General features: G+C 72.8%; 44 protein-coding genes. 31 read left to right on the top strand and 13 right to left on the bottom strand.

Annotated features, from left to right (window positions below; translation table 11 throughout):
* A partial coding sequence (locus Q7T52_RS11760; RefSeq protein WP_304802675.1) for a hypothetical protein occupies positions 1 to 696 on the bottom strand: 696 nt, incomplete at its 3' end.
* A 105-nt stretch (positions 697 to 801) separates the two neighbouring features.
* Positions 802 to 1,455, bottom strand: a complete 654-nt coding sequence (locus Q7T52_RS11755) for a hypothetical protein (RefSeq protein ID WP_304802674.1) — start codon at positions 1,453 to 1,455, stop codon at positions 802 to 804.
* 91 nt (positions 1,456 to 1,546) lie between these two features.
* Between Q7T52_RS11755 and Q7T52_RS11750 the strand changes: the two genes are divergently transcribed.
* Both Q7T52_RS11750 and Q7T52_RS11745 read left to right on the top strand, forming a co-directional pair.
* Positions 1,547 to 3,325 (top strand): biotin carboxylase N-terminal domain-containing protein, encoded by a 1,779-nt coding sequence (locus Q7T52_RS11750; RefSeq protein WP_304802672.1) that lies wholly within the window; start codon positions 1,547 to 1,549, stop codon positions 3,323 to 3,325.
* A gap of 33 nt (positions 3,326 to 3,358) precedes the next feature.
* A complete protein-coding gene (locus Q7T52_RS11745) occupies positions 3,359 to 4,534 on the top strand; it encodes a benzoate/H(+) symporter BenE family transporter (RefSeq protein WP_304802670.1) in 1,176 nt (391 codons plus the stop codon).
* Here Q7T52_RS11745 and Q7T52_RS11740 read toward each other — a convergent pair.
* The gene (locus Q7T52_RS11740) at positions 4,506 to 5,042 is read right to left on the bottom strand and encodes a hypothetical protein (RefSeq protein WP_304802668.1); all 537 of its coding nucleotides are present in this window, start codon (positions 5,040 to 5,042) and stop codon (positions 4,506 to 4,508) included. The genes Q7T52_RS11745 and Q7T52_RS11740 overlap by 29 nt on opposite strands.
* A gap of 49 nt (positions 5,043 to 5,091) precedes the next feature.
* On the opposite strand from Q7T52_RS11740, the gene Q7T52_RS11735 reads away from it, so the two are divergent.
* Together Q7T52_RS11735 and Q7T52_RS11730 are read left to right on the top strand one after the other, a co-directional pair.
* Positions 5,092 to 6,774, top strand: a complete 1,683-nt coding sequence (locus Q7T52_RS11735; protein ID WP_304802667.1) for an FAD-binding dehydrogenase — start codon at positions 5,092 to 5,094, stop codon at positions 6,772 to 6,774.
* A gap of 57 nt (positions 6,775 to 6,831) precedes the next feature.
* The gene (locus tag Q7T52_RS11730; RefSeq protein ID WP_304802665.1) at positions 6,832 to 7,635 is read left to right on the top strand and encodes a GNAT family N-acetyltransferase; all 804 of its coding nucleotides are present in this window, start codon (positions 6,832 to 6,834) and stop codon (positions 7,633 to 7,635) included.
* A gap of 22 nt (positions 7,636 to 7,657) precedes the next feature.
* On the opposite strand, the gene Q7T52_RS11725 is transcribed toward Q7T52_RS11730, so the two are convergent.
* Positions 7,658 to 7,957, bottom strand: a complete 300-nt coding sequence (locus Q7T52_RS11725; RefSeq protein WP_304802663.1) for a DUF1905 domain-containing protein — start codon at positions 7,955 to 7,957, stop codon at positions 7,658 to 7,660.
* Between the two features lie 22 nt (positions 7,958 to 7,979).
* Between Q7T52_RS11725 and Q7T52_RS11720 the strand changes: the two genes are divergently transcribed.
* From Q7T52_RS11720 to Q7T52_RS11710, 3 genes are read left to right on the top strand one after another with little or no spacing between them, the layout of a single operon-like run.
* Positions 7,980 to 8,483: a PH domain-containing protein gene (locus tag Q7T52_RS11720; RefSeq protein WP_304802661.1), complete on the top strand. Its 504-nt coding sequence runs from the start codon at positions 7,980 to 7,982 to the stop codon at positions 8,481 to 8,483.
* Positions 8,480 to 9,991, top strand: a complete 1,512-nt coding sequence (locus tag Q7T52_RS11715) for a PH domain-containing protein (protein WP_304802659.1) — start codon at positions 8,480 to 8,482, stop codon at positions 9,989 to 9,991. The genes Q7T52_RS11720 and Q7T52_RS11715 overlap by 4 nt, the downstream gene beginning before the upstream one ends.
* Positions 9,992 to 10,036: 45 nt before the next feature.
* Entirely contained in the window at positions 10,037 to 13,441 is a 3,405-nt protein-coding gene (locus tag Q7T52_RS11710; RefSeq protein ID WP_304802657.1) for a pyruvate carboxylase, read from the top strand.
* Positions 13,442 to 13,601: 160 nt separating this feature from the next.
* Here Q7T52_RS11710 and Q7T52_RS11705 read toward each other — a convergent pair whose 3' ends face one another.
* Together Q7T52_RS11705 and Q7T52_RS11700 are read right to left on the bottom strand one after the other, a co-directional pair.
* Positions 13,602 to 14,786 carry a SpoIID/LytB domain-containing protein gene (locus Q7T52_RS11705; RefSeq protein ID WP_304802655.1) on the bottom strand — a complete coding sequence of 395 codons (1,185 nt, stop codon included), beginning with the start codon at positions 14,784 to 14,786 and terminating at the stop codon, positions 13,602 to 13,604.
* 14 nt (positions 14,787 to 14,800) lie between these two features.
* On the bottom strand, positions 14,801 to 16,276 hold the full coding sequence (locus Q7T52_RS11700; protein ID WP_304802653.1) for an LVIVD repeat-containing protein: 1,476 nt from the start codon (positions 16,274 to 16,276) through the stop codon (positions 14,801 to 14,803).
* Positions 16,277 to 16,430: 154 nt separating this feature from the next.
* Between Q7T52_RS11700 and Q7T52_RS11695 the strand changes: the two genes are divergently transcribed.
* Positions 16,431 to 16,961: a DUF305 domain-containing protein gene (locus tag Q7T52_RS11695; RefSeq protein WP_304802651.1), complete on the top strand. Its 531-nt coding sequence runs from the start codon at positions 16,431 to 16,433 to the stop codon at positions 16,959 to 16,961.
* A gap of 25 nt (positions 16,962 to 16,986) precedes the next feature.
* On the opposite strand, the gene Q7T52_RS11690 is transcribed toward Q7T52_RS11695, so the two are convergent.
* The gene (locus Q7T52_RS11690; protein ID WP_304802649.1) at positions 16,987 to 18,369 is read right to left on the bottom strand and encodes an NAD(P)H-quinone dehydrogenase; all 1,383 of its coding nucleotides are present in this window, start codon (positions 18,367 to 18,369) and stop codon (positions 16,987 to 16,989) included.
* A gap of 113 nt (positions 18,370 to 18,482) precedes the next feature.
* Between Q7T52_RS11690 and Q7T52_RS11685 the strand changes: the two genes are divergently transcribed.
* Entirely contained in the window at positions 18,483 to 19,121 is a 639-nt protein-coding gene (locus tag Q7T52_RS11685) for a hypothetical protein (RefSeq protein WP_304802647.1), read from the top strand.
* 1,012 nt (positions 19,122 to 20,133) lie between these two features.
* Here Q7T52_RS11685 and lpdA read toward each other — a convergent pair.
* Entirely contained in the window at positions 20,134 to 21,525 is a 1,392-nt protein-coding gene (gene lpdA, locus Q7T52_RS11680) for a dihydrolipoyl dehydrogenase (RefSeq protein WP_304802645.1), read from the bottom strand.
* Between the two features lie 57 nt (positions 21,526 to 21,582).
* Between lpdA and Q7T52_RS11675 the strand changes: the two genes are divergently transcribed.
* On the top strand, positions 21,583 to 22,035 hold the full coding sequence (locus Q7T52_RS11675; RefSeq protein WP_304802644.1) for a gamma-glutamylcyclotransferase family protein: 453 nt from the start codon (positions 21,583 to 21,585) through the stop codon (positions 22,033 to 22,035).
* A gap of 137 nt (positions 22,036 to 22,172) precedes the next feature.
* Here the strand turns inward: Q7T52_RS11675 and Q7T52_RS11670 are convergent, their stop codons facing one another.
* Positions 22,173 to 23,303, bottom strand: coding sequence for a type IV toxin-antitoxin system AbiEi family antitoxin domain-containing protein (locus tag Q7T52_RS11670; RefSeq protein WP_304802642.1), 1,131 nt, complete (start codon positions 23,301 to 23,303; stop codon positions 22,173 to 22,175).
* A 45-nt stretch (positions 23,304 to 23,348) separates the two neighbouring features.
* A complete protein-coding gene (locus tag Q7T52_RS11665) occupies positions 23,349 to 25,007 on the bottom strand; it encodes a hypothetical protein (RefSeq protein WP_304802640.1) in 1,659 nt (552 codons plus the stop codon).
* Positions 25,008 to 25,102: 95 nt separating this feature from the next.
* On the opposite strand from Q7T52_RS11665, the gene Q7T52_RS11660 reads away from it, so the two are divergent.
* From Q7T52_RS11660 to Q7T52_RS11600, 13 genes are all read left to right on the top strand, one after another.
* Positions 25,103 to 25,924, top strand: a complete 822-nt coding sequence (locus tag Q7T52_RS11660) for a purine-nucleoside phosphorylase (RefSeq protein WP_304802638.1) — start codon at positions 25,103 to 25,105, stop codon at positions 25,922 to 25,924.
* 10 nt (positions 25,925 to 25,934) lie between these two features.
* Positions 25,935 to 26,594 carry a TetR/AcrR family transcriptional regulator gene (locus Q7T52_RS11655; RefSeq protein ID WP_304802636.1) on the top strand — a complete coding sequence of 220 codons (660 nt, stop codon included), beginning with the start codon at positions 25,935 to 25,937 and terminating at the stop codon, positions 26,592 to 26,594.
* Positions 26,595 to 26,722: 128 nt separating this feature from the next.
* Positions 26,723 to 27,832, top strand: a complete 1,110-nt coding sequence (locus Q7T52_RS11650; protein WP_304802635.1) for a hemin ABC transporter substrate-binding protein — start codon at positions 26,723 to 26,725, stop codon at positions 27,830 to 27,832.
* Between the two features lie 23 nt (positions 27,833 to 27,855).
* Positions 27,856 to 28,935: an iron ABC transporter permease gene (locus tag Q7T52_RS11645; protein WP_304802633.1), complete on the top strand. Its 1,080-nt coding sequence runs from the start codon at positions 27,856 to 27,858 to the stop codon at positions 28,933 to 28,935.
* Entirely contained in the window at positions 28,932 to 29,720 is a 789-nt protein-coding gene (locus Q7T52_RS11640; protein WP_304802631.1) for a heme ABC transporter ATP-binding protein, read from the top strand. Before Q7T52_RS11645 ends, Q7T52_RS11640 begins: the two co-directional genes overlap by 4 nt.
* Entirely contained in the window at positions 29,717 to 30,907 is a 1,191-nt protein-coding gene (locus Q7T52_RS11635) for a hypothetical protein (RefSeq protein ID WP_304802630.1), read from the top strand. Before Q7T52_RS11640 ends, Q7T52_RS11635 begins: the two co-directional genes overlap by 4 nt.
* Positions 30,904 to 32,352, top strand: coding sequence for a hypothetical protein (locus Q7T52_RS11630; RefSeq protein WP_304802628.1), 1,449 nt, complete (start codon positions 30,904 to 30,906; stop codon positions 32,350 to 32,352). The genes Q7T52_RS11635 and Q7T52_RS11630 overlap by 4 nt, the downstream gene beginning before the upstream one ends.
* Positions 32,319 to 33,725 carry an Ig-like domain repeat protein gene (locus Q7T52_RS11625; RefSeq protein ID WP_304802626.1) on the top strand — a complete coding sequence of 469 codons (1,407 nt, stop codon included), beginning with the start codon at positions 32,319 to 32,321 and terminating at the stop codon, positions 33,723 to 33,725. The genes Q7T52_RS11630 and Q7T52_RS11625 overlap by 34 nt, the downstream gene beginning before the upstream one ends.
* Positions 33,686 to 34,204, top strand: a complete 519-nt coding sequence (locus tag Q7T52_RS11620; protein WP_304802624.1) for a TetR/AcrR family transcriptional regulator — start codon at positions 33,686 to 33,688, stop codon at positions 34,202 to 34,204. The genes Q7T52_RS11625 and Q7T52_RS11620 overlap by 40 nt, the downstream gene beginning before the upstream one ends.
* A gap of 191 nt (positions 34,205 to 34,395) precedes the next feature.
* Complete coding sequence (locus Q7T52_RS11615; protein ID WP_304802622.1) at positions 34,396 to 35,091, top strand: heme oxygenase (biliverdin-producing); 696 nt, start codon at positions 34,396 to 34,398, stop codon at positions 35,089 to 35,091.
* Between the two features lie 31 nt (positions 35,092 to 35,122).
* Entirely contained in the window at positions 35,123 to 35,509 is a 387-nt protein-coding gene (locus Q7T52_RS11610) for a MerR family transcriptional regulator (protein ID WP_304802620.1), read from the top strand.
* A gap of 279 nt (positions 35,510 to 35,788) precedes the next feature.
* Positions 35,789 to 36,787, top strand: a complete 999-nt coding sequence (locus Q7T52_RS11605) for an aldo/keto reductase (protein WP_304802618.1) — start codon at positions 35,789 to 35,791, stop codon at positions 36,785 to 36,787.
* Between the two features lie 80 nt (positions 36,788 to 36,867).
* Positions 36,868 to 37,155, top strand: coding sequence for a hypothetical protein (locus tag Q7T52_RS11600; protein ID WP_304802616.1), 288 nt, complete (start codon positions 36,868 to 36,870; stop codon positions 37,153 to 37,155).
* 21 nt (positions 37,156 to 37,176) lie between these two features.
* Here the strand turns inward: Q7T52_RS11600 and Q7T52_RS11595 are convergent, their stop codons facing one another.
* Positions 37,177 to 37,710 carry a HEAT repeat domain-containing protein gene (locus Q7T52_RS11595; protein ID WP_304802614.1) on the bottom strand — a complete coding sequence of 178 codons (534 nt, stop codon included), beginning with the start codon at positions 37,708 to 37,710 and terminating at the stop codon, positions 37,177 to 37,179.
* 18 nt (positions 37,711 to 37,728) lie between these two features.
* On the opposite strand from Q7T52_RS11595, the gene Q7T52_RS11590 reads away from it, so the two are divergent.
* Entirely contained in the window at positions 37,729 to 39,402 is a 1,674-nt protein-coding gene (locus Q7T52_RS11590) for a phospho-sugar mutase (RefSeq protein ID WP_304802612.1), read from the top strand.
* Between the two features lie 80 nt (positions 39,403 to 39,482).
* On the opposite strand, the gene Q7T52_RS11585 is transcribed toward Q7T52_RS11590, so the two are convergent.
* Complete coding sequence (locus tag Q7T52_RS11585; protein WP_304802610.1) at positions 39,483 to 40,070, bottom strand: hypothetical protein; 588 nt, start codon at positions 40,068 to 40,070, stop codon at positions 39,483 to 39,485.
* 23 nt (positions 40,071 to 40,093) lie between these two features.
* Between Q7T52_RS11585 and deoC the strand changes: the two genes are divergently transcribed.
* From deoC to Q7T52_RS11550, 7 genes are read left to right on the top strand one after another with little or no spacing between them, the layout of a single operon-like run.
* The gene (gene deoC / locus Q7T52_RS11580) at positions 40,094 to 41,041 is read left to right on the top strand and encodes a deoxyribose-phosphate aldolase (RefSeq protein WP_304802608.1); all 948 of its coding nucleotides are present in this window, start codon (positions 40,094 to 40,096) and stop codon (positions 41,039 to 41,041) included.
* 8 nt (positions 41,042 to 41,049) lie between these two features.
* Entirely contained in the window at positions 41,050 to 42,489 is a 1,440-nt protein-coding gene (locus tag Q7T52_RS11575; RefSeq protein ID WP_304802606.1) for an aldehyde dehydrogenase family protein, read from the top strand.
* Complete coding sequence (locus tag Q7T52_RS11570; RefSeq protein ID WP_304802604.1) at positions 42,489 to 43,358, top strand: aldehyde dehydrogenase family protein; 870 nt, start codon at positions 42,489 to 42,491, stop codon at positions 43,356 to 43,358. The genes Q7T52_RS11575 and Q7T52_RS11570 overlap by 1 nt, the downstream gene beginning before the upstream one ends.
* A gap of 3 nt (positions 43,359 to 43,361) precedes the next feature.
* Positions 43,362 to 43,970: an ATP-binding protein gene (locus tag Q7T52_RS11565; RefSeq protein ID WP_304802601.1), complete on the top strand. Its 609-nt coding sequence runs from the start codon at positions 43,362 to 43,364 to the stop codon at positions 43,968 to 43,970.
* Positions 43,967 to 44,440: a hypothetical protein gene (locus tag Q7T52_RS11560; protein ID WP_304802600.1), complete on the top strand. Its 474-nt coding sequence runs from the start codon at positions 43,967 to 43,969 to the stop codon at positions 44,438 to 44,440. The genes Q7T52_RS11565 and Q7T52_RS11560 overlap by 4 nt, the downstream gene beginning before the upstream one ends.
* Before the next feature lie 45 nt (positions 44,441 to 44,485).
* Entirely contained in the window at positions 44,486 to 44,788 is a 303-nt protein-coding gene (locus Q7T52_RS11555; protein ID WP_304802598.1) for a hypothetical protein, read from the top strand.
* Positions 44,789 to 44,821: 33 nt separating this feature from the next.
* Positions 44,822 to 46,927: a WXG100 family type VII secretion target gene (locus tag Q7T52_RS11550; RefSeq protein ID WP_304802596.1), complete on the top strand. Its 2,106-nt coding sequence runs from the start codon at positions 44,822 to 44,824 to the stop codon at positions 46,925 to 46,927.
* Between the two features lie 336 nt (positions 46,928 to 47,263).
* Here Q7T52_RS11550 and Q7T52_RS11545 read toward each other — a convergent pair.
* The coding region (locus Q7T52_RS11545) for a glycosyltransferase family 4 protein (protein WP_304802594.1) at positions 47,264 to 48,669 on the bottom strand (1,406 nt) is incomplete at its 5' end.

Below are 48,669 nucleotides of genomic sequence, written 5' to 3'. Positions count from 1 at the left end.
CACCAGCGCGCAGGAGTGCTGCGAGCCGGAGCTCGCCGCCGTCGCGCCGTCGGCCCCGGTGGCGGTGACCGGCGTCGCCGAGCTGCTCTGGGTGCCGTCGCCCAGCGCGCCGAAGCTGTTGGCCCCCCAGCACCTGACCGTGCGGTCGGGCACGACCGCGCAGGACTGGGCACCGCCCACCGAGAAGGCGAGCGGCAGCGCACCCGGGGGTACGGCGGTGACGGGCCGGCTCGGGCCGGTGACGGCCACCGCCCCGCGGAAGACCGCCGCAGCCGCGCGGTAGCTGCGGGTCGTGCCGTCGGCGGGGGTCACCGTGGCCGCGAACCGGCCCGCCGCGTCCTGACGGCCCGACGCGAGCGTGGTCCAGGTCGATCCGGTCTGGTGCTCGATCCGCACAGGCCGCCCAGGACGCACCGGCCGGAACGCCGCGACGAGCCGAACCGGCTCGCCGACGACCGGCTGGACCGGTGACGTGGCCAGCGCCGCCGACGAGGCGAGCACCTCGAGCGTCCGGACCGCCGTGGTGGCGGCCGGGAGGCGCCGGCCCCCGACGGTCACGGCCCGCGCCACGACGCGGTAGCGCACCCGCGCGGCCCCGGCCGGGGCCGCAGTGCCGAACCGCCAGCGACCCGCGGCGGACGTCCTGGTCGACGCGACCGCGCGCCACGCTCCGCCCGTCGACCGCTGGAGGCTCACGGTGGGCGGATTCCCCGGCCGGCCGGGGGTTCCGACCGTTGTCAGGGGTTGCATCCCCTGACAAGGGTCAGATTCCCCGGTCAGCCGGGGAATCCGCCGGTCCCATCAGTCGCAGTTGTCGCAGAGGCCGGTCGCCGGGATCGCCATGAAACAGTTCGGGCAGACGGTGATCGGGCGGTCCGAGGCGGCGACCCGCTTGGGGGCGGTCACCTTGGGCTCCCGGGGGGCCCGCGGGGCCTTGGGCGCGCGGGCGCCGGCGGCGGTCGTCGAGCGCGGCGCACGGCTGCGCGTGGTCGACAGCACCTCGGCGGGCAGGCCACCGTCCTCGGGGGCGGAGCCCGCCCACTGGTAGCAGGCCAGCCGGGAGCGCGACGCGTGCCGCTCGCGGGCGGCGGGGTCGCTGATCGGGTTCTCCTCGTTGGCGCGCAGGACGTCGTCGTAGCGCTCCCCCACCCAGCCGTGCCCGTCGACCACCAGCGCGGTGAGCGGCGGGTAGCCGTCGCGGAAGTGGAGGTGGGCCAGCGGCTGCAGCACCTTGGGCAGCCAGCGGTCGGGCGGCCGGGTGGTGCGGATCCCGGTGTCGTCCTGCAGCCGCTCGGCGAGCTCGGACTCCCGGATGACGCCGTGGTAGCTCGTCGCCGTCTCCTCGAGCACGTCGTGCGCGGCGCGGGCCCAGTTCTCCAGCGCGATCGCCTCGGTGGTCATCGGGCCGTCCGGCGCGTGCCAGAACCCCTTGCGCTCCTGTTGGTACTCGGACACGCCATCGAGCATAGGTCGGGCTCCCGGTAGCCTGCCCGGCGGGACGGACCCGTCCACCCCACAGCCCGACCATTCCAGCGCAGGAGCACAGGTGCCCGACGTCAAGCCGTTGCAGAAGGTCCTCATCGCCAACCGTGGCGAGATCGCCGTCCGGGTCATCCGGGCGTGCAAGGACGCCGGTATCGGCAGCGTGGCGGTGTACGCCGACCCCGACCGCGACGCCATGTTCGTGCGGCTGGCCGACGAGGCCCACTCCCTCGGCGGCGCGACGCCGGCCGACTCCTACCTCGACATCGCCAAGCTCATCGCCGTCGCCGAGAAGTCCGGCGCCGACTCGGTCCACCCCGGCTACGGCTTCCTCGCCGAGAACGCCGACTTCGCCCAGGCCGTCATCGACGCCGGGCTCGTCTGGATCGGCCCGCCGCCGGCGGCGATCGAGGCGCTGGGCGACAAGGCCAAGGCCAAGCACATCGCCGAGAAGGCAAACGCCCCGCTGGCCCCCGGCACCAAGGACGCCGTCAAGGACGCCGACGAGGTCGTCGCGTTCGCCAAGGACGCCGGTCTGCCGGTGGCCATCAAGGCCGTCTTCGGCGGCGGCGGCCGCGGCCTCAAGGTCGCCCGCACGCTCGAGGAGATCCCCGACGCCTACGAGTCGGCGGTCCGCGAGGCCGTCAGCGCGTTCGGCCGCGGCGAGTGCCTCGTCGAGAAGTTCCTCGACAAGCCGCGCCACGTCGAGACCCAGTGCCTGGCCGACCAGCACGGCAACGTCGTCGTGGTCTCGACCCGCGACTGCTCGCTCCAGCGCCGCAACCAGAAGCTGGTCGAGGAGGCGCCTGCCCCGTTCCTGACCGACGACCAGGTCGCCAAGCTCTACGAGTCGTCGAAGGCGATCCTGCGCGAGGCCAGCTACGTCGGCGCCGGCACCTGCGAGTTCCTCGTGGCCGCCGACGGCACCATCTCGTTCCTCGAGGTCAACACGCGCCTCCAGGTCGAGCACTGCGTGTCCGAGGAGGTCACCGGCATCGACCTCGTGCGCGAGATGTTCCGCATCGCCGCGGGCGAGGAGCTCGGCTACGACGACCCCACGGTCACCGGCCACTCGATCGAGTACCGCATCAACGCCGAGGACGGCGGGGCCAACTTCATGCCGGCCCCCGGCACCCTCTCGGCGTGGAGCCCGCCGTCCGGCCCGGGCGTGCGCCTCGACGGCGGCTACGAGAACGGCGAGACCATCCCCGGCTCGTTCGACTCCCTCATCGCCAAGCTGATCGTCAGCGGCCGCGACCGCACCCAGGCGCTGGAGCGCTCGCGCCGCGCCCTCGACGAGTTCGTCGTCGACGGCATGCCCACCGTCATCCCGTTCCACCGCGCGGTGACCCGCGACCCCGCCTTCATCGGCGACGGCGAGACGTTCCACGTCTACACGCAGTGGATCGAGACCGAGTTCGACAACCAGATCGCGCCCTACGGCGGCGCCGTCGCCGAGGGCGACGAGCCCGAGGAGCGCCGGACCGTCGTCGTCGAGGTCGGCGGCAAGCGCCTCGAGGTCGTCATCCCGTCCGGTCTCGGTGGCCTGTCGTCCGGCGGCGGCACCGGCAGCGGAGGCAAGAAGCCCAAGCGCGCGGCCGGCAAGAAGGCCGGCGCCGCGGCGTCCGGAGACTCCGTGACCAGCCCGATGCAGGGCACCATCGTCAAGGTCGTCGTCGAGGAGGGCCAGCAGGTCGCCGAGGGCGAGACCATCGTGGTCATCGAGGCCATGAAGATGGAGCAGCCGCTCAAGGCCCACAAGGCCGGCACGGTCACCGGTCTGGCCGCCGAGGTCGGCGCGACCGTCACCAGCGGTCAGTCCATCTGCGAGCTCAAGGACTGATCCGATTGACCGCGGACCGATGACCTCGCGCGGGTGAGCGACTCGCAGGCCGTCGTCGCCGGGGTCGTGACGTCGGTCGTCGGGTTCACGTCGTCCTTCGCCGTCGTCCTCACCGGCCTCACGGCGGTCGGTGCCTCACCGTCCGACGCAGCCTCCGGACTGCTCGTCGTGTCGCTGACGATGGGCGTCGGCTCCCTCGCGTTCTCGTGGCGCACGCGCCAACCCGTGACGATGGCGTGGTCGACGCCCGGCGCGGCCCTCCTGGCCGGGGCCACCGTGCCCGACGGTGGGTACGCCGACGCCGTCGGCGCCTTCCTCGTCGCCGGGTTGCTCTACGCCCTGACGGGGCTGGTCCGGCCGCTCGGCGACTGGGTCGCGCGGATCCCGATGCCGCTGGCCAACGCGATGCTGGCCGGCGTCCTGCTGGTGCTCTGCGTCGAGCCGTTCCGGGCCCTGACCGACGAGCCGGCGGCGATCGCGCCGGTGCTCGTCACGTGGCTGCTGCTGCTGCGGCTCGCACGGCGGTGGGCGGTGCCGGGTGCCTTCGCGGCGGCGGTCGTCGTCATCGTCGTGAGCGGCTCGCTCGGCGACGTCGACCGTGGGGCCCTCGCGCCGACGCTGACCTGGACCAGCCCGACGTTCGACCTCGTCACGGTCGTCGCGATCGGGGTGCCGCTCTACCTCGTCACGATGACGAGCCAGAACATCCCGGGCGTCGCCGTCCTCGCGTCGTTCGGCTACCGCGCTCCGCTGTCGCCGGCGCTCGTGTACGCCGGCGGCGCGACCGCCGTCACCGCCCCGCTGGGCGGCTACTCCATCAACCTGGCGGCCATCTCGGCGGCGCTGGCGGCCGGGCCCTCGGCCGGTGAGGACGAGTCGCGGCGTTGGGTTGCCGGGGTCTCGGCCGGCGTCACCTACCTGCTCCTCGGCCCCCTCGCCGCCCTGGTCACCACCGTCTCGGCCGCTGCTCCGGCCGGTGTCGTCGCCTCGGTCGCCGGACTCGCTCTCCTCGGCACCTTCGCCTCGGCCGCATCCTCGGCGTTGGGCGACGACGGCTACCGCGAGGCCGCGGCCGTGACCTTCGTCGTCGCCGCGTCGGGGCTGACGATCGCGGGCGTGGGGGCGGCGTTCTGGGCGCTCGTCGCCGGCGGGGTGTTCCTAGTGGTGGTGCGCGGACGCCTCAGCGCGACACCGTCGCACCGGTCGTGACCGCGGCGATCCCGGACACGACCAGCTCGGAGGACTCGGGGCGCCACGACACCACGGTGGCGGCCTGCGGGTCGAGCGAGAGCATCAGCTCGGCCTGACGGCGTACGGACTCGAGGTCGTCGAAGGCGTCGGGATCCTTCATGGCGTCGGGAACCACCATGACCGCCACCGTGTCCCCCGGTGCGACCTGGCCGGTGTGGGCGCCTCCGCTCAGCACGATCGTGCCGCCGTCGCCCGGCCGCGTGGCCGTGACCTCGAAGCTGAACGGCTCGTAGCCCGGTTCCTCACCGGTCGGGACCAAGCCCTCGAACCGGGCGGCGACGTCCGTCAGGTGCTCCTCGGCGCGGCGCAGGGTCTCGGCGTCCTCGGGCGACAGGTCCGTCTCGGGTCCCGCGGTCGCAGGTGGCGAGGCCGCTGCCGGGGCCGCTCGGGTGCGGGCCTGGTCCTGCAGCGCGGCCAGGCTCCGCTCGGCCTCGGTCTGCTCGCGCTTCCAGAACTTCCACCCCATGGGCGCGACCCTACGGCGCGGACGATCGGGCGCCGGTTACCGTTCCCGGGTGACCGACTCGTTCCAGCCCGACGCCATCGTCGTCGGGGCCGGCCTCGCCGGTCTCGTCGCCACCCACGAGCTCGTGCTCGCCGGCAAGAGGGTCCTGGTGCTCGACCAGGAGAACCGCGACAACCTGGGCGGCCAGGCGTTCTGGTCGCTCGGCGGGCTCTTCTTCGTCGACTCCCCCGAGCAGCGCCGGATGGGCATCAAGGACTCCCAGGAGCTCGCGATGCAGGACTGGCTGGGCTCCGCGCAGTTCGGCCAGCGCGACGACGAGTCCGGCGAGGACGAGGACACGTGGGGCCGTCGGTGGGCCGAGGCCTACGTCGAGTTCGCGGCCACCGAGAAGCGCGACTACCTCCACGCCCTCGGGCTCAAGTCGGTGCCGATGGTCGGCTGGGCCGAGCGCGGCGGCGCCGACCCGCAGGGCCACGGCAACTCGGTCCCGCGCTTCCACCTCACCTGGGGCACCGGCCCCGAGGTCGTGCGGATCTTCGAGGAGCCCGTGCTCGCCGGCGAGACCGCCGGGCTCGTGTCGTTCGCCTTCCGGCACCAGGTCGACGAGGTCGTCGTCGAGCACGGTGCGGTCGTCGGCGTGCGCGGGTCGGTGCTCGAGCCGAGCTCCGCGGGTCGGGGCGAGGAGTCCTCCCGCGAGGTCGTCGACACGTTCGAGCTGCGCGCCCCCGCCGTGATCGTCACCTCCGGCGGCATCGGCGGCAACCACGACCTGGTGCGCCAGACCTGGCCGACCGAACGGATGGGTCCCGCTCCCGAGCACCTGATCTCCGGCGTACCGGCCCACGTCGACGGGCGGATGCTCGCGATCAGCGAGACCGCCGGCGCGCGGGTCGTCAACCGCGACCGGATGTGGCACTACACCGAGGGCGTCCACAACTGGGACCCCATCTGGCCCGCCCACGCCATCCGGATCATCCCCGGACCCTCGTCGCTGTGGCTCGACGCGCACGGCAAGCGCTTCCCGGCGCCCAACTTCCCCGGCTGCGACAACCTCGCCACGATGCGCGCGATCCTCGCGACCGGCTACGACTACTCGTGGTTCGTGCTGACGCAGTCGATCATCGAGAAGGAGTTCGCGCTGTCGGGCTCCGAGCAGAACCCCGACGTCACCGAGAAGGACCTGCGCGTGCTGCTGCGCGAGCGGCTCTCCAAGGGCGCTCCGACGCCGGTCGAGAAGTTCAAGGAGCACGGGGAGGACTTCGTCGTCGCCGACACCGTCGACGAGCTCGTCGCCGGGATGAACAAGCTCTCGCGCGGGCCACAGCTCGACGCCGCCGACGTCGAGGCGATGATCGTCGCCCGCGACCGCGAGCTCGACAACGGCTTCTCCAAGGACGCCCAGCTGATGCTCGTCGCCAACGCCCGCCGCTCGCGCACCGACAAGGTCGTGCGGGTCGCCAAGCCCCACAAGATCCTCGACCCGGCCCACGGCCCGCTGATCGCCGTCCGCCTCAACATCCTCACCCGCAAGACCCTCGGCGGCATCCAGACCGACCTGTCCTCGCGCGCCCTCGGCGCCGACGGCCGGCCCGTCCCCGGACTCTACGCCGCGGGCGAGGTCGCCGGGTTCGGCGGCGGCGGTGTCCACGGCCACAACGCGCTCGAGGGCACGTTCCTGGGCGGGTGCATCTTCTCCGGGCGGGCGGCCGGCCGCGCGGTCGCGGAGGCCTGAGCCACTCCCGGCGGGAACTGCTTTGCCTCGGCCCGGCCGACCGGTCAGGCTCGCCCCATGCCCGACGACGTGCTGGACACCGCAGCCCTCCTGACCGCTTACGACGCCCAGCTCCGGGGGGCAGCCGAGATCCCGTCGGCGGAGCGTCTCGACCGGCACGGGCCGCTCGTGTGGGGCCGGTTCGCGGGTGGCCGGGGGTTCGTGACCTACCACGACCTCGGCGGGGCGACGGGTGAGGCGCTGCGCGAGCTCGTGGCGACGACGGCCGACCACTACCGGTCCGACCCCGGCATCACCCGCGTCGAGTGGAAGACCCGCGGCCACGACCACGCGCCCGGGCTGCACGACCTCCTGGTCGAGCACGGCTTCGAGCCCGACGAGCCGGAGACGGTGATGGTCGGGCGCACCGAGGACCTCGTCTCCGACGTCTCGCTCCCCGACGGCGTGAGCATCCGACAGGTCAGCGAGCCCGACGACGTGCGCCGGATGTGCCTGATGGCCGACATCGCCTTCGGCGACGAGTCGCCGGGCATGGCCGAGGCGCTGCTGAGCCGGCTGGCCTCCGGACGCGACGACATGGAGCTCTGGGTGGCGGAGGCCGACGACGAGATCGTGTCGTGCGGACGGCTCGAGCCGGTCGACGACTCGGAGTTCGCCGGGCTGTGGGGCGGGGCGACGCTGGAGGCCTGGCGCTCGCGCGGGATCTACCGGGTGCTGACGTCGGAGCGGGCACGCTCGGCCCTGCGCCGAGGGCGGACCCTGATGAACAGCGACTGCACCGAGTTCTCCCGCCCGATCCTCGAGCGCGCGGGCATGGTCAAGGTGACCACCACGACGCCGTACGAGTGGCGACGGGGTTGAGTCGGCGTGGATCGGCCCGGGGTCAGTCCGTGCCGGGCATGGCGACCCGCAGCACGATGGTGACGACGTCGTCGAGCTCGATCCCCTCGGCCCGGCGTACGTCGGTCTTGATCGGCACCACGTAGCCGCCCTCGCGCGGCCACAGCGACGTGGTGAACTCGGTCGTGCCGATGCGGCCGGTCACCGGCACCATCCCCCAGCCGTAGGACACGAGCTGCGCCACGTCGGCGAGCTCGGTGCGCTCGGGCTCGGGCACCGCCACGAAGTGGTGCGGCGCCGGCCCGCGCCACGAGAAGACCTCACCGCTGAACTCCAGCTCCACCCGACCAGCCTAGGCTCGAACCATGTCGGAGCCGGGGAGCAACGCGATCACAGGGATCAGCCTGCGCGACCCCGCCCACCGGGTCAGCCCGCGGGCCCGGGTGATGTGGATCCTCGGGGCCGCGGTGGAGGGGATCGTCGCGCTGGTGGTGCTGCTCGTCGCCGTGCTGGTGTGGGAGGTGCCGGCGTGGACGCTGGCCCTGCTCCTGGCGGTGGTGGTCGTCTGGGTCGCCGTGGTGCCGCAGTGGCGCTACCTCGTGCACCGCTGGGAGACGAGCGAGACGGCGGTCTACACACAGACCGGGTGGTGGGCGCGCGAGCGGCGGATCGCACCGATGAGCCGGATCCAGACCGTCGACTACGCCGAGGGCCCGGTCGCCCGGGTGTTCGGGCTGGCCAGCGTCACCGTGACGACCGCGTCGGCCGCGGGCGCGCTCAGCATCGACGGCCTCGACCGCGAGGTGGCGCGGCGCCTCGTCGACGACCTCACCCGCCAGGCCGACGCCGTGGAGGGCGACGCCACGTGAGCCCCGTCAGCGTGGTGGCGGCCGCGCACGACTGGCAGCGCCTCGACCGCCGGATGCTGCTCGTGCACCCGATCCGTGAGCTGGTGCGGTTCCTGCCGGCGCTGGTCGCGATCGCGGTCGCCGGGACGGCGTCCGGCGGCGCGCCCTGGCAGGCCCTCGGTGTCGTGGTGCCGGTGGCCCTCGGCGTCCTGCGCTACCTGACGACCCGCTACCGGATCGCCGCCGGCCGGATCGAGCTGCGGCGCGGGCTGCTGAGCCGCCGCGTCACCTCGACGCCCCTCGACCGGGTCCGCACCGTCGACCTCACCTCGTCGGTCGTGCAGCGGGTGCTCGGCCTCACGACCCTGCGCATCGGCACCGGCCTCGCGGCCAACGACGAGGGTGACGCGCTCGACCTCGACGGCCTGCCGGTCGACCGGGCCCGCGCGCTGCGCGCGGACCTGCTGCACGCCGCGCCCGTGGCCTCGGAGGACGGCTGGGCCGGCGACGTCCCAGCGGCACCGCACGACGCGGTCCCCCTCGTGGCGTTCGACCCGCGGTGGCTGCGGTTCGCGCCGTTCACCGGCACCGGCCTGATCGTCGTCGCGGCGGTGGTCGGTGGCGCGAGCCAGCTGCTCGAGTCGTTCGACGTGTGGGACGACGTGCGGTCCGACGACCTGCCCGTGCCGTCCGGGCTCGGCATCGCGCTCGGGGTCGTGGCCGGCGTGGTGGTGCTCGTCGCCCTGTCGGTGCTGGGCTACCTCGTCACCAACGGTGGCTTCCGGCTCACCCGCGAGGCCGGCGCGTGGCACGTGCGCCGAGGGTTGCTGACGACGCGCGAGACCAGCATCGACGAGGAACGCCTGGCCGGCGTGGCGATCGGCGAGCCGCTCGCGCTGCGGCTCACCGGTGGCCGGCACCTGCAGGCCATCGTCACCGGCGTCAACCGGTCGCAGAGCGGCAGCAGCACCCTGGTACCACCGTCCGACGCCGACGTCGCGCCGGCTGCGGCCCGGGCGATCCTCGGCCAACGTGGTCCCGACGGACCGGTCGACGCCCCGCTCACCGGCCACGGACCGGCCGCGACCCGGCGTCGTTGGACCCGCGCGCTCCTCCCGGCCGTGGTGCTGCTCCTGCTCGCCGTCGCGGCGGTCGCCACCGGCGCACCCTGGTGGCTGCTGGTGCCGTGCGTCGTCATCCTCGCCGCGTCCGCGGCGCTCGCGGCCGACCGCGCCGCTGGTCTCGGCCACGCCCTCGTCGACGGCCACCTCGTCGCGCGCTCGGGCAGCCTGGCCCGGCGGCGGGAGATGCTCGACGTCGACCACGTGATCGGCTGGACCCTGCGCGACACCTGGTTCCAGCGCCGGGCCGGGCTCATCGCGCTCGCCGCCACCACGGCCGGCGGTCGCGGATCGGTCGGCCTGCTCGACGTACCCGAGGCCGACGCGGTGCGGCTGGCCGACGAGGCGCTGCCCGGGCTGGTGTCGCAGTTCGCCACGGTCCCGAGACACGGTCTGAACACACTCTGAGATCGGCAACACGCGCGCAACTCGAGCCCCACTAGGTTGGCGCGCATGTTCTCCAAGGTGCTGGTGGCCAACCGTGGCGAGATCGCGATCCGGGCGTTCCGCGCGGCCTACGAGGTCGGGGCCCGCACGGTCGCGGTCTTCCCCCACGAGGACCGCTGGTCCGAGCACCGGCTGAAGGCCGACGAGGCCTACGAGATCGGCGAGCGCGGGCACCCGGTGCGCGCCTACCTCGACGCCGAGGCGATCGTCGCGGTGGCGGTCAAGGCCGGCGCGGGCGCCGTCTACCCCGGCTACGGCTTCCTCTCGGAGAACCCCGCCCTCGCCGAGGCGTGCGCCAACGCCGGCATCACCTTCGTCGGCCCCACGTCGACCGTGCTCGAGCTCACCGGCAACAAGGCCCGCGCGATCGCGGCGGCCAAGGCGGCCGGCGTACCGACCCTGGCCAGCGTCGAGCCCGGCACCGACGTCGAGGCGCTGGTCGCCGCGACCGAGGCCGCGCGCGACGGCGCCGGCATGCCCTACCCGCTGTTCGTCAAGGCCGTCGCGGGCGGCGGTGGCCGCGGCATGCGCCGCGTCGAGCGTCCTGAGGACCTGCGCGAGGCGGTCGAGACCTGCATGCGCGAGGGCGAGGGCGCGTTCGGCGACCCGACCGTCTTCATCGAGCAGGCCGTGGTCGAGCCGCGCCACATCGAGGTGCAGATCCTCGCCGACGGCGAGGGCAACGTGATCCACCTCTTCGAGCGCGACTGCTCGGTGCAGCGGCGCCACCAGAAGGTCGTCGAGATCGCGCCCGCGCCCAACCTCGACCCCGAGCTGCGCGACCGGATGTGCGCCGACGCCGTGCGGTTCGCCCGCGAGATCGGCTACCGCAACGCCGGGACCGTGGAGTTCCTGCTCGACCCCGACGGCAACTACGTCTTCATCGAGATGAACCCCCGCATCCAGGTCGAGCACACCGTGACCGAGGAGGTCACCGACGTCGACCTCGTCCAGTCCCAGCTGCGGATCGCCTCCGGCGAGACCCTCGCCGACCTCGGGCTGTCGCAGGAGACCGTGCAGCTGCGCGGCGCCGCGCTGCAGTGCCGGATCACCACCGAGGACCCGGCCAACAACTTCCGCCCCGACACCGGGGTCATCACGACCTACCGCTCCCCCGGTGGCGGCGGCGTGCGCCTGGACGGCGGCACCGTCTACACCGGCGCCGAGGTCTCGGCCCACTTCGACTCGATGCTCGCCAAGCTCACCTGTCGCGCGCGCACCTTCGACAAGGCGGTCGAGAAGGCCCGCCGGGCCGTCGCGGAGTTCCGCATCCGCGGCGTCTCCACCAACATCCCGTTCCTGCAGGCACTCCTCGACGACCCCGACTTCGCGGCCGGCCGGGTGACGACGTCGTTCATCGAGACCCACCCCCAGCTGCTCAACGCCCGCAGCTCGGGCGACCGCGGCACCAAGCTGCTCAGCTTCCTCGCCGACGTCACCGTCAACCAGCCCCACGGCGCCGCTCCGGTGTCGATCGACCCGGCCACCAAGCTCCCCGACGTCGACCTCAGCGTCCCCGCCCCCGACGGCTCCCGGCAGCTGCTGCTCGAGCTCGGCCCGGAGGCGTTCGCCCGGCGGCTGCGCGAGCAGGACACGGTCGCCGTCACCGACACGACGTTCCGCGACGCCCACCAGTCCCTGCTGGCGACCCGGGTCCGCACCCGCGACCTGCTGACCGTGGCCGGCCACGTGGCCCGCACGACCCCCGAGCTGTGGTCGCTCGAGGCCTGGGGCGGGGCGACGTACGACGTCGCGCTGCGCTTCCTCGGCGAGGACCCGTGGGACCGCCTGGCCGCGCTGCGCCAGGCCGTGCCCAACATCCAGCTCCAGATGCTGCTGCGCGGGCGCAACACCGTGGGCTACACGCCCTATCCCGCCGCCGTCACCGAGGCGTTCGTCGAGGAGGCCGCCGCCACCGGCATCGACGTCTTCCGGGTGTTCGACGCGCTCAACGACGTCGAGCAGATGCGGCCGGCGATCGCGGCCGTGCGCGCGACCGGGACCACGATCGCCGAGGTGGCGCTCTGCTACACCGGCGACCTCTCCAGCCCCGACGAGAAGCTCTACACGCTCGACTACTACCTGCGCCTGGCCGAGCGGATCGTCGACGCCGGCGCCCACGTCATCGCCATCAAGGACATGGCCGGGCTGCTCCGCGCCCCTGCCGCCCGCACCCTGGTCACGGCGCTGCGCGAGCGGTTCGACCTGCCCGTGCACCTGCACACCCACGACACCCCCGGCGGCCAGCTCGCCACCCTGCTGGCCGCGATCGACGCCGGCGTCGACGCGGTCGACGCGGCCTGCGCCTCGATGGCCGGTACGACGTCGCAGCCCGCGCTCTCGGCGCTCGTCTCGGCGACCGACCACTCCGCCCGCGAGACCGGCCTGTCGCTCGCTGCCGTCAACGCCCTCGAGCCCTACTGGGAGGCGACCCGCCGCGTCTACGCGCCGTTCGAGTCGGGCCTGCCCTCCCCCACCGGCCGCGTCTACCGCCACGAGATCCCGGGCGGCCAGCTGTCCAACCTGCGCCAGCAGGCGATCGCCCTGGGCCTCGGCGAGAAGTTCGAGCAGGTGGAGGACATGTACGCCGCCGCCAACGACATCCTCGGCCGCGTCCCCAAGGTGACCCCGTCGTCCAAGGTCATCGGCGACCTCGCGCTCGCCCTCGTCGGCATCGGTGCGGACCCCGCCGAGTTCGCCGCCGACCCGGGCAAGTTCGACATCCCGGACTCGGTGATCGGGTTCCTCAACGGTGAGCTCGGTGACCCGCCGGGCGGCTGGCCCGAGCCCTTCCGCACCAAGGCCCTCGAGGGCCGCACGTGGACGGCACCGGACGAGGACATCACCGCCGAGCAGGCGGAGGGTCTCGCCGGCGGCTCGCCCTCGCGGCGTCGTACGCTCAACCAGCTGCTGTTCCCCGGCCCCACCAAGGCCTTCAGCGAGGTCCGCGAGACCTACGGCGACGTGTCGGTCCTGCCGACCCTCGACTACCTCTACGGGCTGCGCCAGGGCGACGAGCACGAGGTCGAGATCGAGCCCGGCAAGACCCTGCTCATCGGGCTCCAGGCGATCAGCGACCCCGACGAGCGCGGCTACCGCACCGTCATGGCGATGATCAACGGCCAGATGCGTCCGATCTCGATCCGCGACAAGAGCGTCGCCGCCGAGGTCGCCGCCTCCGAGAAGGCCGACCCCGGCAACGACAAGCACGTCGCCGCCCCCTACCAGGGCGTGGTCACGCTCGTCGTCGCCGAGGGCGACACCGTCGAGGCCGGCCAGACCGTCGCCACCATCGAGGCCATGAAGATGGAGGCCTCGATCACCGCCCCCACCGCCGGCACCGTCGAGCGGCTCGCCATCTCGGGCACCCGCGCCGTCGAGGGTGGCGACCTGGTCGTGGTGCTGAAGTAGCGGGGCGGGCCGCCTGCGGCGGATTCCCCGGCTGACCGGGGAGTTTGGTCCTTGTCAGGGGTTGCAACCCCTGACAAGGGTCGGATTCCCCGGCCGACCGGGGAATCCGACACCCCCCGGGGTATGCCGTTCCGGACCACGGCCGGACGACGATCGGCCGTCAGCGCAGGTCGAACCAGCTCGAGTTGAGCCCGAAGTAGGACCGGAACGTCTCACCGCTGACCGCGGTCGACGTCTGGGAGCCGACGATGCGGATCAACGTCACCCGTCCGCCCCACTGGCCGTTGCCGTCGCGGGTGACGACCTCGACCCGCTGGAACGTGCCGATGGCCGGGAACGCGCGCTCGAGCTCACCGGCAGCGATCGAGTCGGTGACGCCCTGGTAGCGGTCGTCGTAGGGGTCCTGCTTGGCGACCAGGTAGGGCTGCGAGCCGGCCGACATCCAGCCGCCGTTGCTCGCGGAGAACTGGGTGAACGCCGGGCGTCCGCCGCTGGTGAGCACCTGCCGGGCCGTGGCCTTGATCGCGGCGTCCGTCGACGAGACCTCGTTGGTCACGCCGCCGTAGACCTGCGACGAGGTGGTGTCGTCGACGTGGAAGTAGCGGCGGGAGTAGTCGGCGCGCTCGAAGGCGGCGTAGGTGCGGGCCGCGACGGCCTGGGCCCGCAGGGCGGCCGGCTTCCACGACGGGAAGACCTCGCGAGGCACGACGCCACGCAGGTAGGACTCGAGGGGCACGACGTTGACGGTGTGGCGCGTCCGGGCGCCGGCCGACGGCAGGGCCGACCGCAGCGCGCCGCGGTAGGCGCGTCGCCCCGACGGCGTGACCAGCGTGACGGGCTGGCCGCCCGCGGACAGCTCGGCCTCGCCCGGCACGGTGCGCGCCGTGTGCCAGGAGCCGCGGGCGCCCTTCCAGGCGATGGTGCTGCGGCCGCCGCTCGCCGGGGTGATCCGCCAGCGGCGGGCCGCGGCCGGCTTGTCGAGCCGGTAGGTCCTGGCGTTGCCGAGGCTGCGGACCCGCAGACCGGGCCGGTCGAGCACGACGACGTCGGTCGTGGTGTCGGCGCTCAGCAGCACCTTCATCGTGCCCGTGGCCGTGCCGTTGGCCAGCGACGGGTAGTAGAAGCGCAGGATCTGCTGGGTGCTGCGCCCGGCCAGGGCCTGCGCCTGGGCGCCGTACTGCGACAGGCCGTGCCCGTGGCCGAAGCCGTTGGTCACCAGCCGCACCGTCGCTGCCCGCGCGTCCGGCGCGGCCGTGGCCGTGGCCGTGGCCGTGGCCGGCGGCACGGCGAGCGCGGCGGCGGAGGTCACGAGGACAGCCAGGATCGTCACGACCCGAGAGCGCACGACAGACAGACCCTTCACCCGTTGAACGACGGCTGCGACTGCGCGTTGAAGACCGACAGCTTGCGCTGCGCGGCCTTGCGCGCCCACGGCGTCTTGATCTTGAAGACCTCGAGACCGCGGGTGATGTCGCTGGAGTAGACGAAGCCGTTGTACCAGTAGGACGACCACGAGCCGCCGAGCACGAGCTCGCTGTCGTCGATCGCGCCGCGGTCGAAGTGCTGGAGCTCGCGGGGCTTGCCGGACCGGGTGAACTCCCAGACGGAGGTGCCGCCCTGGTACCAGGCCTGGACCATGATGTCGCGGCCCTTGACCGGGACCAGCGAGCCGTTGTGGGCCACGCAGTTCTCGGTGTCGGACTGGACCCGCGGCAGCTTGTAGTAGCTGCGGAAGACGAGCTTGCGCCCGACGATGTCGTAGATGCCGTCAGCCCCGCGGCGGGGCCCGACGTCCTTGTTGCACTCGGCCGCGCCACCGCCGCCGAGCTCGTCGGTGAAGACGACCTTGGTGCCGGCGTTGTTGAACGTCGCCGAGTGCCAGAACGCGAAGTTGGCGGTGTCGCGCACGCGGTTGATCACGCGCGGCTTGGCCCGGTTGGTGATGTCGAGCAGGACGCCGTCGCCCATGCAGGCACCGGCGGCGAGGTTCTTGCTCGGGAAGGCCGTGATGTCGTGACAGCCGCTGGTGTCGCTGCTGTAGTCGTCGTCGGTCGTGCCGCCGTCGGGGAACAGCACCGGCTGGCTCACCACCCGTGCCTGCGCCGGCCGGGCGACCGGCACCTGGACGACGCTGATGGAGTCGTGCGGGGGCTGGCAGTTGGGCAGCACCGGGCTGGGCCCGTAGGACGACACGTAGACGAACAGGTCCTTGCCGTCGCGGCTCGGCGCGAGCGTGTGGGTGTGCGAACCGCACTCGGTGAGGACGGACGTGACGAACCGCGGCTTGCGGGGGTTCTTGAGGTCGAAGACGCGGATGCCCTCCCAGGCGCCCGGGAGCGGGACGGGCACCGGCAGCCCCATCGAGGCCGACTCGTTGTCGCAGGTGTCGTTGGTGCGCAGGGAGTCGACGGACAGGATCAGCAGGTCGCGGTAGACCGAGACGTCGTTCTGCGAGCCCGGGCACTCGACCTGGGCGACCCGCCGGGGCTTGCGGGGGTTCTTGATGTCGTAGACGGTGAAGCCCAGGTAGTTGCCGGCGATCGCGTAGTGGCCGGTGAACGCGAGGTCGGTGCCGTAGGCGTCGTCGGCGGCGAACGCACCGGCGAGCGGCACCCGCGCGACGTTGCGCATCGCGCTGCTGCGGTCGACCTGACCGCTGCGCACCCGCGGCGTCGCCGGCTCGAAGCGGGCGATCTCCTGGCCCGGCAGGACCGGCCGGTCCTCGAGGACGGGCGCGTCGTCGGGCCGCGGGTCGGTCGGGTCGGCCGAAGCGGGTACGACGGCGGCCAGGCCGGCCGAGAGGACGAGCGCGCTGGCGGCGACGAGCAGTTTCACCGAGAACTCCTGGGACGTGGTCGCTTAGGGTGCGGGGGTGATGCCGACCCGACCAGCGATCGCCGTGGTGACGGCTCTGCTGGTGGCGGGAGGTGTGGCGGGGTGTGCTGGCGAGCACCCTACGTCAGACCACGGACAGCCGGCCGCGCACGAGATGACCGGCACGGACGAGATGGCGGGGATGGCGCCCGCCTCTCCCCCGCCCGAGTCGGCCGACTGGAACGCCGCCGACGCGACGTACCTGTCGATGATGGTCGCGCACCACAGCCAGGCCCTCGACCTGGCCGAGCTCGCGCCGGAGCGGGCGGCCGACCCGCGCGTACGCCGGCTGGCCGCGTCGATCGACGCCGGCCAGGGCCGCGAGATCGTGGTGATGGCGACCTGGCTGGTCGACCACGGCCAGCCCGAGCCGACCGTCGAGAGCGTGGCCGCGATGAGCTCGACCGGGATGCCCGGGATGCTCGACCAGAGCCAGCTCGCGGCGCTGGCGGCGACGGACGGCGCGGCGTTCGACCGGCGGTTCCTCGAGGACATGGTCCAGCACCACCAGGGTGCGGTCGCGATGGCCGAGGACGTCCTCGGGACGGGCGAGGACGTCCGCGTCACCGAGATGGCCACCGACGTGGTCGCCAGTCAGAACGCCGAGATCGCCCGGATGCGCCGGCTCCTGGCCGACCTTCCGTGAGCGTCAGCCGGCCGTGTCGAGCGACTCAGAAGCGGTGCAGCCGCCGCGCCGCCTCGGCGATCGAGCCGCTCACCGACGGGTAGACGGTGAACGCCTGGGCCAGCTGGTCGGCGGTCAGCGACTCGGCCACCGCGATCGAGACGGGGTGGATCAGCTCGCTGGCCCGCGGGCCCACGACCACGCCGCCGACGACGATGCCGGTACCGGGACGGCAGAAGAGCTTGACGAAGCCGTCGCGCACGCCCTGCATCTTGGCGCGGGCGTTGCCCGACAGCGGCAGCGTGACGACGTCGGCCTGCATCTCGCCGGCGTCGACGGACTGCTGCGACCAGCCGACGGTGGCGATCTCGGGCGCGGTGAACACGTTGGAGGAGACCTTCTTGAGGTCGAGGGGGTGCACGGTGTCGCCGAGGAAGTGCCACATGGCGATCCGTCCTTGCATGGCCGCGACGCTGGCGAGCATCAGGACGCCCGTGCAGTCACCAGCGGCGTACACCCCTCGCGCGGAGGTGCGCGACACCCTGTCCACGTTGACGAAACCGCCGTCCTTGAGGACCACGCCGGCCTCCTCGAGCCCCAGGTCGGTGGTGTTGGGCACCGAGCCGAGCGCGAGGATGCAGTGGCTGCCCTGGACCTCGCGGCCGTCGGTCAGCCGGACCGTCACGACGTCGCCGTCGCGGGTGACCGACTCCATCCGCGACTTCGACAGCACGGTCATGCCGCGCCGGATCGACACGTCCTCGAGGACCTTGGACGCGTCGGCGTCCTCGCCGGGCAGCACCCGGTCGCGGCTGGAGACCAGCGTGACGGGGATGCCGAGGGCGAGGTAGCCGCTGGCGAACTCGGCGCCGGTCACCCCCGAGCCGACCACGATCAGCTCGGTGGGCACCTCGGTGAGGTCGTAGACCTGCTCCCAGGTGAGGATGCGCTCGCCGTCGGGCTGGGCGCTCGGCAGCGTACGGGGAGCGGCGCCGGTCGCGACGAGGATCGCGTCGGCGTCGTACGACGCCCCGTCGACGACCACGCAGCCCGGACCGTCGAGGCGACCACGCCCCTCCACGACGCGCACGCCCTCCTTGTCGAGCCGCCGCGCGATGTCGGCCGACTGCTCGGCCGCCAGGGCCTTGACGCGGGTGTTGACCCGGGCGAGGTCGACCCGGATCGACGTGGCCGAGTCGCCCTCGTGGTCGCGGAAGTCGATGCCGAGCTCGGCGGCCGCCTCGACCTGCGTCATCACCTCGGCCGTGGCGATCAGGGTCTTGCTCGGCACGCAGTCGGTCAGCACCGCCGACCCACCGATGCCATCGGAGTCGACGACGGTGACGTCGGCCCCCAGCTGGCTCGCGACCAGGGCGGCCTCGTAGCCGCCGGGGCCTCCGCCGAGGATGACGACCTTGTCGCTGCTCATGCCTCCAGGCTATCGAGGGCCACCCGTGGCGGAGCGGGTGCGGGGCCACGGCGGCACCGAATGAGCCGATCGACGACTGACACGACGGTCGTCGCGGACCTAGCATCCCGCGCATGACCCTGCGCCCTCCCTCGCTCGCCACCTGCCTCGCGCTGCTGGCCCTCGTCGTCGCCCTCGGCGGCACGAGCTATGCCGTCAGCCAGCTGCCGCCGAAGTCCGTCGGCACGCCCCAGCTCAAGAACAACGCCGTCACCTCCGCCAAGGTCAAGAACGGGTCGCTCCGCACCCAGGACTTCAAGAAGAGCGACGCGCCCCGGGGGCCGCGGGGCGCGGCCGGACCCGTGGGTCCGGCCGGACCACAGGGTGACCGCGGCCCGTCGAACGGACTCGTCTTCACGCGGAGCAACCCCCGCAGTCTGCCCGGCACCGCGGCGACCACCGTCCTCACGGTGACGCCGGGTACGCCGGCCGTGGCGACGTACGTCGCGACCGCCTCCGCCGACACTGGTCAGGACGTGGCGGGCGACGTCCGCTGCCAGCTCAAGTCGGGGGCGGCCGTGCTCGACGACGTCACCGTCCGGGTAGCCGCCGTCGGGAGTCCCGGTGACGAGGTGCGGGTGGTGCTGGTCGGTGGCGTCTCAGGAGGCGCGATCGACATCGTGTGCGCGGACGGGTCGGGGCTGGACTTCTCGATCGACGACCAGAGGCTGGCCGCGGTCCGCGTCGACGCGGTGACCAAGATCGACCTCTGATCCGGTCGTTCCGCTGACCCGCCGACCATGAGCCGTCACGATGCCGCCATGACCGACGACCGCCGCGGCACCTGGACCCAGCCCTAGGGGCCGCGCTCGACGACTCGCAGACCCAGGTGGCGTTCCGGCGTTGGCGGGCCGACACCCAGCGCGAGGCCGGCGCCTTCGTGGTGACCGTGGTCGCCATGGCGGGGGCGACAGCGCTCGGGGTGTACGGCGTCACGACGGGTCGATGTGGGCGTGGGTGGTCGGGTTCGGCGCGGCGGTCAGCGGGCTGTCGTGGCTGGGGCCCGCGCTGCGCGGACGGCACCAGCACGCGCGCCGCAAGATCCGTGAGATGTCCGATCTGCTCGGCGAGCGCCCGTGGGCCCTCCACCGCGGCAGCCTGAGGCGCGAGGAGCTGCTGTTCGCCCCCGACACGGCCCCCGTCGAGGGTCTTCGGTCTGCTCCGAGGCCGGACGCTGCGCACCCAGCGCGACCGCGACCCTGCCGAGGGCAGGACCACCAAACTGATCTGGACGGGCGGCCGCTGCACCGAGCGCTCGCCCAGGCTGCCCCTGCGCTGAGCGGCCGCGACAACCCGAGCCGAGCGGGGTGTTCCCGACCGGGCCCCACGACGTACCCGGCACAGGCGCCCGGGCCACAGCCCGACCGGGCCACACGACATACCCGGCACAGGCGCCCAGGCCACAGCCCGACCGGGCCACACGACATACCCGGCACAGGCGCCCAGGCCACAGCCAGACCGGGCCACACGACGCACCCGGCACAGGCGCCCGGGCCACAGCCCGACCGGGCCACACGACGCACCCGGCACAGGCGCCCGGGCCACAGCCCGACCGGGCCCCACGACGCGCCCGGCACAGGCGCCCGGGCCACAGCCCGACCGGGGAACACGGCGCACGGAGCGGCCGGTGGGGTCACGGCCCGGTCAGCCCCGCCGTACCAAGCGGGCGGCAGCAACTACCAGAAGGAGCGGGGTTGCGGGCCGACCCCACCGGCCAGCGACCAATCAGAAGTTGATCATGTGGCCGGCGATGCCGTGGATGGCTTCCTTGACGGACTCGCCGAGCGTCGGGTGGGCGAAGACGTTGCGGGCGACCTCGTCGGCGGTGAGGTCCCACTGCTGCGCGAGGGTGAGGACCGGCAGCAGCTCGGTGACGTCGGGGCCGATGAGGTGGCCGCCGATGATCTCGTTGTGCTCGGCGTCGGCGACGATCTTGACGAAGCCGACGGTGTCGCCGAGGCCCTGCGCCTTGCCGTTGGCGGAGAAGGGGAAGGTCGCTGTCTTGACGTCGTAGCCCTTGTCCTTGGCCTGCTGCTCGCTGTAGCCGAAGGAGCCGATCTGCGGCTGGCAGTAGGTGGCGCGCGGGATCATGTCGAAGTTGATCTCCTGCGTCTCGGCGCCGGCGATGGTCTCGGCGGTGACGATGCCCATGGCCTCGGCGGCGTGGGCGAGCATCATTTTGCCGGTGACGTCGCCGATGGCGTACACGTTGTCGACGTTGGTGCGGCCGCGGCCGTCGACCTCGATGGCGCCGCGGTCGGTGACCTTGACGCCGATGGCCTCGAGGCCGTAGCCGTCGACGCGCGGGGCGAAGCCGATGGCCTGCAGCACCTTGTCGGTCTCCAGGACCTGCTGCTCGCCGTCCTTGGAGACGGTGACCTTGACCTTGTCGCCGGAGTCGTCGATGCCCTCGACCTTGGTGCCGAGGAGGACCTTGACGCCGAGCTTCTTGTACTGCTTGAGGAGCTCCTTGGACACGTCGGCGTCCTCGGTGGGCACCATCCGGTCGAGGAACTCGACGATGGTGACGTCGACGCCGAAGTTCTTCATGACGTAGGCGAACTCGACGCCGATGGCGCCGGAGCCGGCGATGACGATGCTGCCGGGGAGGTTCTCGTCGAGGATCTGCTCCTCGTAGGTCACCACGCGCTCGCTCAGGCTCGTACCGGGGATCAGCCGCGTCGTGGCGCCGGTGGCGATGATGAGGTGGTCAAAGGTGTGGCCGGTCGTCTCGCCGTCCTTGCCCTTGACGTCGATCCCGGTCGCGCTGGTGAGGGTGCCCCAGCCGTCGATCTCGGTGATCTTGTTCTTCTTCATCAGGAAGTGGACGCCCTTGACGATGCCGGCGCTGACCTGGCGGCTCCGCTTGTGGGTCGGGCCGAACGACATGGTGGCGTCGCCCTCGATGCCGAACTTGGCCTTCTCGTGCGTGAGCACGTGGGCGAGCTCGGCGTTCTTGAGGAGCGCCTTGCTGGGGATGCAGCCGACGTTGAGGCAGACACCGCCCCAGTACTTCTCCTCCACGACGGCGACGGACTTGCCGAGCTGGGACGCGCGGATGGCGGCGACGTAGCCGCCGGGGCCCGCACCGAGGACGAGGACATCGAAGTGGCTCACCCTCCGATCGTAGTGCGGTCCCCAGGCCGGTCCGCCGCGGGCACTACCCTTCCTTCCGTGACGTTGTACGCCGCCTACGGGAGCAACCTCGACCCGGCCCGGATGAGCGAGCGTTGCCCCCACTCCCCGCTGCAGACGACCGGCTGGCTGACCGGCTGGCGCCTGACGTTCGGCGGCGAGGAGCACGGCTGGGACGGCGCCCTCCCCACCCTGGTGCAGGACCCGTTCGAGCAGGTCTTCGTCGCCGTCTACGACGTCGGCCCCCTCGACGAGTCCACGCTGGACGGCTGGGAGCAGGCCGACTCCGGCCTCTACCGCAAGACCAAGGTCAGGGTCTCGACCATGACCGGCGAGCTCGTGGTGTGGACCTACGTCCTCGACGCCTACGAGGGCGGCCTCCCCTCCGCCGTCACCCTCGGCGTCCTCGCCGACGCCGCCGAGGCTGCCGACGCGCCCGCTGACTACGTGTCTGCGTTGCGGCGGCGTGACTGTCGGTCGACTGGCCTGTAGGTCGAGGTTCTGGATGCCCTGGGGGGTGTCGGGTACGGCAGGAATACCCGGTGCACCGGGTATTCCTACACCTAACGGGGGTTGCAACACCCCAGAGGCGACTGAACAACCCCCGAGGTCCGGCCGCAGATGTCCCGTCAGGCGTCAGTGCCTGCGAGGAACGCCATGATCCGCGCAGCAGTGCGCTCCGGGTGCTCGAGGTCGGCCCAGGTGATGCGGAGGCAGCGCCATCCGGTCAGTCGGCCGATCATCGACTCGCGCTCCTTCTCGCGCACCACGACGTCGGACGCACGCTCGCCATCCCGGAGGAGCTTCTCGTACTTGACCTTCCCGTCGAACTCCAGCCAGACCCCGAGCTCCGGCCAAGCGAAGTCGAGGCGGGCCACCACGTCCCCGCACGCGTTCCGTACCTTGTACTGGGGCTCGGGCATGGGGATCGCATGCCGGTAGCAGAGGTAGAACGTACGCACCTCGCCGACGCTCTCGAGCTCGGGGCGAGCCAGCCGCAGGACGATGTCGGTATGGAGCGTGTTCGGCCAGTGCTCCATCGACGAGTATCGCTTCACGAGCTCGTCGATGGTCGTGAGCTCGTGGTGGAGCAGGTGACAGACGAAGATCAAGCCGGCCTCGACGCTGGTCACGGTGGTGACTTCCAGACCCGCCCGGGCCGGCGCCATCACCTGGACCCCGTTGCGCGTCACCACGTCGCCCGGCTGGATCGTGCCGCAGTGCTGCTGGATGCCCGCCTCCTTGCGGCCTGCTTTGCCGTCGAGCCGCGTCAGGTGGGTGATCGAGAGGTCGAGGCCCCACGTCGGCGCGTCGTACTCCGGCACCGCGGACACGTGGGAGAGCACGACCCCGGTCTTGGCCTGCTTGACCGCCGCGCGGTTGCGAAGCGCGTAGTTACCAACTGCGTCGAGCAGCGCACGCTTGACGGCGTCGGCGTACGCACCGCGTTTGATCTTGTCGAGAACACCGCCGTCGACCAGGCGCTTGATCGCGCGGTCGTTGTACCCGGCAGCAATGAGCTCCTTGCGCAGGAGGACCGGGGTGAGTCGCGGGTCGTCGGGTGGCCATTCGGCAGGTGGTCGCATCATGGCGGCGTGGTTGCCCCGGCTCGCCCTGGGGACAAACCGGGCCTCTGACCGCCTGTGGATGGCCGCCTGGATGAGGTGCGCGGTCGAACCATCGGTCTGAAAGGCACATCTGAACATCGGGGCTTGCCCCTGATGTTCGTGGGGGTTGCATTGGCCCCGAAGTGCAGGCATACCCGGTGCACCGGGTATTCCTGCCGACCCCGCCCACCCCAAAAATCACACCATCTTGTCCACGATCCGCGAGGCGTCGTGAGCCGCGTCCTCGTCACTCAACCGGTAGAGCTTCTCGGCGGCGAGCAACCCCGTGACGGAGACGCCGACCGAGTCGGAGGAGCGCTTCAACCGGCGCGCCACCCGGTCGAAGTACGCCGTGGCGGCGGCGGCCAAGGCGTCGGCGCCGCCCACGTCGCCGAGGACGCGGGAGGGGAGGTCGAGGGCGCGGATGCGGCCGAGGTCGTCGTCGATGCCGTGGGAGGCGGTGTCGAGGTCGTGGGCGGCCTCGCGCATGGTGCGCGGATCGACGTCGTAGCCGGCGCCGCCGTTGACCAGCTCGCCGAGGTGGGTCTGGCCCCAGAGCTTCCAGTCCTTCGCGGCCTCGGTGGAGGAGGGCGAGTACTGCGACGCACCGGCCTCGCTGATGCTGACGATCCGGCCGTCGACGATCGCGAGGTTCTGGACCATGTTGCCGACGTCGTGGGTGCGGGCGCCGTCGAGGTCGCTCTGGCTGATGCCGCCGTCGTCGCCGGAGTCGACCGTGACCAGCTGGCCGCGCTCGTCGCGGCCGGACTGCACGGCGAAGGTGAACACGCCGCCCTCCTGGACCACGACGCCGTTGGCGTTGTCGGGGGCGTGCCACGACTGGGTCGCCTGGTACTCCCCGTCCTTGAGCTCGACCTGGTAGAGCGCACCGTCGGTCTTGCCCAGGTAGAGCTCGCCGTTCGGCCCGACCGTGGCGTACGACGACGCGGGCGCCCTGATCTTGTCGATCGCCTCCACGTGCCCGCCCTCGCCGGCCGCCTCGAGGTCGCTGCGGCGGTAGACGTAGACGAAGCTGCCGGCGTCCTCGGTCGAGGTCACGAGCACGCGGTCGCCCTGCACGGCGACCCCGCCGGAGTGGTTGGGCTGGTGGTCGGCGCCGGGTGCGCTCGAGCCGGGCGCGCCACCCAGGTCGACGGTGTGCAGCGGGGTGCCGTCGGCGCCCATGATGCTGAGCCGGCTGCCGTCGGTCTCGCCCTCGCGCGGGTCGTAGGACGTGACGAGGTACTGCCCGGTCGCGGGGTCGTAGGCGAGGCCCTGCTGGGTCCAGCCGCCGGGGATCCCGTTGATCCCGGAGTCGGGGATGCGGGCCCCGGGCAGCGCGTCCTGGTCGAGGTAGAAGACGTAGTCGAGGACGGCGCCACGCCCGACCCACTCGTCGATCTCGTCGTCGACCTTGCGCAGCGCCCGCACCGCCCGCGACAGCACCACGCTGTAGAGCCCCTCGATGACCCGCAGCCGACCGACCACGGTCAGCCGGTAGAGCGTCTCGCTGAACGGCGGCAGGTCCTTCGGGCGGTCGCGCCAGACCTGGATGGCCTCGTCGGCCGAGGTGCACGTCGTCCGGTAGCCGTCGGCGACGACGTCGAGCGCCACGCTCCCCCGGTGCAGCCGGAACGACGCCATCGCGGCCGACAGGTAGGCCTCGAGGCCCTGGGTCTCGAACATCTTGCGGGCCAGGCCGCCCCACCAGACCTGCAGCGGCTTGGAGGCCGCGTCGACGATCGCGCGGGCGTCGGCGTCGACCGAGCGGCTCGAGGCGGCGGCGTCGGCCACCAGCTGGGCGATCCGGCCGGGGTCGCCCGAGGTCAGGTCGAGGTAGTACTTCTCGGGATCCACGCGTCCAGCGTTACCCGTGGGCCCTCCACCAAACGTCGACGCCCGGTCCGTGGCGGGCTCGGACCCGGGGCCGGGAGGTCCTAGAGTCTCGCCTTGTGAGCGACTCCCCTGCTGCCGGATCCCCCGACTCCCCCCAGGAGGCCGCCACCGCCGCGGCCGCGCGCCTGGCCGAGCTGACCGGGGTCGAGCGCCACGACGTCGCGCTGGTCCTCGGCAGCGGCTGGCTGCCGGCCGTCGACGCGCTGGGCGAGGCGACCGCCGAGATCGACACCACCGACCTGCCCGGCTTCTCCGCCGCGGCGGTCGTCGGCCACTCCGGCAAGATCCGCAGCATCAAGGCCGGCGACAAGCAGCTGCTCGTCTTCCTGAGCCGCACCCACTACTACGAGGGCAAGGGCGTCGCGGCCGTCGTGCACGGCGTACGCACCGCTGCCGCCGCCGGGTGCCGCGCGATCGTGCTCACCAACGGCTGCGGCGGCCTCAAGGAGACCTGGAGCCCCGGCACGCCGGTGCTGATCAGCGACCACATCAACCTGACCGGCCGCTCCCCCATCGAGGGTGCCCACTTCGTCGACCTCACCGACCTCTACTCGCCCCGGCTGCGGGCGCTGTGCCGCGAGGTCGACCCGAGCCTCGACGAGGGCGTCTACGTCCAGTTCCCCGGGCCCCACTACGAGACGCCGGCCGAGATCGGGATGGTCCGCGCCATCGGCGGCCACCTCGTCGGCATGAGCACCACGCTCGAGGCCATCGCCGCCCGCGAGGCGGGCCTGGAGGTGCTCGGCATCAGCCTGGTCACCAACCTGGCGGCCGGCATCAGCGGCGAGCCGCTCGACCACGCCGAGGTGCTGGAGGCCGGACGCGCCGCCGCGAGCCGGATGGGCGACCTGCTGGGTCGCGTCGTACCCGGAATCTGAGGCGTACGCCGTGGCCGGACCGGACAGCGTCGTCCCGGGGTCGAGCCCAGCCGACGAGACCCGTCGACGGCTGGTCGTCGCCGCCACCCTCGGGTTCGCCGAGCACGGCGTCCACACGGCGTCGCTGCTCGAGATCACCCGCCAGGCCGGCCAGCGCAACCGCGGTGCCGTCCACTACCACTTCGGGTCGCGCACGGGCATGCTCGTCGCCGTCCTCGAGCAGCACGTCGAGCTGCTCGCGGGCCGCGAGCACGAGCTCCTCGCCGTGGCCCACGGCCGGCCCGACACCGACCTCGCCTCCGCCGTCGAGGCCCTCGTCCGACCGGCGGTCGAGCTCGCGGAGCTGGGTGGGCAGGGTCGCGCCTACCTGATGATCCTGGCGCAGCTGGTCGAGGAGGACCCGGCCGCGATGGACCCCGAGGTCGTGAGCGCGCTGGAGCGGATGGGCGGCTACGACGCCTACGCGCTGCTGGAGCGCCGCGTGCCCTCGATGCCGGACGACCTGCGGGCCGAGCGGCTCTCGCTCGTGACCGCGTTCATCCTGCGCGCCATCGCCGACCGCGGGCGCGCCGGCGAGCAGCCCACGGCCCGGCGCCAGCTCGACCTCGAGCCGTTCGCGGCCAACCTGGTGGCGATGGTCGTCGGGATGCTCACCGCACCGGGCCCCTGACGCGGTCCGGGGCGTGTCCCGGGGCCAGGGGGAGGTCACCCCGGGACGGAGGCGGTGAGGTTAGGCATACCTTAATCAGGTTATGCTGCCTTCCTCTCGGCGCTCGCCCACACACAGGATCGACACTGATGACCCGCCTCACCCTGCGTGCCACCTTGGGCACCTCGCTCACCGTGCTGCTCCTCGCCGGCTGCGGCCCGGTGCTCGACTCCGGTGACGGCGACGGCGACAGCGCTGACCGGCCCGAGACGCAGGTCCCCACGCTGTCCGACGTCACACCGCTCGACGACCCGCGCTCGTGGGACGGCGTGGTCGACCTCAACCTGCCCGACCCCGAGATCGTCCCGGTCGAGGCCGACCCCCAGCCGCAGCTGCCCGCGACGGTGACCGACGCCCAGGGCACCGAGGTCGTCGTCGAGGACGTCAGCCGCATCCTGGCCCTCGACATCTACGGCACCCTGGCCCACACCGTGTTCGACCTCGGCCTGGGCGACAACGTCATCGGGCGCGACCTGTCGGCGTCGTTCCCCGAGATCGCGGACCGCCCGCTGGTCACCGAGAACGGCCACGAGCTCAATGCCGAGGCGATCCTCGACCTCGACCCCACCGTGGTCATCACCGACACCTCGCTCGGCCCCTACGACGTGCTGCTGCAGCTGCGCGACGCGGGCATCCCCGTGGTCTTCACCGACTCCGAGCGAGGCATCGACAACCTCGCGTCGCTGACCCAGGAGGTCGCGGACGCGCTCGGCATGACGGCGGCGGGCGAGGAGCTCGGCGCCCGCATCGAGAAGCAGGCCGCCGACACCGCGGCCGCGATCGCCGAGGTCGCGCCCCAGGACGTGACCGGCAAGCTGCGCACCGTCTTCCTCTACGTGCGAGGCCAGGCCGGGGTCTACTACATGTTCGGCGAGGGCTCGGGTGCCGACGCCCTGATCGAGGCGTCCGGGGGCTACGACGTCGCGGCCGAGATCGGCTGGAACGGCATGAAGCCCGTCACCGACGAGGCCCTCATCGAGGCCGCCCCCGACGTTCTGCTGATGATGAGCAAGGGACTCGAGTCCGTCGGCGGCGTCGACGGCCTGCTCGAGCGGTTCCCGGCGCTGGCCAACACCCCGGCCGGCGAGCACGAGCGGATCGTCGCGATGGACGACGACGTCGTGCTCAGCTTTGGCCCGCGCACCTCCGACGTCCTCAACGCCGTCGCCGTCGCCCTCTACGCGCCCGACGCGCTCTGACCGCCGTGACGCAGACCGCACCCGTGCCGACCAGGGCGCCGGCCGGCGTACCGACCCCGAGCCGGAGGCGCCCGACCCGCTCGGCCGTCTTCGTCGTCGCGCTCTCGGTCGGCCTGCTGCTCGCCTCGCTCGTCGCGGCGGGCTCGGGGCAGCTCGTGATCCCGTTCGACCAGGTCGTCGGGTCGGTGCTGCACCGGATCGGCCTCGACCTCGGCCCCATGCCCACCCACCCGCGGGGCGACGACACCCTGTGGTCGGTGCGGTTCCCGCGCGTGACGATGGCGATCGTCGTCGGTGCCGCCCTCGGCGTCGCCGGGGCCCTCATGCAGGGCGTCTTCGGCAACCCGCTGGCCGAGCCGAGCGTCGTCGGGGTCTCCGGCGGGGCCGCCGTCGCCGCCGCGGCGTCGATCGCGTTCTCCTGGACCTTCGCCGGGCAGTGGACCATCGCCGTCTGCGCCTTCGTCGGGGGTCTCGTCACCACCCTCGCGGTCTATGCGCTGGCCCGCGCCGACGGCCGCACCGAGGTCGTCACGCTCGTGCTCACCGGCATCGCGGTCAACGCGGTCGCCGGTGCCGCCCTGGCCTTCCTGCTGTTCGTCGGCGACACCCAGGCCCGCGAGCAGATCGTCTTCTGGCAGCTCGGCAGCCTCAACGGCAGCCGCTGGCAGTACGTCGCCGTCGTCGCGCCCTTCGCGATCGTCGGCTGCCTCGTCGCGCTCGCGTGCGCCCGCCGGCTCGACCTGCTGGCCCTCGGCGAGCGCCCGGCCCGCCACCTCGGCGTCGACGTCGAGCGCCTCCGCGTCGGGCTCATCGTCGTCGTCGCGCTGCTCACCGCGGCCGCCGTCAGCTTCTGCGGGATCGTGGCGTTCGTCGGCCTCGTCGTGCCCCACCTGGTGCGGATGGTCACCGGGCCCGGCCACCGGATCGTGCTGCCGGCGTCCATGCTGGCCGGTGCGCTCGTCCTCGTCATCGCCGACACCACCGCCCGCAGCTTCGTCGCCGGCGCCGACCTGCCCATCGGCATGCTGACGTCGCTCGTCGGCGGACCGTTCTTCTTCTGGATGCTGCGTCGTACCCGTCGCACGGCCGGAGGCTGGTCGTGAGCGCCCTCGTCGCCCGCGGCGTCGTGGTCCGCTACGGCCCCACCATCGTGCTCGACGGTGTCGACCTCGACGTGCGCCACGGCGAGGTCCTCGCGCTCGTCGGCCCCAACGGCGCCGGCAAGTCCACGCTGCTCGGCGTGCTCGCGGGCGACGTCGACGCCACCGAGGGCAAGGTCGAGGTGCTCGGCCGGTCGCTCGAGGAGTGGCGCCTCCGCGACCTCGCCCGCGAGAGAGCAGTGCTCACACAAGAGCACAGCGTCGCGTTCCCGTTCCCCGTCGAGCACGTCGTCCGCATGGGGCGGGCGCCCTGGCGCGGCCGCTCCGAGGAGGACCTCGACGACGACGTGGTGGCCGAGGCCATGGCCACCGCCGACATCAGCCACCTCGGCGAGCGCTCGTTCGGCGCGCTCTCCGGCGGTGAAAAGGGGCGGACGTCGTTCGCCCGCATCCTCGCCCAGCGCACCGGCGTCCTGATGCTCGACGAGCCCACCGCGGCGCTCGACCTCGGGCACCAGGAGGCCGTGCTGGCCCGGGCCCGCGCCCAGGCCGACGAGGGCGCGGCCGTCGTGGTCGTCCTCCACGACCTCAGCCTCGCCGCTGCCTGGTCCGACCGGGTGGTGCTGCTCGCGCAGGGCCGGGTGGCCGCCGAGGGCCCGCCGGCCGAGGTGCTGCGCGGGCCGCTGCTGAGCGAGGTCTACGACTACCCGATCGAGGTGCTCCCCCACCCGGTCACCGGCGACCTGCTCGTGCTGCCCGACCGGCGCACGGCGAAGGAGCAGCCATGAGGCGCACCGTCCTCGTCCTGACCACCGCGATCACGGCCCTGCTGGTGGTCCTCGGCGGCGCTCCCGCCCTGGCCGACTCGAGGGTCGACGTCACCAACGACCGCGGCGGCGACCAGGCCGACCTGACCTACCAGACCAAGCTGACCATCGAGGGCGACGGCTTCCAGGTCGTCCGCGGCGGCTTCGGCGGCGTCTACGTCCTCTTCGGCTGGGTCAAGGACCCCGGGGGCGGCGCCTGGCGGCCCTCGCGCGGCGGCCTGACCGGCCGCGACTACCAGTACATCCCCGACGCCGAGAGCACCGAGGACAGCAAGGGCTACCTGCGCTTCGTCGCCTTCCCCGGCGGCTCCACCGCGGGCGAGGCGGCGGCCGTCCTGTCGCCGTCGGGCGGCTTCACCGTCGACATGACCGTCCCCGGTCCTGTCTTCCAGAGCGTCGACCGCGACGGCGAGGTCGCCGAGGTCGACTGCCGCACGGTCACCTGCGGGGTCATCACCATCGGCGCCCACGGCGTCAAGAACGCCCGCAACGAGACCTTCACCCCCGTCCGGTTCGCCAGCGTGTACGACGCCGCGCCGGCCACCGCGCCCACCACGACGCCGACGACCGCAGCGCCCACCGCGACCGCCAGCGAGACCCCCGGCTCCACCGCCTCGACGGCGCCCGCGGCCGGGTCTCCCACCACGGGCGCCCCCCAGGTCGCGGTCGGCACCCCGGCCGTGACCGTCGACCGGCCCACCGCCGTCAGCGGCCGAGCGATGTCCTTCTCCGCCCAGGGCTTCACGCCCGGCGAGCAGGTCGTCGCCACCCTCGACGACGGCGTCGCCGCGCTCGGCCCGATGCTCGCCGGCACCTCCGGCGAGGTCGCCGGCGTGCTCCAGCTGCCGGCCGACCTCGGCGTCGGCACCCACGAGCTGCGCGTCACCGGCGCCGCCTCCGGCACCGAGGCTTCCGAGCTGTTCCCGGTCGCCGCCGGCGACGCACCGGCGCAGGCATCGACCTCGACGCCCGGCGACGGAGACGGAGACGGCAACGGCGACGACCAGGGCGGACTGGTCTTCCTCGGCGTCGCCGCCCTGGCCTTCCTGCTGGCCCTGGTCGCCTTCGCGGTCGTCCGGCTGCGCGGTCGGCGTACCGTAGGCCAGTCCGGCCCAGCCGGCCCGACCGGCCAGACGAGCCCGGCATGAGCGCCCGCGCGCACGGCCTCGTCGCGGCGGCGGTGTCGCTGGTCGTCCTCCTCCTGGCCGGCCTGGCGCTCGCCGGCGGTGCCTCCGCCGACGAGACCCCGACGCCCGACCCCACCACGTCCCCGACCTCCCCCACCCAGACCACGACGACCGAGCCCACCGAGCCCACCGGGCCGGTCGCCCTCGACGACGCGGTGCTCGCCTGGGGCCTCAACAACGAGAGCAACAACAAGGCGTTCGCGCCCGGTACCTACAACTTCCTGTCCGCCGGCGCGGTGCCCGACCCCGGCAAGGGCGGACAGAACATCGTGACCCCGGGCGTGTGGCGCGGCACCACCACCAAGGCCTGGCGGGCTAGGGCCGGCGAGGTCGAGCTCCAGAAGCGGCGCGCCGACGGCACCTGGGCGGGCGCGAGCTTCGCCGGCCTCTCGACCGCCGCCGACGGCACCCCGCTGACCTCGACGACCGGCCCGTTCTCCGGCCACCGGGTCGTCCTCACCGGTGGCACCGGCACCGTCGACGCCGCTGCCGGCACCGCGACGATCAGCTGGACCGGCACGTTCTCGGTCGTCTACTACTCCGGCTTCACGTTCTTCACCGTCACCAACCCCTCGCTCGTCGTCGCCGACGGCGTCGGCCGGCTCAGCGCCACCCTGGCCGGCTACGCCGCCGACCGCGACGACCCCGACAAGTGGTCGGCCGTGCCCGCCCAGCGCGTCGTGGTCGCCGACCTGCCCGCCGTCGACCTCAGCGGCGACGACGGCTTCTCGGCCCAGCCGGCCTACCTCGGCGTCCGCGGCGGCGAGGGCCAGGTCCGCGAGGGCAGCTCGTGGGGCGCCTTCCCCGCGACCTTCCTCGCCTACATGGACCGCGTCGGGTCCTCGGCGTTCTGGTACTCCTCCGGCGGCTCGGCCGACTCCCACAAGGTGCCCACCCCGGTCACCATCACCTTCGACGCCGACCGCGCGGTCCCCGACCCGACCGACCCCACGAGCGAGCCCACCGACGACGAGACCGACCCGACCGACCCGTCCGCCTCCCCCACCACCACCGTCGGCCCGACCCCGCCGACGCCGACGGTCCCCGCCGCCCCGGTCGCCCCCACGCTGCCGGCCGTGACCCAGCTGCCCGGCCCGTCGATCCCGCCCCAGCCGGGCGCCGTGCCCTCCGCAGCACCGGTCGCCGCAGCGGTCGCCGTACCCCAGCCCGTCGTGCCGCCCACCGTCTACGCCCTCGCCGCCGAGACCAGCGAGGCCGGCACCGCCGGGTCCGGGCCCTCGTGGACGTGGTGGCTCGGCGGCCTGCTCCTGGTCGGCGCCGCCGGCCTGACCCTGCTGACGGTCCGCTCGGGCCGCGCGCTCCCGAAGGGAACCTCGCGATCCGCCGCCTCCTCACCACCACGCTCACCGCCGTGCTCGTCGCTGCCGCCACCCCCGTCGTCCTGACGGCGACGTCGGTGCCCGCGCACGCCGCGCCCCAGCAGGTCAGCGGCGCGACCTTCACCTGGGGGCTCAACGGCTACGCCCAGAAGGGCGTCTTCGGCCCGTGGCGCCTCCCGGCCAGCACCGGCAACGCGACGCCGCTGCTCGGCACGACCTCGAACGGGTCCCAGTCCGAGTACGCCGCCCTGCCCGGCGACACGTCGATGCCGGCGAGCTCGCCGCAGAGGACGCCCAACGCCGTGAAGTTCGTGCTGGGCACCGGCACCGCCGATCCCGCGACGGGGGCCATGACCCTGGCGTGGAGCGGGTCCTACACGGTCAACGCCTACCCGGCCTCCTACCACGCACCCGACGAGATCTACGCCGACCCGCGCCTGACGACCGCCGCCGACGGCAGCGGGGCGCTCACCCTCGACGTGACCATCGGCGCGGGCGTCGACATCGACGGCAACCCCAGCCCGGCCCGCCACCTCGGGCGGCTGACCGTGCTCAGCTTCGGCGCGGGCGCCGACGTGGTGTCGGGCGACACCTTCCGGCTCACGCCGGCCTACCAGGGCGTCACCGTCACCGAGGACCCCGCGCAGGCCACCTGCTCGGGCACCTGGGGCTCGTGGCCGGCAGCCTTCGTCAACGCGATGCCGGCCTCGGTCAGCCCGCACTTCTACTCGAGCTCGTGCGGCGGCCTCAACGACAACAAGCCCCCGCTCCCGGTCGACGTCGACCTGGGACTGACGGGCCAGATCGCGACGACCACCGCAGTCAGCGCACCCAGCACGCGTTTCGGCCAGGTCGCCACGGCGACCGTCACCGTCAGCGGTACGACGACCGGGACCGTCGCCGTGCGCAGCGGCTCGACCGAGCTGGGCCGGGCCATCCTGACCGACGGCCGGGCGACGGTCGCTCTGGGGAGGCGTGCGGTCGGCCGACACCCGCTCACGGCGACCTACTTCGGCGGTGTGGCGACCACGCCGTCGACCGGGGCGACCACCCTCGTGGTCGCCAAGGCCGCCAGCGCCACCGCGCTCGCGGTCGTCACGAAGCCGACCCGGACCAGGGCCGGCTCGGCCCGCGTCACCGTCACCTCGCCCACGACCACGCCGACCGGCAGGGCGACCATCAGGGTCGGGAAGGGCGCCCAGGTCGTCCGCACCCTGACCGGTGCGCTCCGCTCGGGCCGCGCCACCGTCGTCGTGCCCAGGCTCGCGAAGGGTCGCTACCAGCTCGTGGCGTCGCCGCCTCCACCCGGACCGCCACCCTCGTGGTGGCCTGAACGAGGGCTACTCTCGGCCCCGTGCCGAGGATCAGCGCCGGCTCCGTCGAGGAGCATCGTGAGCAGGTGCACCAGCGCGTCTTCGACGCCCTGGCGGTGCTGCTGACCAAGCGCAGCTTCGACGCGATCAGCATGGCCCAGCTCGCGGCGGCCGCCGGCCTCGGCCGGACGGCGATCTACCACCACTTCCCCGACAAGGAGGCGGTCGTGGTGGCATTCGCGTCCCACGAGACCACCCGCTACCTCGAGGGCCTGCGCGCCGGGCTCACTGACGTCGAGGGACCGGTGGAGCGGTTCCGCGTCTACGTCCGCCACCAGCTCGAGGCCGGCCAGCAGTTCCACATGGGTCTCGGCACCCAGCTCTACGGCGCCCTGTCGCGCGACTCGATGCTCGCCATCCGCGACCACGTGGTCGAGGTCGAGCAGGTCCTCCAGGACCTCCTCGCCGAGGGCATCGCCTCGGGCGACTTCACCGTCCAGGACGAGGGCGCCACCATCTCCCTCATCCACGCCTGCCTCTCCCCCCGCGACCTCCCCACCGAGGCCGTCGAGCGCTTCGTCCTCCGCGCCCTCGGTGCCGTCTGAGCCGCGGTAGTCCCCCACGAACGGGATTCTTGAGTCGATCAAGAATCCCGTTCGTGGGGGACTATCGAGCCTGGCCGAAAGTAAGGCGACCCTAACCGAATCGTGGTACGGTTCTTGACACAACGTCAGTATCTTGCCGACAATGTGTCAACAACCTCGGACCCCGCCGCCACCCCCTGGAGACGCCGCCCATGACGATCACTGCTGACACCGCCACCGCGACGTCGCTGTCCACCGCGATGCGGGAGGGCTCTAAGGCCGAGCACGAGGCGGCCGAGGGCTCCTCCTTCATGTCCGAGCTGCTCGAGGGCGCCCTCAACGAGCAGGCCTACGCCGACTACCTGCTGCGCCTGCGCGTCGTCTACGCCGCGCTCGAGGAGGCCGTGCGCGCCCACGTCGCCGACCCGATGGTCGCCGCCGTCCACGACTCCGCGCTCGAGCGCCTCGGCGCCGTCGACGCCGACCTGGCCCACTGGGTGCCCGACATCGACCCCGCGACACCGGCCGAGGCGATCGGCTCCCCCGCCGCCACCGCCTACCGCGACCGCATCGTCGCGGCCGCCGACGAGGCCTCAGCCGGCTGGGGCGGCGCGCTCGTCGCCCACCACTACACCCGCTACCTCGGCGACCTCTCCGGCGGCCAGGTCATCGGCCGCATCATGGACCGCACCTTCGGTCTCGACGGTGCCGGCATCGCGTTCTACGCCTTCACCGAGATCCCCAAGCCCAAGCCCTACAAGGACGCCTACCGTGCCCGCCTCGACGGCCTCGGCCTCGACGAGGCCGGCGTCGCCCGGGTCGTCGACGAGGTCAAGGTCGTGTTCGGCCTCAACCAGGCGCTCTTCGTCGAGCTCGGCGCCAACCTCCCGGCCTATTGGCGCGCTTGATCTGGAGCGTGCTCCAGGCTTCACTGGGCCCATGACCGACGGGCTCACCATCGCCGCCGCCGCCGAGCGGCTCGGACTCACCCCCGACACCCTGCGCTACTACGAGAAGGACGGGCTGCTCCTCCGCCCCGTCGCCCGGGCCGCCAGCGGGCACCGCCGCTACGGCCCCCACGACCTGCGCTGGATCGAGCTGGTCACCCGGCTGCGGTCCACCGGCATGGCGATCCGCGACGTACGCCGCTACGCCGACCTGGTCCGTGAGGGTGTCGGCACCGAGGTCGCCCGGCTCGAGCTGCTCCGTGAGCACCGGCGCAAGGTGCTGGCCCAGCTCGCCGAGGTGCAGGAGCACCTCGGCGCGATCGACCACAAGATCGGCATCTACGCCGACGCCATCGAGGGGCGCGAGGGCGCCGCCTGAGCCCCTGGCTCTGGTGCCCAGCCCGGTTGAACTCTTGCTGCGGTGGTTTCGACTCGCTCGCCCGGGGTTCGCAGGCTCACCCGCGTCGCTCGCTCAACCCGCGCCAGCCCACGCAGCGTGCTCGTCCACGCCACTGTGGTGGTTTCGACTCGCTCGCGCGGGTTCGCAGGCTCACCCGCGTCGCTCGCTCAACCTGCGCCAGCCCACGCAGCGTGCTCGTCCCTCGCGCGCTGCTGCTGGCTTGACTTGGAGCGCGCTCAAAGGTCGAGAGTGGAGGACATGACCCTTGGAACCCGCACGCTCGGCATCACCTCCCCGCTCGACGTCTCCGCCCTCGGCCTCGGCTGCATGGGCATGTCGGAGTTCTACGGGACCCCCGACGAGGCCGGCGGCATCGCCACCATCCACCGCGCCCTCGACCTCGGCGTCACCTTCCTCGACACCGCCGACATGTACGGCCCCTTCACCAACGAGCGCCTCGTCGGCAAGGCGATCGGCGAGAGCAGCCAGGGACGCGACGGCGTCGTGGTCGCGACCAAGTTCGGCAACGTCCGCAGCGAGGACGGCGGCTTCCTCGGCATCAGCGGCAAGCCCGACTACGTCCGCACCGCCTGCGACGACTCCCTTCAGCGGCTCGGCGTCGACCACATCGACCTCTACTACCAGCACCGCGTCGACCCGACCGTCCCGATCGAGGAGACGGTCGGTGCCATGAAGGAGCTCGTCGACGCCGGCAAGGTGCGCCACCTCGGCCTGTCCGAGGCAGGCGCCGACACGATCCGCCGCGCCCACGCCGTGCACCCGATCACCGCCCTGCAGACCGAGTACTCCCTCTTCACCCGCGACCTCGAGGCCGAGATCCTCCCGCTGCTGCGCGAGCTCGGCATCGGCCTGGTCCCCTACTCGCCGCTCGGCCGCGGGATCCTCACCGGCGCCATCAGCAAGGGCTCGCTGTCCGAGGACGACTCCCGCAACAGCCGCTTCCCGCGCCTCAACGGCGCGGCGCTCGACGCCAACCTGGCCCTCGTCGAGCAGGTCAAGCAGATCGCCGCCGAAAAGGGCTGCACCCCCGGCCAGCTCGCGCTCGCCTGGGTCCTCGCCCAGGGCGAGGACGTGGCCCCCATCCCCGGCACGAAGCGGGTCGCCTACCTCGAGGAGAACCTCGGCGGCGCCGACGTCGACCTCACCGCCGACGACCTGGCCCGGATCGCCGAGGCCGTCCCGGCCGACGCCGTCGTGGGCGACCGCTACGGCGACATGAGCTCGATCGAGGCCTGAGCCCCGGCCTGCGTGACGCACGCCATCTCTCGCCCGCAGGGGTGGGTCGCCCACCGGGCGGGAGGTGGTGGCGTCGGGGCATGAGCTACGACAGCGAGCAGAGCGAGGCCAACCCGGTCGGCGACGACGCCGAGAGCACCGGAGCCGCCGGAGCCAGCGGAGGCACCGAGGAGCACGACGAGGCCGACGAGGGTCGCGTCGGCACCGCCGACCCGGGCAAGAAGTTCCGAGAGATGGAGGTCAGCGAGGAAGAGCGGCGCGAGATCGAGGAGGAGCGCGAGCGCCGCCTCGACCCCGACAACCGTCCCGAGAACTCCGAGGTCGACAACACCGACCGCGAGTTCGACGGCGAGAAGTTCGTCGACTGACCTCTGACCCCTGGCCAGTGGTCAGAGGTCGAGCCGCTGCTCGAGCGCCAGGAGCGCCCGACCCGCCTGCCGCCGTACGTCGTCGTGCTCGTCGTCCAGAGCCGCCCGCACGACGTCCACGTGCTCGCTGTCGCCGCAGACGGCCAGGCAGCGCACGGCCTGCGCCCGCACGCGCGGCAGCTCGTGCCCGGCCAGCCGCGCCGCGCCGTCACCCGCACCTGCCACCTCGTGCCGGGTGGCGACCTTGAGGCACATCTCGGCCGGTCGGTAGTGCTCGTCCCCGAGCCCGCGCACGATCGCCGTCGAGGCAGCGTCGTGCCACACGTGGAGCAGCCCCCGGGCACCCCACGACCGCACCCAGTAGTCCTTCCACGAGTCGTGGTCGAGGACGCCGTCGCGTTGCCAGTCGTGGCCGGTGAGGTAGCCGAGCTCCTCGACGTAGCGCTCCCGCGGCGCCCCGTCGAGCAGGTCGACGCACACCGAGACGAACGCCGGTACGCCGATCCGCTCGGCCAGCGCGGCGATCGACCGGGCGATCGGAGGGCGGTCGGCCATGGCGCTACGGTGCCTCACATGAGCCCCGACGTCGACGTCCTGGTCGCACGCGCCCGCGCCTGGCTGGCCGAGGACCCCGACCCGCAGACCCGGGCCGAGCTCGCGCTGGTGCTCGCCGACGTCCCGGCCGGCGTCGACGGGTCGGCCGCCGACCTCGCCGACCGGTTCCGCGGCATGCTCGAGTTCGGCACCGCCGGCCTGCGCGGCGCGCTCGGCGCCGGTCCGCACCGGATGAACCGGGTCGTCGTCCTCCGCGCCGCCGCCGGTCTGGCCGCCTACCTCCGGCAGGAGGGCGCGATCGGGCCGTCCGGCCAGCGCTCGGTCGTCATCGGCTACGACGCCCGCCACAACTCCGACGTGTTCGCCCGTGACACGGCCGAGGTGATGACGGGGGCCGGGTTCACCGCGTGGGTCATGCCGCGACCGCTGCCGACGCCGCTGCTGGCGTTCGCCATCCGCGAGCTCGGCTGCGCCGCGGGGATCATGGTCACCGCGAGCCACAACCCGCCGCAGGACAACGGCTACAAGGTCTACCTCGGCGACGGCAGCCAGATCGTGCCGCCGGCCGACCACGACATCGCCGGCCACATCGACGCCGTCGGCCACCTGGCCGACGTGCCGCGGGGCGGGCCCGGCACCGTGCTCGGCGAGGACCTCGTCGACCACTACCTCGACACCGTCGCGGGTCTCGCCGTGGACGGCCCGCGCGACCTCGACATCGTCTACACGCCGCTCCACGGCGTCGGCGGCACGACGGTGCTGCAGGTGCTCGAGACGGCCGGGTTCAGCGAGCCGCGCGTCGTCGAGCAGCAGGCCGAGCCCGACCCCGACTTCCCGACCGTGGGCTTCCCCAACCCGGAGGAGCCGGGCGCGATGGACCTGGCGCTGGCGCTCGCCGAGGAGACCGGCGCCGACATCGTCGTGGCCAACGACCCCGACGCCGACCGGTGCGCGGCCGCCGTACCCGGGCTGCACGGCTGGCGGATGCTCCGCGGCGACGAGGTCGGCGCGCTCCTCGCCCACCACCTGTTCACCCGCGGCCGCACCGGCACCTACGCCTCGTCGATCGTCTCGTCGTCGCTGCTCGCCAAGCAGGCCGCCGCGGCCGGCCAGCCCCACGAGGAGACCCTCACCGGCTTCAAGTGGATCGGTCGCGTGCCCGGCCTGGCGTTCGGCTACGAGGAGGCGCTGGGCTACTGCGTCGACCCCGAGCACGTCCGCGACAAGGACGGCGTCTCCGCGCTGCTCCTGCTCTGCGAGCTCGCCGCCGAGCTCAAGGCCGAGGGGCGGGGCCTGACCGACCTCCTCGACGACATCGCGCGTGAGCACGGCCTGCACGCCACCGGCCAGGTCTCGGTCCGCGTCGACGACCTCGCCCTGATCCCGGCGGCGTTGGCGGGGCTGCGCGAGCAGCCGCCGACCGAGCTCGGCGGCCTGGCCGTCCTCGGCGTCGACGACCTCGGCCAGGGCTCCGCGGCGCTGCCCCCGACCGACGGCCTGCGCTACCACCTCGCCGACGGCGCCCGGGTGATCGTCCGGCCGAGCGGGACCGAGCCCAAGGTCAAGTGCTACCTCGAGGTCGTCGTCCCCATCGAGGCCGGCGCCGACGACGGCGTCGAGGCCGCCCGCATCAGCGCCGCCGGCCGGCTCGACGCCCTCGGCTCCGACATCCGCACCGCCGCCGGCCTCTGACGCCGAGTCGGCGCAGAGTTGAACCCAGATCCCGCCGAGTCGGCGCAGATGTTCAGTCCCTGCGCCGACTCGCGCTGGGATCAGAGGATGACGGCGACGACGAGGGCGACGAGCGAGCCGGCCAGCCACGCGATCTCGGGTACGGCGGGCTCGCGCACGACCTGGGTGGCGAGGGCGTCCTGCTCCTTCGACGCGATCCGGATGCCCAGGCGTTCGCGCGCGGCCTTGGCCCGCTCGCGGATCCGCTCCTGGACGAACAGCCCGAACGCCCGCTCGCCGAGGCCGAGGTCCTCGGCGTCCTTGCCCAGCCGGAGGTCCTCCTTGCTCATCTGGCGGCGCGGCCGCCCGACGGCCGGTGAGGTGTAGCGCTTCTCCCCCACCCGGACGGCCAGCACCTGGCGCACGACGACCTCCTCCACCGCGGCCAGCGGGATCCGGACCGTGTCGACCATGTTGCGGAGCACGAGCGCGTCGTCCTCGATCGCGACGCGCGGGCGCAGCAGGGAGGCCCACGAGATCCCGGCGAACAGCAGGCCGACCGCGGCCAGCACCCACGCGCCCTCGACGAGACCGAGGACCGTGACCCCCACCCCGACGACCAGCGCGATGATCCCGAAGACCCGACCGTTGGTCGGCGGGAAGGTCTCGTCCGGGTTGTCGCCGTCCATGTGGGCAACCCTATGCTGGCCCGATGCCCCCGACCGCCTTGGACTTCGCTGACGTCACCCGGTCGGAGGCTTCGCTGCGGCGGTTCCTCCACGGCCTGCCCGGGGTCGACCAGGTCGGCGCCGAGGCGCGCGCCGCCTCGCTCGGCACCCGCTCGATCAAGACGACGGCCAAGGCGCGGGCCCTCGACCTCGCCATCCGGATGGTCGACCTGACCACCCTCGAGGGCCAGGACACCTTCGGCAAGGTGCGCGCGCTGGCGTCGAAGGCCATGCGTCCCGACCCCGCCGACCCGACCTGCCCGCAGGTCGCCGCCGTCTGCGTCTACCCCGACATGGTGGCCACGGCCAAGCAGACCCTGGGCACCTCCGGCGTCCACGTCGCCGCGGTCGCGACGGCGTTCCCGAGCGGCCGTGCGGCCCTCGACATCAAGCTCGCCGACACCCGCGACGCGGTCGAGGCCGGCGCCGACGAGATCGACATGGTCATCGAGCGCGGGGCGTTCCTGTCGGGCCGCTACCAGCAGGTCTTCGACGAGATCGTCGCCGTCAAGGAGGCGTGTGGACCGGCGCACCTCAAGGTCATCCTCGAGACCGGCGAGCTCCAGACCCTCGACAACGTACGTCGGGCGAGCTGGCTGGCCATGATGGCCGGCGGCCACTTCATCAAGACCTCCACCGGCAAGGTGCAGCCCGCGGCGACCCTCCCCGTGACGCTCGTGATGCTCGAGGCGGTGCGTGACTTCCGCGAGGCCACCGGCCAGATGATCGGCGTCAAGCCTGCCGGCGGCATCCGCACCGCCAAGGACGCGATCAAGTACCTCGTCATGGTCAACGAGGTCGCCGGCCCCGACTGGCTCGACCCCGACTGGTTCCGGTTCGGAGCCTCCACGCTGCTCAACGAGCTGCTCATGCAGCGCACCAAGATGACCACCGGTCGCTACTCCGGTCCCGACTACTTCACCCTCGACTGAGGACACCCATGAGCACCCCCTTCGACTACGCCCCCGCGCCCGAGTCGCGCAGCATCCTCGACCTCAAGCCGTCCTACGGCCTGTTCATCGGCGGTGAGTTCGTCGACGGCCACGGGTCGTCGTTCAAGACGATCAGCCCGGCCACCGAGGAGGTCCTCGCCGAGGTCGCCGAGGCCAGCGACGCCGACGTCGACGCCGCGGTCAAGGCCGCGCGACGCGCCTACACCCGCGTCTGGTCGCGGATGCCCGGCAGCGAGCGGGCCAAGTACCTCTACCGGATCGCCCGGATCATCCAGGAGCGCGGCCGCGAGCTCGCCGTCCTGGAGTCCCTCGACAACGGCAAGCCGATCAAGGAGTCGCGCGACGTCGACATCCCGATCGTTGCCGCCCACTTCTTCTACTACGCGGGGTGGGCCGACAAGCTCGAGCACTCCGGCTTCGGCTGGACGCCGTTCGGCGTCGCCGGCCAGATCATCCCGTGGAACTTCCCGCTGCTGATGCTGGCCTGGAAGATCGCCCCGGCCCTCGCCTGCGGCAACACCGTCGTGCTCAAGCCGGCCGAGACCACGCCCCTGACGGCGCTGCTCTTCGCCGAGATCTGCCAGCAGGCCGACCTGCCGGCCGGCGTGGTCAACATCGTCACCGGCGCCGGCGGCACCGGCCAGGCGATCGTCGGCCACGGCGACGTCGACAAGGTCGCCTTCACCGGCTCGACCGAGGTCGGCAAGGCCATCGCCCGCGCGGTCGCCGGGACGACCAAGAAGGTCACCCTCGAGCTCGGCGGCAAGGCCGCCAACATCGTCTTCGAGGACGCACCGATCGACCAGGCCGTCGAGGGCATCGTCAACGGCATCTTCTTCAACCAGGGCCACGTCTGCTGCGCCGGCTCGCGGCTGCTGGTCCAGGAGTCGGTCGCCGACGAGCTGCTCGCCCGGCTCAAGCGCCGGATGGGCACCCTGCGGGTCGGCGACCCGCTCGACAAGAACACCGACGTCGGCGCGATCAACTCCGCCGAGCAGCTCGCGCGCATCCGCGAGCTCAGCGACATCGGCGAGCAGGAGGGCGCCGGCCGCTGGTCGCCGCCGTGCGACCTGCCCGACCGGGGCTTCTGGTTCCCGCCGACGATCTTCACCGGCGTCTCCCAGGCCCACCGGATCGCGCGCGAGGAGATCTTCGGACCGGTGCTCTCGGTGCTCACGTTCCGCACCCCGTCCGAGGCCGTCGAGAAGGCCAACAACACGCCCTACGGCCTCTCCGCGGGTGTCTGGACCGACAAGGGCTCGCTCATCCTCCACATGGCCGGTGCGCTCAAGGCCGGCGTGGTCTGGGCCAACACGTTCAACAAGTTCGACCCGACCAGCCCGTTCGGCGGCTACAAGGAGTCGGGCCAGGGCCGCGAGGGCGGCCGTCACGGGCTCTCCGCCTATCTCGAGGGAGGCGATCTCTGATGGCTCGCGTCGACGTCCGCAAGACCTACAAGCTGTTCATCGGCGGCGCGTTCCCGCGTTCGGAGTCGGGATACTCCTACGTCGTCAACGACGCCAAGGGGAAGTTCGTGGCCAACGCCGCCCTCGCCTCGCGCAAGGACGCCCGCGACGCGGTCGTTGCCGCCCGCAAGGCCGCCGGCGGCTGGGCCGCCCGCACCGCCTACAACCGGGCGCAGATCCTCTACCGCGTCGCCGAGCTCGTCGAGGACCGCCGTCCGCAGTTCCTCGTCGCCGTCCAGCAGTCCGAGGGGCTCAGCGCCTCCAAGGCCAACGACGCGATCGACGCCGCCATCGACCGCCTCGTCTGGTACGCCGGGTGGGCCGACAAGCTGACCCAGGTCGTCGGCAACGCCAACCCCGTCGCCGGGCCGTTCTTCAACCTGTCGACCCCCGAGCCGACCGGCGTGGTCGCCGTCCTCGCGCCCCAGGGGTCCTCCCTGCTCGGCCTGGTGAGCGTCGTCGCCCCCGTCGTCGTCACCGGCAACGTGGCCGTCGTCGTGTCGTCCTACGACCGGCCGCTGCCAGCGGTCACCTTCGCCGAGGTGCTCGCCACCTCCGACGTGCCGGCCGGCGTCATCAACATCCTCACCGGCGAGGCGGCCACGGTCGCCCCCTGGCTGGCCTCCCACATGGACGTCAACGCCATCGACCTCACCGGCGTCGCGGGCGACACCACGCTCACCACCGCCCTCGAGGTCGCCGCGGCCGACAACCTCAAGCGCGTCCGCCGCGCGCCCGCCGCCGAGCCCGACTGGACCCTCACCCCGGGCCTCGACACGATGACCGACTTCGTCGAGATCAAGACCGTCTGGCACCCGATCGGCGTCTGATCGATGCAGGCGCAGGTCATCGTCCTGGCCGGCCCCTCGGGGTCGGGCAAGTCGCGACTCGCCGAGCGGCTCGGCCTGCCCGTGCTCCGGCTCGACGACTTCTACAAGGACGGCAGCGACCCGACCCTCCCCCGCATCGCGAGCGGCGCCAACGCCGGCATCGCCGACTGGGACGACCCGGCCTCGTGGCTGTGCGACGACGCCGTCGCCGCGGCGGTCGCGATCTGCCGCGAGGGCGCGGGTGACGTGCCGGTCTACGACATCGCCCATGACGGACGCACCGGCTGGCAGCGGCTCGACCTGCACGGGTCGCCGTACGTCGTCGCCGAGGGGATCTTCGCCCAGGAGGTCGTCCCGCGGCTCGAGGCCGAGGGTCTGCTCGCCGCGGCCTACTGCGTGCGCCAGACCGCCGTCGTGACCTTCTGGCGCCGCCTCGTGCGCGACCTCCGCGAGCACCGCAAGCCGCCTCTGGTGCTCGTCCGCCGCGGGCTCGCCCTGCTGCGGGCCCAGCGAGAGGTCGTCGCGCACGCCGTCAGCCTCGGCTGCACGGCGGTGTCGGCCGACGAGGCGGCCCAGGGAGTGGCGTTGCTGCGCGGGCAGGTCGGGCGGTGAACCCGTCCGGCGCGGGGCTGCGCCAGCCCGACGCCCGGACCTGCGGCGCCGCCTGCATGATCGTCGCCGCCGGCGCGAGTCCCGCGAGCTTCACCACCGACGTCCTCGCCGCCCACCGCCGGCTCACCCGCCTCCGCCTGCGCGGTCGCCTCCAGCTGCCCTGGCCGCGGGCCCTCGGCACCCCGCCGTGGGCCGTCGCCCGCGAGCTCGCCGCCGTCACCGGCACGCCGCACCGCACCCGCGTCGTCCGCTGGTCTCGTTCTGCTCCCCCACGGGCCGGAGCGCTGTACGTCGGCAGCCGCTGGCTCCCCCGCCACGTCGTCCTCGTCGTCGACGCCGGTGCCGGCACCGCCGAGGCGCCGCCCCGGTGCTACGAGCCCGCCTCCGGCCGGGTGGTCCCGCTCGACGGTCGACCCCTCGCCGGGTGGCGCCACCGGTGGCTGGCCGTCACCCCGGTCGCCTCCCGCTGACCGCGAGACCGTTTCAGCAGCCCCACCAGGGGTAGGGGGCCGGGCATGGCCGAGGACCTCGTGATGACCGACACCGTCGCCGCTCCGATCATCGAGCACTTCCGTGACCTGAGCGCCGAGTTCGACAACAGCGGGATGGAGGTCGGCGGCCACCGGATGGACACCATCACCGCGTGCGGCGAGATGTCGCAGTTCGTCGAGGACGGCGCCAACGCCTACCTCATCTCCTGGGGCCAGACCCTCGAGTTCTGCGGTGAGACCGCGGCGCTCATCGCCGGCAACACCAACGTCTTCGAGATCTCGCTCGAGCGTCTCGACACCGACCTGTCCCACCTGCCGACGATCTGACACAGCCCAGCGGCTGTCCCGAGCGGAGAACCCATGCCCGACCACTTCACCCTCGACGTCGACCCCGAGGGCCTGCGGGCCGTCGCCACCAAGATCAGCCACCTGCGCGAGCACCTGCGCACCAAGGGCACGGCGGCGGCCGGCGTACCCGCCGAGATCGGCGGCCAGTGGACCGGGCAGGCGGCCGACGCCATCAAGGCCGAGATGACCGGCCTCGGTGGCCTGATGCACACCCTCGACACCAAGCTCGAGCCGGTCGTCACCAACCTGCGCACGCTGGCCGGCCACTACGAGGACGCGCTGGCCCGGCTCCCCGGCCTCAACCAGAAGTTCGAGACGGCCAACTCCGACTACGACGCCGCCGTCGGTCGCGCCGACGCCACGGCGAGGACGGCCAACGAGGACCCCGAGGCCGACCGGACCGACACCGGTCGCGCCCGCAACCACGCGGTCGACCAGGCCTCCGAGGACCGCCAGAAGGCGCTGCACAACCTCGAGGTCGACTTCGGCTACATGAAGATGTGGCTCCAGCAGGAGACCGCCAAGCTGTCGACCACCTTCCAGGAGTCGGAGCCCATCGGCGTCACCGACGACCAGATCGAGCAGTGGCGCACCGGCCAGGCCCCCGTCATCGACAAGGCGGCCCTGCTCGGCGGCCTGACCCAGATGGACAGCCGCCTCAAGCTCCTCGCCGAGCAGGAGCTGCAGGCCGAGCGCGACGAGAAGCGCGCCGACGCCGAGGACGACATCGCCGACCTCAACGAGGCCCTCGAGGACGGCGACGCCGACGCGGTCAACGACGCCCTCGAGGCCATCGGCGAGAAGTCCGACGACGACATCTACTCCGAGCAGCTGGTCGACCTGCTCGGCCCCGGCGGCGTGCAGGACCTCTACCTGCAGATCGACGAGGGTCTCAAGGACTCCGACCTCTACATGGAGGACCTGTGGCCCGCCCTCGAGGGGTTCAACGACACGGTCGCCAACGGCATCAGCCAGATCCCCGACTCCGAGTTCGCCGACTTCTCCGAGGAGTGGATGGAGAAGGACTACGGCCCCAAGATGTGGGCCCTCGTCGCCGCGTCCGACCAGGCCGACGGCCGGGTCAACGCGATCGCGCTGGCCAACCAGTCGGAGGTCTACAACGCCTCGCTCAGCGACGGCCTCGGCACCCCCGGTCTCTACCCGCAGGCCTTCCAGTACGCCTACGAGGACACCGACATGCTCGACCAGTGGGACGACCGCTCGAGCGGCGCCGACCTGGCCGACGTCCTCGAGCACGCCAGCGACGACTACGTCACCGACCTGCTCAACCGGCTGTTCAACGTGCAGACCGAGGGCGGCACGATGAACGAGGACGACTACCAGCACCTCGCCGACCTCTACGGCGAGACGCTGGTCGAGCTCAAGAACCGTCACCTCGCCGCGCTGCAGGACTCGGACGGCGCTCGCCCCGACCTGCTGATGCGGCTGCTGGAGGCCCGCTACTCCAACACCGACTCGATGTACTTCGACCCCATCACGCCCTACCTCCACGATCTCGTGAACGACCCCGAGTGGGCGCTGTGGTACATGAACAACTCGCGCGACGGCTTCGTCGAGGCGAGCACGTTCAAGGACCTGATCGACGAGTCCGGGACCGACCCGGAGGAGCTCATCGCCCAGCTGACGACCTACCAGATCCAGCGCGGCGACAACCCCGAGCAGGTCGCGACCAACCTGGGCCTCCTGCTCCGCTCGCAGGACCTGCTCGGCGACGGCATCAAGCTCGACGGGGTCCTGAAGTCCCTCACCGACAGCGCCATCGACGCCACGATCGGTTCCAACCCCCTGACCGGCCCCGTCAAGGGCGTCTTCGACGCCCTGCTCGGCGAGATCCAGCGTCTCGAGGAGGCCGACAAGTCCCTCGACGACGCCATGAGCAAGAACGCCGTCCAAGAGATCTTCGCCTTCAGCATCTACACCCAGTCGCACGGCGAGGCACCGCCCGGGTTCGACGAGTACGTCCGGCAGGAGGGTCTGGAGAACGACGAGCGCGCCATCAACCTCTACATGCAGCACCTGGAGGAGCAGGGCGGCCCGGTGTGGGAGGAGCTGCAGAACCTCGCCACGCTGATCGACGAGAGCCGGGACGAGGAGTAGGCCTCGCGGCCTGCGGACCCAAGCGGCGGCCGAGCGAGCCAGGGCACCCGGACCACCTGACCCCTCCCCCCAACCCATCAACACGAGCACGGGGGCACCTGGTGGGGCGTGGGGCTCGGCCGGGGCTGCGGGGGTCGCCTTCCGGGGAGTCGAGCCAGGTGCGGCGCCGGACACCCAGCCCAGCCACGGGACCGAGCAGCCCGGCGACGCTCCGGATCGCCTTCTCCCCGGAAGGTGACTCCGCAGACCAGGGCCGGCCGCCACGCCCCACCCCCCCCCCGCGCGGAGCACCCCGTCCCCGCGCCGAAGGCGCGCAGACCCAGCCGCTGAGCGGACCTAGCGCGAAGATGCCGGCTGCCGCGACCCCACGAGGTCGGCGTACACGTCGTCGACGATGCCGACGATGCTCGACCAGTCGCGCTCGGCCCGCACCCAGGTGCGGGCGGACTCCCCCAGACGTCCGCGCAGCTCAGGGTCGTCGACGAGGCGCTCGAGGGTCCGGGCCAGGTCGGCCGCGCTGCCCTTCTCGAAGACGAGGCCGGTGCGGCCGTCGTCGATGATCTCGGTGAGGGCGGCGACCGACGACACCACCACCGCCTTGCCCATCGCCATGGACTCGAAGGGCTTGATCGGCGAGATTGCCTCGCAGACCGGCAGCGGCAGCCGCGGGAACGGGGCGACGTCGACGAGGGAGAGGTGGCGGGCGACCTCGTCGTGCGGCACTCGACCGGTGAACGTGACGTGCCGGGACAGCCCGAGGTCGGCGGCCCGGGCGTGCAGGCGGCCCTCCTCGGGGCCGTCGCCGACGACGAGCAGGTGGACGTCGTCGCGGCGGGCGACGAGGGTGCGCACGGCCTCGAGGAGCAGGTCGAGGCCCTCGTAGTCGACGAGGCCGCCGGCGTAGCCGATGACCGTCTTGCCGCCGAGGCCGAGCTCGGCGGCCAGGGCGGCGTCGCGGGGGCGCGGCTCGAAGCGGTCGGCGTGCACGCCGTTGGGCAGGACGACGATCCGCTCGGCCGGCACCCCGCGGCCGACCATCAGGTCGCGCAGGGCACCGGTGATCACGAGGACGCGGTCGGCGTGCAGGGCGATGCCGGTCTCGAGGTCGGAGGTGAACGCGTGCCGCTCCGAGGTCACGAAGTCGGGGTCGCGGGAGACCTTCATCAGCTCCTCGAGGCCGCGCATCTCGTAGACGAACGGCACGCCGAGGCGGGCCGCGACCGACTGCGCGGCGAGGCCGTTGACGTGGAAGGAGCTGGCGTGGACGACGGCCGGGCGGTGCTCGCGGACGAGGAGCTCGAGCTGGGCGGCGTAGGGGTCGACGTAGTCGCGGAGCGGGAACTGGGGGTACTTGCGGGTCTGGGTGAGCAGGCGGCGGTAGGGGATGCCGTCGACGACGTCGACGGGGTCGACCACCGTGGTGTCCCCCGCCGGCCAGCGGTCGTAGGGGAACCCGGGACGGGTCACGGCGGCGACGTCCCAGCCGCGGGCGGCGAGGCCGGTGAGGACGCCGTGGGTGCGGGTGGCGTAGCCGCCCGAGGTGTGCGGCAGCGACTGGGCCAGCACCGAGACGACGGCGTCGGGGCGCGGCAGGTAGCGGCGGGTCGTGGCGCGCGGGCGGAAGGTCCAGCCCCGGTCGACCGTCTCGACGAGGTCGCGGGCCGCGATCCAGGTGTCGCGGGCCCAGCGGTCGTCGGGGGTCAGCGCGAGGGCGTGCCCGGCCAGGCGGCGCGCGGCGCGGG

It is taken from the genome of Nocardioides sp. (genome assembly GCF_030655615.1).
Classification (GTDB): Bacteria; Actinomycetota; Actinomycetes; order Propionibacteriales; family Nocardioidaceae; genus Nocardioides.
The sequence above is the reverse complement of the archived record's forward strand: the minus strand, read 5'-3'. Positions and strand labels throughout refer to the sequence as shown.

Bases quoted from the DNA above. Each gene is read 5' to 3' on its own strand.
- Q7T52_RS11555 (WP_304802598.1), top strand. From the start codon at position 44,486: ATGGCCGAGGACCTCGTGATGACCGACACCGTCGCCGCTCCGATCATC.
- Q7T52_RS11575 (WP_304802606.1), top strand. From the start codon at position 41,050: ATGAGCACCCCCTTCGACTACGCCCCCGCGCCCGAGTCGCGCAGCATC.
- Q7T52_RS11720 (WP_304802661.1), top strand. From the start codon at position 7,980: ATGTCGGAGCCGGGGAGCAACGCGATCACAGGGATCAGCCTGCGCGAC.
- Q7T52_RS11565 (WP_304802601.1), top strand. From the start codon at position 43,362: ATGCAGGCGCAGGTCATCGTCCTGGCCGGCCCCTCGGGGTCGGGCAAG.
- Q7T52_RS11630 (WP_304802628.1), top strand. From the start codon at position 30,904: ATGAGCGCCCGCGCGCACGGCCTCGTCGCGGCGGCGGTGTCGCTGGTC.
- Q7T52_RS11650 (WP_304802635.1), top strand. From the start codon at position 26,723: ATGACCCGCCTCACCCTGCGTGCCACCTTGGGCACCTCGCTCACCGTG.
- Q7T52_RS11585 (WP_304802610.1), bottom strand. From the start codon at position 40,070: ATGGACGGCGACAACCCGGACGAGACCTTCCCGCCGACCAACGGTCGG.
- Q7T52_RS11685 (WP_304802647.1), top strand. From the start codon at position 18,483: ATGACCCTGCGCCCTCCCTCGCTCGCCACCTGCCTCGCGCTGCTGGCC.
- Q7T52_RS11590 (WP_304802612.1), top strand. From the start codon at position 37,729: ATGAGCCCCGACGTCGACGTCCTGGTCGCACGCGCCCGCGCCTGGCTG.
- Q7T52_RS11570 (WP_304802604.1), top strand. From the start codon at position 42,489: ATGGCTCGCGTCGACGTCCGCAAGACCTACAAGCTGTTCATCGGCGGC.
- deoC (WP_304802608.1), top strand. From the start codon at position 40,094: ATGCCCCCGACCGCCTTGGACTTCGCTGACGTCACCCGGTCGGAGGCT.
- Q7T52_RS11690 (WP_304802649.1), bottom strand. From the start codon at position 18,369: ATGAGCAGCGACAAGGTCGTCATCCTCGGCGGAGGCCCCGGCGGCTAC.
- Q7T52_RS11600 (WP_304802616.1), top strand. From the start codon at position 36,868: ATGAGCTACGACAGCGAGCAGAGCGAGGCCAACCCGGTCGGCGACGAC.
- Q7T52_RS11710 (WP_304802657.1), top strand. From the start codon at position 10,037: ATGTTCTCCAAGGTGCTGGTGGCCAACCGTGGCGAGATCGCGATCCGG.
- Q7T52_RS11670 (WP_304802642.1), bottom strand. From the start codon at position 23,303: ATGCCTGCACTTCGGGGCCAATGCAACCCCCACGAACATCAGGGGCAA.
- Q7T52_RS11610 (WP_304802620.1), top strand. From the start codon at position 35,123: ATGACCGACGGGCTCACCATCGCCGCCGCCGCCGAGCGGCTCGGACTC.
- Q7T52_RS11615 (WP_304802622.1), top strand. From the start codon at position 34,396: ATGACGATCACTGCTGACACCGCCACCGCGACGTCGCTGTCCACCGCG.
- Q7T52_RS11730 (WP_304802665.1), top strand. From the start codon at position 6,832: ATGCCCGACGACGTGCTGGACACCGCAGCCCTCCTGACCGCTTACGAC.
- Q7T52_RS11740 (WP_304802668.1), bottom strand. From the start codon at position 5,042: ATGGGGTGGAAGTTCTGGAAGCGCGAGCAGACCGAGGCCGAGCGGAGC.
- Q7T52_RS11595 (WP_304802614.1), bottom strand. From the start codon at position 37,710: ATGGCCGACCGCCCTCCGATCGCCCGGTCGATCGCCGCGCTGGCCGAG.
- Q7T52_RS11550 (WP_304802596.1), top strand. From the start codon at position 44,822: ATGCCCGACCACTTCACCCTCGACGTCGACCCCGAGGGCCTGCGGGCC.
- Q7T52_RS11695 (WP_304802651.1), top strand. From the start codon at position 16,431: ATGACCGGCACGGACGAGATGGCGGGGATGGCGCCCGCCTCTCCCCCG.
- Q7T52_RS11635 (WP_304802630.1), top strand. From the start codon at position 29,717: ATGAGGCGCACCGTCCTCGTCCTGACCACCGCGATCACGGCCCTGCTG.
- Q7T52_RS11605 (WP_304802618.1), top strand. From the start codon at position 35,789: ATGACCCTTGGAACCCGCACGCTCGGCATCACCTCCCCGCTCGACGTC.